Source organism: Corallococcus sp. AB032C (genome assembly GCF_003668935.1).
In the GTDB taxonomy this organism is placed as follows: domain Bacteria; phylum Myxococcota; class Myxococcia; order Myxococcales; family Myxococcaceae; genus Corallococcus; species Corallococcus exiguus.
The window spans coordinates 1-56679 of record NZ_RAWP01000029.1 but is presented as its reverse complement, the minus strand read 5'-3'; the positions used below and the strand labels follow the sequence as shown (position 1 = coordinate 56679).

Below are 56679 nucleotides of genomic sequence, written 5' to 3'. Positions count from 1 at the left end.
AGGGGAGCACCTCGTCGGTGTGGGCCTCCACGGCCACCCGGTGGTCGGCGAGCGGGCCCCGCAGCACCGCCGCGGCCTGCTTCAACACGGCGGCGCCCTCCGGCGTGAGTGACGTCGTGGTGGGAGCGAAGAGGAGCCGCTCGGACAGCTCCACGCGCAGGGCGTCGTCCTCCAGCGCCACGGCCACGTCGCCCGCCTGGAGCGGATCCTTCAGCGTCCTGCCCAGCGATTCGAGCGCCGCCTCTCGCTTCGTGTGCTGCGCCTCCGCGCTCTTCGCCTGGAGCTCCGCCGCGGCGCCGCCCCACTCCTGCGCCTGCTGCTGACGCTCCAGCGCGCGCAGCCGCCGCTCCATGGCCTGACGGAGCGTCTGCAACCGCGCGACGTGGGTTTCGGACTCGGTGGCTTCGTGCTCCAGCTGCGCGCTCCGGGCCTCCAGCGCGTGGAGCGAGCGCGAGCCCAGCCACGCGCCCGTGGAGGCCACCACCACCGCGACCGCCAGCAGCCCCCAGGGCAGCCACCGCCAGCGTCCGAGCGCTGCTGTCGTTCGCGCGTCGTCCATGGCCCTGAAGGGTAATGTCCCCCCGGGTGTGGGCGGCAAGGTGGCGCCGTGCGACATGCGCCCGCCTGCTTCAGCCCGGGGCCGCCCCGGACGGTTTCTTCCACCGGGGCAGGTGCAGCACGAAGCGCGAGCCGGGCCCGCCCTCTGGCGGCGTCTCCACGAACAGGTCTCCGCCGTGCGCGCGGGCGAGCTGCCGGGAGATGTAGAGGCCCAGGCCCAGGCTCGCGCGTGTGTGCTCGCCGCTGTTGCGCGTGAAGCGCTCGAAGATGCGCTCGCGCGCGTCCGGAGGGATGCCGGGGCCCCAGTCTCGCACGGCGATGATGGCCTTCTCCCCGTCGCGCTCCACGTACAGCTCCACCGGCAGGCCCGGCGCGTACTTCATCGCGTTGGTGAGCAGGTTCATCAGCACCTGCTCCACGCGCGGCCGGTCCGCCAGCGCCACCACCGGCGCGTCCGCGTGCACCACCGCCACGCAGCCCGCGGTGGCCAGCGCCTCCTCCATCCGCGCCACCAGCGCGTGCACCAGCGAGGACAGCTCCACCGCGCCCAGCTCCAGCGCCATCTGCCCCGTGCCCAGCCGCGCCACGTCGAACAGGTGTGTCACCAGCCGCGCCAGCCGGTCCGCCTGCCGGAGCGCCCCCGACAGCCCCTGGCCCAGCCGCTCGGATTCGTCCGACGGCAGCTTGTCCACCGTGCGCTGCAGCGACGACAGCTGCAGGTGCAGCGCGGACAGGGGCGTGCGCAGCTCGTGCGTCGCCACCGCCACGAACTCGTCGCGCGCGGCCACGGCATGCTCCGCCTGCCGGTACAGCCGCGCGTTGTCCACGGCCAGCGCCGCGCGCCAGGCCAGGTCCTCCAGCTGCGACAAGTCCCGCATGCCGAAGCGCCGCGTGGGCGAGCACGTCGCCGCGCTCACGATGCCCAGCGTGCGCCCACGCGCCATCAGCGGGACGATCATCACCGAGCGCGGGCTCAGTCCGTCCAACACCTCCCGGTGCGCGTCGTTGACGGCGAAGGCGCGCATGGCGGCTTCGTCCACCTCCGCCACCAGCTCCGCGCGCCCCGTCTCCAGCACCCGGCGCAGGACGGTGTGCGCGCCGGGGGGCGGCGCGTAGGGCATGGACTTCTCCAGCTGGGCCTGGAGCGTGTCGCTGCGGGCGCGGCGCTCCACGCGCTCCAGGTGCTCGCCGTCCTCGCCCAGCATGTCCACCAGGCAGTAGTCCGCCAGCTGCGCCACCACCAGCTCCGCCACGTTGCGCACGGTGGTGCGCCAGTCCAGGGACGTGGCCAGCCGGGTGGCGGCGTCCGTGAGGAAGCGCAGGTGGGTCTCCATGCGGCGCTGGTCGGTGATTTCGCGCACCACGCCGCCCACGCCCAGCAGCTCCGTGCCGGAGCGCACGGGGAAGTACGTGGCCAGGAAGGTGCGCGGCTCCGGGCCCACGACGTACTCCACCGGGTCGTCCACCACGGCCACCTCCGACTCCAGCACCTGGCGCAGCAGGTCCTCGATGGGGGCGCCCGCCGGGCCCATCAGCTCGCGGGGGGTGAGGCCCAGGTGCTTCTCCAGGGGGATGCCGTTGTTCTCCGCGACGACCTTGTTGAGCCGCACGTAGCGCAGGTCCTGGTTCACGAAGCCCATGCCCACCGGGGACGCGGCGAAGAAGGCCTCCAGCATGGCCGCGGACGCGTCGCGCTCACGCAGGGCCTCGCGGGCCTCGCGGTACAGCCGGGCGCTCTCCACCGCCAGGGCGGCGCGGCGCGCGAACTCCGTGGCGTAGCCCAGGTCGCGCTTCGTGTAGAGGCGCGCGGGCGACGCGGAGACCAGGTTGATGATGCCGAAGCGCCTGCGTCCCACCGCCAGGGGCAGGAGCATGGACGAGCGCGGCGCCAGCGCCTCCAGCAACTGGCGGTGCTCGGACGAGAGGGACACCGCGTCCAGCCACGGGGGCGTGATGTCCGCGATGAGCACGGGCTTGCCCCGCGCGAACACCCGGGCGAGCGGCGAGTCCGAACCGGCCTGTGGTGGGAAGGACAGGGTCTGGTCCAGCAGCGACTGCTTCCTCGGGTCCCTCGCGCTGACCGCGAGCCGGTGCAGCGCGCCGTCCGACCCCAGCACGTCCACCATGCAGTAGTCCGCCCACTCCAGCGTGGCCAGCCGCGCCACGGCCTTGAGCGTCGTCTCCCAGTCCAGGGACTCGGCGAGCAGCCGGCTCGCCTCGCTGACGAAGAACTCCGCGCGCTCGGTGGCCTTGCGCTCGGTGATGTCCACGTTGATGTTCACCGCGCCCACCAGGCCGCTCTCCGCCGAGTACAGCGGCGCGGACGAGTTGAGGATGGTGCGGCGCGCGCCGTCCCTCCCGACGATGTCCACCTCCTCGTTGGAGACGGTCTGCCGGGTGCGCAGCGTGCGCGCCACGGCCCACTCCTCGCCGCGCAGGCGCCTGCCGGTGCCGGGCCAGTACGCCTCGAAGGTGCCGAAGTGCTCCAGTTGCATCCGCGCCAGCGCGGCCTGGCCCCACAGCGCGCTCGCTGCGGCGTTGGCCGCGAGCAGGCGCCCCGCCGTGTCCACGATGACCACCCCCACCGGCAGCAGGTGCAACACCGTGCGCAGCCACTCCTGCGGCACGGGTGTGGACTCCGCCAGAAAGGTGCCAGTCGGCTCGGACATGGGCGCGGAGCCCCCCTCCCCCGCGGGAGGCTCTACGGTGGGGGTGGCGGGGGACCGGGACCACCCGACCCGGGTTCCATCCGGCTTTCCGGGAGTTGGCACCGGCCTCCACCCGGAGGCAGGGCAGGGGGCTTGATTCGGAGCGGCCGACGGGGCGTCATTCGGGGCTTTCGTTCACGGCCGCGCTTCCAAGCGGCCGGGCTGCAAGGACAGGTGGATGGGAATCGCGTGCGTGGTGCTGGACTTCGATGGGACCTTCACGGACGTGCTGGCGGAGGGCGAGCCCTTCCTCAAGCACTTCCAGGACGCGCTGTACGGGGTGCTGGGGCAGGACGCGTCCCAGGCGTGGGCGGAGGAGGTCGCCGCGCTGCATGAGGGCGTGGACCAGTACGGCTGGGAGGTCGCGGGGCGCATCGTGGCGCCGGCCACCGCGGACCCCTACCTGACGGCCACCTGCACCGCGCACCGGCTGCTCAAGCGCTTCGGCAAGGGCGACGACGAAGTGGCGCGCACGGACACGGTGCAGACGCTGTACCGGGAGGCGTACCGGCACTCGGCCACGGCCTTCAAGGCGGAGGCGAAGGAGGTGCTGGAGGCGCTGCTCGCCACGGGCCTGCCCGTGTCGGTGGTGACGAACGCGCATACGGAGCTGGTGGAGGCGAAGCTGGACAAGCTGGCCCCCAAGGGCCGCGAGCGGCTGAAGGTCTTCGGCGACGCGCGCAAGTTCCAGCTGGAGGACACGGAGCCGAAGGACGCGCGCTTCGACGTGCTGCCGGAAGCGCTCCACCTGGACGGCGTGCTGGGCCGGCCGGTGTACCTCAAGCGCGGGCGCTACTTCTCCGCGCTCAAGCGCATCTGGGACGCCACGCACACGGGCCCGGAGTCCACGCTCGTCGCGGGTGACATCTTCGAGCTGGACCTGGCCATGCCCGCCGCGCTGGGCGCGCACGTGCAGCTGGTGGAGCGCGCCAACGTGATGCCCTACGAGCGCGCCGCAGTGCAGCGCCTGGGCACGCGTGGCAGCGCGGACAAGAGCCTGCGCGCCATCCTGCCCCGGCTGCGCTGAAGGGGCGCGGTGGCCCACCGCGGGCAAACGAAAAGCCCCGCCTCCCTTCTGAAGGGAGGGCGGGGCTGTCCGTCAAGGCACCGCGCGTGGGGCGCGAAGCTTAGACCTTGGCGCCCGGGGTCGCCTGGAACAGGTCGTTGAACTCGGTGAACGCCTTGTTGATGTTCGCCTTGATGTCGGCGGTCAGCTCGCGCTTGGCGACCAGGTCCTGGACGATGTTCGGGTACTTGCTGTCCACGAACTCCAGCATCTCCTTCATCCAGCGGACCACGTCGCCCACCGGCACCTGGCGGATCCACCCGCGCTTGCCCGCGTCGTCCTTGTTGGTCGCGGCGTAGATCTGGATGACCTGACGCTCGACGGAGAGCGGCTCGTACTGGCCCTGCTTGAGCAGCTCCACCATGCGGGCGCCGCGCGCCAGCGTCTCCTGCGTGGCCTTGTCCAGGTCGGAGCCGAACTGGGCGAAGGCGGCCAGCTCGCGGTACTGCGCCAGCTCCAGCTTCATGGAGCCCGCGACCTGCTTCATGGCCTTGATCTGCGCCGCGGAACCCACGCGCGACACGGAGAGACCGACGTTGATGGCCGGACGGACGCCGGCGAAGAACAGGTCCGTCTCCAGGAAGATCTGCCCGTCGGTGATGGAGATGACGTTCGTCGGGATGTAGGCGGACACGTCACCCGCCTGCGTCTCGATGATGGGGAGCGCCGTGAGGGAGCCCGCGCCCTCCTCGTCGGACAGCTTGGCGGCGCGCTCCAGCAGGCGGCTGTGGATGTAGAACACGTCGCCCGGGTACGCCTCGCGGCCCGGCGGGCGGCGCAGGAGCAGGGACAGCTGGCGGTACGCCACGGCCTGCTTGGAGAGGTCGTCGTACACGATGAGGCCGTGCATCTTGTTGTCGCGGAAGTACTCGCCGATGGCGACGCCCGCGTACGGCGCGAAGTACTGCATGGGCGCCGGGTCGGACGCGTTCGCCGCGACGACCACCGTGTACTCCATGGCGCCGTACTTGTTCAGCTTCTCCACCACCTGCGCGACGGTGGACTGCTTCTGCCCGATGGCGACGTAGACGCAGTAAACGCCCAGGCCCTTCTGGTTGATGATGGCGTCGATGGCGACGGCCGTCTTGCCCGTCTGGCGGTCACCGATGATGAGCTCGCGCTGACCGCGGCCCACCGGCACCAGCGCGTCCAGCGCCTTGATGCCCGTCTGCAGGGGCTCGTGCACGGACTTGCGCTTCACGATGCCGGGCGCCTTCACCTCCAGGCGGCGGTGCTCGGTGGCCTCGATGGGGCCCTTGCCGTCCACCGGCTGGCCCAGCGCGTTCACCACGCGGCCCAGCAGGCCCTTGCCCACCGGCACGGAGGCGATCTGCCCGGTGCGCTTCACGACGTCACCCTCGCGGATGTCCTTGAACTCACCCATGATGGCGACGCCGACGTTGTCCTCTTCCAGGTTGAGGACCAGGCCCTGCACGCCGTTGGCGAACTCCACCAGCTCACCGGCGAGCGCGCCCTCGAGGCCGTACACGCGGGCGATACCGTCGCCCACGGACAGCACGGTGCCGGTCTCGGCGACGGTGACCTTCTTGCCGTAGTCCTTGATCTGCTCCCGGATGATTCTGCTGATCTCGTCGGCGCGGATTTCCATGGGCGTCTAGCGTCCTTGCGGAGGGGGCGGCCTGAGGAAACGGGGATGGCCGCCGCGAATCTTGATGTACCGGGTGGCCCCCTATCACGGGCACCGGGACTCTCGCAACGCGCCACGCGCCAGGGCCTTCCCCCACCCCCGCACCCCTTTATCGCGCACGTAAGCAGGCACCCCGGACGTGAGGGGCCCCGCCCGCCCGCAAGCCCAGGGAGCCCAGCGCCAGGCCCGGCTTCAGGCGCCGGATGAGGAGAGGCCGTCCTCGCGGGGCAGCCACACGATGAAGCGGGTGCCGTCCGCCGCCCCCGACTCCACGGAGATGCGCCCGCCATGGGCCAGGGCAATCTGCCGCACGATGAAGAGCGACAGCCCCAGCCCGTCATCCGCGGAGCACAGGGCGCGGTGCTTGAACGGCTCGAAGAGGGTGCCCTGGTACTCCGGCGGCACCCGGCAATCCGGGTCGTGCACCTGCACCGTCACGCCGTCGAAGCGCCCCGTCAGTTGGAGCACCACGGATGAGGACACCGGGCCGTGGTGCAGGGCGTTGCCCACCAGGGAATCCATCAGCTGGACGAGCCGCTCGCCGTCCCAGGTGCCCTTCAGGTCGCCGCTGGCGACGAGCCGCAGGTCGCGGTCCGGGTGGGCCCGCTGCCGGTCCGCCAGCACGCGCTCCGCCAGCTGGCCCAGGTGGACGGAGGAGGGGTGCACGGGCAGGCCGTTGGACAGCCGGGCGCGGGTGAAATCCAGCAGCTGGCGGATCAGCCGTTCCACCCGGCGCACGCCCTGGCCCACCCGTCCTACCTGTTCGGTCAGGCCTTCCGGCATCGCCGGAGCGTGCTGGAGGGCGAGCACGTCGCACTGGAGCGACTGGAGCGGGGCCTTGAAGCCGTCCCCCGCCGCGTCCAGGAACTGGTCGCGGAAGTGCTCCATCCGCATCAGGCGCTCCTCGGCGGCCTTGCGGATGCTCACGTCCCACACCGCGCCCATGCGCACCGAGCGGCCCTGGAACGTCGCCGGCCGGCCCATGACCTCCACGGGGATGCGGCGGCCGTCGCGGTGGAGCACGGCCAGCTCGTACGGGGCCTCCACGCCGCGGTCCATCACGTCGCGCGCGGGGACGCGGAACTCCGGCGCCACGCAGTCCAGGATGTTCCGGCCGATCAGCTCCGCCGTCTCGTAGTAGCCCATCAGGCGGCCCAGGCCGGGGCTGATGTCCAGGAACTGCCCGCGGTCGTGGAAGAAGTACCCGTCGCAGGAGATCTCCACGATGGAGCGCATGTGCTCCTCGCTCGCGCGCAGCGCCGCCTCCTCACGCAGGCGCGCGGAGCTGTCCCGCAGGAGCAGCAGCACGCCGGACGAAGGGGCCGCCGGCATGGCGCTCACGGTCAGGTGGCGCAGCGTGCCCACCTCGCCGAAGCGGCCCGACACCAGCTCCTCCGCTACGCGCTCACCGGACTGCGCCCGCGCCAGCAGCGGAGACAGCGGCGGCGCCAGGCCGGGCCACGCCTCCGAGAGGAAGCGACCCACGCACAGCTGCGCCGGGCGGCCACACAGCGAAGCCAGCAGGTCGTTCATCCAGACGAGGCGGGAGTCCCCGTCCACCAGCGCCACCCCCCAACCCGGCGCGTTGAGCAACGCACCCAGAAAGGGCAGGGTTTCCTCGGGAACCCCCAGGGACGGAAGGGCTCCGGGAAGCCGTTGGAACACAGGCTGCGGCATGGGCGGGTGGTCTCGGAAAACGCGGGCTTGTCCGCGTTGCCCAGAAGTATACCCATTCCCAGAGCCGACGGGAAATACAGGTTTGACTAGGACTGCGGGGCAACCCTGACAACCCGGCACGTCAGCCGCACCGGGAGTGGGTGCGGTGTTACTTCAGCTCGCGGCGCAGCTGCTCCAGCTGGGTGCGCAGGGTGCCGTCGTAGAGGGTGCCACCGACCTGCGCGGCCACACCGCCGAGCAGGGACGGATCCACCTTGGTCTCCAGCACGACGTTGCGCTGGGTCAGCTGCTGGAGCGACTGCTGGAGCTGGGTGAGGGCGTCCGCGGAGAGCGGGGCGGCGCTGGTGACCTGGCCCCGGACGCGACCCGCGCGGGCGTCCGCCATGTCGCGGTAGAGCCGGGCGATGTCGGGCAGGTAGCCCAGGCGGTTGCGGTCCACCAGCAGGCGCAGCGCGTTGGCGAGCGCGGGCTCCGCGGGGGAGGGCATGGCCTGGAGCAGGGCCTCCACCACGCTGTTGCGCTGGGCGCGGCTGTAGGCGGGGTTGAGCAGCACGTCCGACAGGTCGGGGCTCTTGCCCACGACGGCGGCGAAGGCGTTGAGCTGCTCGGCGACGGCGTCGGTGCGGTTGCCTTCCGCTGCGACGTCGAGGATGGCGCGGGCGTAGCGGCGGGCGATGGAGACGTTCACCATGACGCTGGCGCCCTTAGCATGGGGCGTCCCTGGCGGCAATGATGCCGGTGCCATGCGTTGGATCTCCGTGGCCGCTTGGGGCCTCCCGAGGTCTGGAGAGAGCGGGCGGGGAAGCGTCCCCGGGTGTGTACTGGTGGCCGCCCCCGGGCCCTTGAAGGCAGGCCGGCGCCCGGCAACGGACGGCCGAGGTGCGACAGGACTTGGCGGAAGTGGGCGCTTACCCGTAGCGTGGGCCCCACCCTCGCCATGCAAGAACCTGTCATCGGCATCGACCTGGGCACCACCAACAGCGTCGTCGCGACCGTGGAAGACGGACGCCCGCGCCTCATCCCCTCGCGCGCGGGAGGACGCCTCACGCCCTCGGTGGTAGGCCTCACCCGGGCGGGCGACCGCCTGGTGGGGCAGCCGGCCCAGGCCCTGGGGGAGGAGCACCCGGACGCGGTGGTGTGGGCCACCAAGCGCTTCCTGGGACGCCGCTACACGCCAGAGCTGGTGCAGCAGGCGAAGGCAGTGGTGCCGTATCCCCTGGTGGCCGGCCCCACGGGCGACGTGCGCGTGAAGCTGTCCGGCCGCGTGCTGCCCGCGACGCAGGTGTCCGCCTTCATCCTGGGCGAGCTGCGCCTGGACGCGCAGGCGCACTTCGGACGCGACGTGCGCAAGTGCGTCATCACCGTCCCCGCGAACTTCGACGACAACCAGCGCCAGGCCACGCGGGAAGCGGCGGCCATCGCGGGGCTGGAGGTGGTGCGGCTGGTCAACGAGCCCACCGCGGCGGCGCTGGCGTACGGCCTGTCCCGCGGCTTCGAGGGCAGCGCGCTGGTGTTCGACCTGGGCGGCGGCACCTTCGACGTGTCCATCCTGGACGTGAAGGCGGGCGTCTTCGAGGTGAAGGCCACGGGCGGCGACCACGCGCTGGGCGGCGAGGACTTCGACCAACGCATCGTCCAATGGCTGCTGGCGCAGGTGGAGGACGCCTTCCAGGAGGCGGTCTCCAAGGACGCGCAGTCGCTGCGGCGCTTGAAGGTGGCGGCGGAGGCGGCCAAGCGCGAGCTGACCGAGTCCGAGGAGGCCCTCATCTCCGTGTCCGGCCTGGGCGACCACACGGCGGGCGTGAAGCGCTTCACCGAAATCAACACCGCGCTCACGCGCAGCTTCTTCGAGACGCTGTCGGAGCCGCTGTCGCGCCGCTGCCTGGACGTCTGCAAGAGCGTGATGGCGGAGGCGCGGATGGATCCGCGCTCGGTGGACGTGGTGCTGCTGGTGGGAGGGATGACCCGCGTGCCGCTGGTGCGCCGGCTGGTGGCGGACTTCTTCGGCCGCGCGCCCTCCACGGACGTGCACCCGGACGAGGCCGTGGCGCTGGGCGCCGCGGTGCAGGCGGACGAACTGGTGCGCCAGGCGGGGCAGGCGCTGCTGCTGGACGTGGCCAGCCAGAGCCTGGGCGTGGGCGTGATGGGCGGCCGGGTGAAGCGGCTCATCCCCAAGAACACGGGCGTGCCCGTGGTGGCGAAGGACATCTTCTTCCCGGGCACCTCCGGCCAGTCCGAGGCGCGCATCCCCGTGTACCAGGGGGAGAGCGAGTTCCAGGACGAGAACCACAAGCTGGGCGAGGTGGTCCTCAAGAACCTGCACGTCGCCAACCGCGGGGAGACGCCGCTGGAGGTCGTCTTCGAGTTGTCCGGCGAGGGCATCCTCTCCGTGCAGGCCACCGACCTGACCTCTGGCCACATGGAGCTGGTGCGCCTGGAGGCCCGGGCCGGTCTGCCGCAGGGCGAGGCGGAGAAGCTGGGCCAGGAGCAGTCCCACTACGCCCAGGCGCAGGGCGTGGTGGACGCGCGCAAGGCGGAGGAGACCTTCCGCAAGCTGCTGGAGCGCGGGGAGAAGCTGGCCCGCCTGCTCCAGCAGAGCGCCCGGGAGAACCCCAGCCCGGAGGCCGAGTCCGCCGTGGGCACCGTGCAGCAGCTGCTGGTGGGCGGCAAGGACGCGCTGGCCGCCGGTGACGCCGCGCAGTGCGCCCTCATTGCCCGTCAGCTCACGAAGTTGTTGTCCGGCCGCGCGGAGCCCCGCGGCTGACGTCCCCCGGCGCACGGAAAAGGCGTCCACCAGCTCACGTTGTGGCGCCGGGTCCGTGGTGCCTTCCCTGGAGTCCGCGTATCTCCGGGAGTCATGACGACCCCCGGCTTTTCTCCTCGCCCGAGAGATCTGGTCTTCGTGGTGGACGACTCGCGGACCGCGCGGGACGTGATGCGGCTGCACCTGTCGCGCATGGGCTGTGACGCGGTGGGGCTGGAGGGGGCGGATGCGTGCCTGGCGGAGCTGGCGCAGCGGACGCCGGCGCTCATCCTGATGGACCTGCACCTGGAGAAGCTCCAGGGGGACGAGGCCTGCCGCCTGGTCAAGGCGCACCCCGCGGGGCGCAACGTCCCGGTGGTGATGTTCACCGCAGCGGACGAGCCCCATGAGGTGATGCACTGTGGGCGCGCGGGCGCGGACGACTTCCTGCCCAAGCCGGTGAGCCAGGAGGCGCTGGCGGCCAAGGTTGCCGCGGTGCGGCTGTCTCGCGAGCGCGCCTGGACGGGCCCTCCGCGCGGCCGGGGCGTGCTGCTGGTGGAAGGCGGCCGGTTCCTGCACACCTTCCTGGGCGGAGCGCTGGAGCACGAGGGGATGCACGTGCTCTACGCCAAGGACCTGGACGACGCGGCGGCGCAGGCCGTGGCCCAGGGCGAGCGGCTGGACGGCTTCGTGGTGGATGTGTCGCGGCTGCCTCGCGAGGCCCTGTCGCTGGCCACGCGCCTGCGTGAGCAGTTCCCACGCAAGCCGCTGGTCCTGATGTCGCGGGTGGAGGAGGCGCCGGACGTGCTGGAGCGCGCGCAGGAGCTGAGCGGCGCGCCGCTGCTTCTCAAGCGGCAGCTGGGCGCTGACGAACTGCTGGCGAAGGTGCTGGCGCGCCTGTCGCAGGGCACGCTCCCCTTGAGGGCCGCGGAGCGGGTGCCCTTCTTCACCGTGGTGGAGTTCAACACGCCGGGAGGCCCCACCCTCAGCGGCTTCAGCCATGACGCCAGCCCCCAGGGCCTCTTCGTGCGCACCCTCACGCCCGCGCGCGAGGGCTCGCGCCTGTCCCTGCGCCTGGTGATGGCCGGCCAGCGCACGCCCTGCGAGGCGCAGGCGGTGGTGGCGTGGTGCAACCCGCCCGGGATGGGGAGCGCGTTCCGCTCGCAGACGGGCATGGGCCTGCGGCTGGAAGGCATGGACGCGCAGCTGCAGCAGCGCTTTGTGCGCTTCGTGCCCCAGTCCCTCGGTTTTCCCACCGCCAGTCCCGTGCGCGCCTCAGGTTTCTGAGAGCGGCGGGTGACCCCGCGCGCCTCCCAACCCCCCGCAATCACGGACAGAAGCGACGGGATTCTCCCCTGGCATGGGCGTGGCAAAGCGCCGAGCCCCGCGAGGCAGTCGACTTTCGAGGGAGGATTCACGCATGCGTCTACGTCTTTTCGGAACGGTGGGGCTCACGCTCCTGGCGGTGGGGTGCGGTGACGGCGGGAACAAGGCCCCGGAGGGCCTGGACAACGAACCCGTGCAGCAGTCGCTGAAGCTGGAGACCTTCAACGACTGCTCGGCGCTGGAGCGGTACATCGAGGACACCGCGACGAAGCAGATGCGCGCGAGCCTGGAGCAGCAGAAGCCCGGTTACTGGGAGCGCTTCGGCCGGGGTGGGCGCGGCGGCGTCGTCTTCGGGCCGATGCCCGCGGAGGACTCGGCGGGGGGCGGCGTGAACGCCGGCGGCGGCAGCCAGGCGCCGAATGACTCCACCGGCACCAACAACCAGGTGGAGGGCGTGCACGAGTCGGACTTCGTGCAGAACGACGGCACGCGCATCTTCGTGCTGTCGGGCAACCGGCTGTACGCGCACCGCTCGTGGCCCGCGGAGCAGCTCACGCTGGCGGCGACGATGGAAGTGGAGGGCTGGCCCCGGGAGATGCTGCTCGACGAGAAGAACCGGCTGGTCATCGTCTCGCAGGTGGCGCTGGCGCTGCCGGGCACTCCGACGAAGGTGGGCGGGGGCGTGGGCGGAGGCATGGTGCCGGTCGCGGACATGGCCTGCTACGGCTTCGGCTGCGGCTACTACAACGCGGACAGCACCAAGGTGACCACGGTGGACGTGTCGGACGTGGCGCACCCCACGGTGGTGGATCAGGTCTACCTGCCCGGCGTCTTCAACCAGGCGCGCCGCGTGGACAGCAACGTGCGGCTGGTGCTGTCGGACGCGTTCCGCTGGCCGGAGGACGTGAAGTTCTGGGTGGAGTACTCGGAGGACCTCTACAAGGACGAGGGGAAGCTCACCAAGACCCTCGACGCGCTCATCGAGCAGAACGAGAAGCTCATCCGCGCGAACACGCTGGACCAGTGGCTGCCCTCGGGCAAGCACGTGGACGCGGCCGGGGTGACGACGGCGCTGCCCACGTCCTGCGGTGACTTCTACCGGAGCAACGCGCCGTCCGCGCTGGGCTTCGTGACGGTGGCCTCGCTGGACCTGGACGCGCGCACGGCGGCGCCGGGGCGCACCAGCCTGGTGGCGGAGCCGGGCACGGTGTACGCGTCCAAGGAATCGCTGTACCTGGCGCACTCGCACTACTGGTGGTGGCCGCAGCCGGGGCAGAAGGACTTCACCTACCTGCACAAGTTCGACCTGAGCCAGCCGGGCCGCGCGGTGTACGCGGGCTCCGGCACGGTGGAGGGCACGCCCGTCAACCAGTTCGCCCTGGATGAGTACGAGGGCGTGCTGCGCATGGCCACCACGGTGACCACGCGCCTCCCGGAGCCGGAGCACCAGGACTGGTGGTGGGGCCGCACCACGACGGCCAGCCGCGTGACGACGCTGGGCGTGAAGAACGGGCAGCTGGCGGAGCTGGGCCGCAGCGAGGACCTGGCCGAGGGCGAGCGCATCTTCAGCGCGCGCTTCGCGGGCCCGCGCGGCTACGTCGTCACCTTCCTCCAGGTGGATCCGCTCTTCACCTTCGACCTGAGCGACCCGGCGCATCCGCGCAAGGTGGGCGAGCTGAAGGTGCCCGGCTTCTCCACGTACATGCACCCGGTGGGCGACCACCACCTGCTGACGATGGGCATCCACACGGAGCCCAACGGCGGCTGCTGCGGCACGAGCACCCTGAAGCTGTCCCTCTTCGACGTGAGCGACCTGGCGAACCCCAAGGAGGCCGCCACGCAGCTGGTGGGCGAGGCCTACGGCTGGAGCGAGGCCCTCTACGAGCACAAGGCCTTCAACTACTTCGCGGCCAAGGGGCTGGTGGCCATCCCGTTCACGGACTACTCGAGGTCCTACTCGTCCTATGAGAACTACTGGCAGGGCTTCCGCACGGAGCTGCGCGTGTTCCGGGTGGACCTGGCGGCGGGCATCTCCCCGGTGGGCGCGGTGCCCATGTCGGACCTGTTCAAGACCACGGGCATGCCGCAGTGGAGCTACTACTACGTGCCGGACGTGCGCCGCAGCGTGATGGCGGATGACTACGTCTACGCCATCAGCGACGCGGGGGTGCGCGTGTCGAAGGTGGACAGCCTCCAGACGCCGCTCGTCACGGTGCCGTTCCCGGTCAGCACTCCCTGACGCAGGCGGGCGGGCGGTCAGACGGGGGGAGGGGGATTGCGTCGCTTGCACCAGCGCAATCCCTTCCCTATAGGCCCCGTCATGCCGCCCGAAGCCGTAGAGCCCTCCGTGTCGTCCTCTCCCCCGGCCCGCGGCGCGAAGGGGGAGCTGCGCGCCCTGCTACGGCTGGCGATTCCCCTGTGCATCGCGCAGGCGGGCCAGTCCCTGATGGGCGTGACGGACACCTTCATCGTCGGCCGGGCCGGTACGTCCGCCCTGGCGGCGGTGGGCCTGAGCCACGCCCTCTTCTTCGCCGTCAGCAGCTTCGGCATGGGGCTGATGATGGGCGTGGACCCGCTGGTGTCCCAGGCCATTGGCGCCGGCCACCCGCGCCGCGCTCGGGACGTGCTCTGGCAGGGCGTGTGGCTGTCCGCCTTCGTGGGCGTGGTGCTGTGGGCGGTGCTCATCACCGTGCCGGCCGGCCTGCCGTGGGTGGGCGTGGCGGAGGAGCAGATCGTCCAGGTGCGCGCCTTCCTGCACTTCCGAGCGCCCAGCCTGCCCCTGATGCTCATCTTCCTCACGGTGCGCGCATACCTGCAGGCCATCGGGACGCCCCGGCCGCTGGTGGTGTCCGCCGTGCTGGCCAACATCATCAACGTGATGCTGGTGCCGCTGTTCGTCTTCGGAGGCGAGTCGTTGCCCGAGTGGGCGGGGCCGCTCACCCACGTGCCGGCCATGGGCGCGGCGGGCGCGGCGCTGTCCACGCTCCTGTGCACGGCGCTGGAGGTGCTCATCGTCGCGCGGGCGGTGCAGGCCATCCCCGTGCCGGGCACGCCGTCACGCAGGCCGGTGAAGGCGGACCAGCTGCGGGCGTTCCGGGTGGGGCTGCCCATTGGCCTGCACATCGCGGCGGAGGTGGGCGTCTTCGCGCTGGCGGGCGTGCTGTCCGCGAAGCTGGGACCGGAGAGCGTGGGCGCGCATCAAATCGCCATCTCCTTCGCCAGCCTCACCTTCACCATGGCGCTGGGCATCGGCAACGCGGGCAGCGTGCGGGTGGGCTGGGCCGTGGGCGCGCACGACACGCCCCAGGCCCGGAGGAGCGGGCTGATGGCCTTCGCCCTCGGCGCGGGGGTCATGTCGCTCGGCGGGCTCGTGTTCGCGCTCTTTCCCCAGGGTCTGGCGAAGCTGGCCGGGGCCCCGCCGGAGGTGCTGCCGCTGCTGCTGCCCCTGCTGATGGTGAGCGCCATCTTCCAGGTCTTCGACGGCGTGCAGGGCGTGGGCGCGGGCGTGCTGCGCGGCGCCGGCCAGACGCGCTTCACCTTCGTGGCCAACATCGTGGGCCACTACGCCGTGGGCCTGCCCCTGACCCTGCTCCTGGGCTTCCACCTGGGCATGGGCGTGCTGGGCATCTGGTGGGGCCTGTGCGCGGGGCTCATTGCCGTGGCCGCCGCCGTGCTGTGGCGCTTCTGGCGCGTCAGCGCTGGCACCCTCCGGCCCCTGGAGGGTTGATGGGGATTGTCGGGGTGTAAAATTCCAGCGTGGGGAAAAGTTCCAAGAATCTGGGAAACGGCCGCAACCTGGATCTGGAAGCCCCGACAATTGTCCCAGGAGCCTACATGTCCAACTACCGCATCCGTCCTGGCGACACCCTCTCTGGCCTGGCCGCTCGTTTCGGCACCTCCGTGCAGAAGCTGGCGCGAGACAACAACATCTCGAACCCGGACCTCATCTTCTCGGGTCGGACGCTGCGCATCGGCCACTCCAGCCGTGACAGCTTCGACGCGGGCGGTGGCCGTCAGGGCGTCCGGGGTGGGCGCGGTGTGGGCGGTGGGCAGGACGTGGGCGGCCCGATGGGCGCGGCCCCCACCGGCGGGACCGCCACGGGGCGCCGGCTGGCGGAAGCGGCGCGCTCGGCGGCCATGGGCATGGGCGGCTACAACAGCCAGGGCCTGTGCGCCACGGGCGTGAGCCGGGCCATCCGCAACTCCATGGGCATCGGCGTGTCGGGCAACGGCAACCAGATCGACAACAACCTGCCGCGCGACAAGTTCCGCCAGGTGGACATGTCCCTGGAAGACGCGCTGAAGATTCCGGGCCTCGTGCTCACCTGGGAGAGCACCTCCACGCGCCTGGGCAGCATCTACGGCCACACGGCGGTGACGATGGGCGACGGCCACTCGTCCGCGAGCGACTTCATCGAGCGCAACACGACGAACAACGGCCGCTCGGGCTTCAAGGTGTTCATGCCCATCGAGTAGCCCGCAGGCTCCTCACGATGGCGCATCACGAAAGCCTCCGGGTCCATCCGACCGGAGGCTTTGTCGTGTCCGGCATCCGCCGCGACTTCAGGCCGGCAGGTACTGGCGGATCATCTGCCGCCACACGGGCCAGTCGTGGGTGCCGCCGTGCCAGATGGACAGGTCGTTGCCGACGTCCTTCTGCCAGAGGACCTTGGAGAGGTTCTCGTTGGAGGGGCGGCAGAAGTCGTGCTCGCCCACGGCCAGGGTCATCTCCACGCGGCGCAGGGCGGACAGGCGCCCCAGGTCGTGCAGGTTGGGCAGCCACTGCGGCGCGGTGTGGAAGTACACCTGTTCGTCGTGGTGGCCGTCGAGGAAGTCCTCCGTCTCGAACTTGCCGCCCATGGAGATGAGGCGCTGGAAGACGTCCGGGTGGCGCAGGCCCACGTTGTACGTGTGGAAGCCGCCCAGGCTGCACCCGGCGAGCGTGAGGCGGCCTCCGGCGGCGCGGCCCTTCGCGAGCGGCACCACCTCATGCAGCAGGTAGTCCTCCCACTGGGCATGGCGGGCCACGCGCACGGCGGGGGCGACGCCCTTGTTGTACCAGGACTCCTCATCCACCGAGTCCACGCACACCACGACGTAGCGGCCCGCGGCGATGCCGTCCGCGATGGCGCTGATGAGGCCGAAGTCCTCGGCCTGGAAGAAGCGCCCCTTGCTCGTGGGCACCAGGATGACGGGTTCGCCCGAGTGCCCGTACAGCAGCACTTCCATGTCCCGGTTCAGCCGCGGGCTGTGCCAGCGGTGGTATTCGCGGTTCATGGCCGCCACCTTACCCGGCGCGTTCGCGGCGCGAATACGACCGCCGGGCGGACGCGCACCGGTCAGCCGCCAGTGAACACCTGCCGGGGTTGCTCCACACCTCGCCACGGGGTGAGGAAGGCATCCGCCTCCTTCGCGATGAGCTCCAACGAGGCGGTCAGCTCGTGGCCGTCATCCACCTCCACCAGCCGGACGTGGCGCTTGCCCTGGGCCCACTCGCGCGAATAGCGCACGTCGCAGGTGTCGTCCTGGCGGCCATGGATGATGAGGGTGGGCACGCGCACGTCGGGCCAGGGGCCGCGCTTCGTTTCCATGAGCTGGGCCTCCTCCATGACGCCGTGGTGCACGCGCGTGCGGCGCTTCTCCGCGTGGTCGTCCGTCTCCAGGTAGCCCGTGCGCTTCCACTCCGCCCAGGCGTGGGGGCCCAGGCGGCGCTGGAGCTGCTCCACGAAGTGGAAGGCGGGGGCCAGCAGCACCAGTGCGCCCACGCGCGCGTCCTGCTCCGCGGTGCGAGCGGCGACGAGCCCGCCCATGCTGGAGCCGATGAGGACAGCGCGGTCATGGGGAGCGCCCAGCGCGTCCCGCACGGTGTCCAGCATGGTGTGCAGGCTCAGGTGCTCCAGCGACGGCACGCGCAGGTTGAGACGCTCCAGCGCGATGCCCTGCTTCGCCCAGTGCGCGTCCAGCCAGACGCCCTTGGCGGAGAGGGGGCCGGAGGCGAAGCCGTGCAGGTAGAGCCAGCGGGGAGCAGGGGTGGGGGGCGGCGCGTTCATGGGCGCGCACTGTACCCGCGCTAGAAGCGCAGCACGGGCCCGGCGACGATGCTCTGGAGCGGTTTGGAGCACATGTCCACGCTGACGCCCGCGCTGGCGCTGGTGTCTTCCGCGGCCTGGGTGAACTTCACGTCGCAGAACTGGATGGCGGTGGCGATGGAGATGCCCCACCGGTCGGAGATCCATCCGTCCAGGCCCACGCGGAAGGCCATGCTGGTGACGTCGAAGTCCTCGCGGCGCAGCTGGCCCAGGCTGTCCGGGGTGAAGGGCTGTGACCAGCTCTTGGCCAGGCGCGCGCCCACCCACGGCGTCACCGGCTTGTCGCCCAGGAAGCGCAGGCGGGCCTCCAGGCCCACGGCCGTGTAGTCCAACTGCACGCGGCTCATCTCGGACGGGTTCTGGGCCTCGGCGAACTGCTGGCCCCAGGTCTGGGTGGTCTCGAAGACGACGCCCAGGGACAGGCCGGGCGGCGTCTCCACGGCGAGCCAGGCCTGGAGGGCGGGGCCCTTGGCGCGCCAGTCGCTGAAATGATCCAGGGTGATGCCCGCGCCGAGGGAGGCATAGCCGTGCCACCCGTCCGCGACCGCTGGCCCGGCGCCCAGCACGCCCGCCAGCGCCAGCCACTTCCACTTCGTATCCATGCCGCCACTGTATGCCGGACCGGGGGCGAGGCTAGGCTGGCGGGCATGTCCGTATCTTTCGAGGTCGCGGCGGCCGAGGTCCGCGACGCGCTCACCGACGCGAGTCGGGGGTTGGTGGAGCGCGAGGCGATGGTGGAGTTGGTGGCGCTGTCGGCGGTGGCGGGCGAGCACCTGCTCGTGGTGGGCCCGCCGGGCACCGCGAAGAGCGAGGCGGTGCGCAGGACGGCGCGCGGCCTGGGCGGTGCGTACTTCGAATACCTGCTGGGTCGCTTCACGGAGCCGTCCGAAATCTTCGGGCCGGTGGACCTGCGCAAGCTGCGCGAGGGGCTGGTGGAGACGGAGACGGCGGGCATGTTGCCGGAGGCGGAGGTGGCCTTCCTGGACGAGGTGTTCCTGGGCTCCACCGCCATCCTCAACACGCTGCTGGGGTTGCTGAACGAGCGCACCTTCCGGCGCGGCCACACGCGCATGCAGTGCCCGCTGCGGGTGTGCGTGGGCGCGTCCAACGCGCTGCCGGAGGACGACGCGCTGGCCGCGTTCGCGGACCGGTTCCTGGCACGCATCTTCGTGGAGCCGGTGCCGGATCCGCGGCTGGAGGAGCTGCTGGAAGGAGGAGCGTCGCTGTGGGCGGACGCGGCGCCGCGAGTGGCGTCGCTCCAGTCCCTGGACGTGGTGGCGCAGGCGGCGAGGCGCGCGGACCTGGGGCCGGTGCGGCCGCACCTGGCGCAGGCGCTGCGGACGTTGCGGGCGGCGGGCATCGCGCTGTCGGACCGGCGCGCGGTGAAGGTGCAGCGGTTGGTGGCCGCCGCCGCGGCGCTGGCGGGGCGGACGACGCCGGGCGTGGCGGACCTGTGGCCGCTCGTCTACGCGGTGCCCACGAAGGAGGCGCAGGCGCTGGCGCGCGACGTGCTGCGCGACGTGCTGTCCGCGTCGGAGAACCTGGCGCTGCCGGCCGCGGCACTGGAGGCGAGCGCGGGGCCGCTGGCTCGGGCCCAGCGCATCGCGCAGGCGGGGCATGTGTTGCTGGAGTCGCGGCCCGTGGACGGGGACGTGGACGCGGTGGCCGCGTGGCGGCTCAAGCTGGAGGGCGTGGCGCGCGAGATGGACGCGGGCTTCGCGCCGGAGGCGCTGCCGGAGGCGCTGCGCGCGCTGCGTGGCGCGGTGGCGGCGGTGCTGGAGGACGTGAGCACTCGCGCGGCGTGACGCTGCATGGAAATCCTTCCGGAATTCCGGCGGAATCCAACGCACGCAGTGCTGCGTATTGGTGGCTGCCAGCGGGACGGCCGCCTTCGGTGCGGCGTGCCGGGGGCATTCCATCCACGGGAGGACACTTCATGCGAAACACCTTCGCGGCGTTGGCCATTGCCTCGGCGGCCCTGCTGGCGGGCTGTGGCGACGATGATGACAACAACAACATGCCGGACGCGGGCACGGGCTACATGCCCACGGGAAAGGGGCCGGGCACGTCGCTGCGCTGCACGAGCAGCAACAAGAACGCGTGGGACACGTTCGGCGCGAACGCGTTCGTCGCGGTGAACAAGGCCATCGTCGCGAAGACGCTGGCGGAGCTGCAGGGCCCCAACGGCACCGCGAACCTGGGCGAGTCCTTCACCCATATCGGTGACGCGAGCAAGGGCCCCGCGTACGCGGACGACGCGGCGACCTTCGAGGGCAAGCTGGCGGCATTCCTCGTCTATGCGTATGGCGGTCCGGACTCCATCACGTACTCGGATGGGAAGACGTACATGGGCCCGCAGGACATGGCTGCGGCGCACCTGGGCATGGCCATCACCGGCTCGCAGTACGACTACTTCATCGCGAACATGGTGGTGCCGGCGCTCACGGACAACGGCGTGACGTCCGCGGACGTGTCCTCCTGCTTCGCTCCCATCGTGACGGACGCCGCGTTCAAGGCGTCCATCGTCGGCAAGTAGTCACCGCTCCGAGGGCTCCATGACTCGCATCGTTCTCCCGCGTGCCGTGCGCCGCGTGCTGGTCTCCACCGTGGGGGTGGGCGTGCTGTTCACGGCGGTGATGGGCTTTGCCCATACGCCGTCCGGCCGTCCGCTCCTGAAGTGGATGGGGATGTCCATGCCCCAGGCCGCGTCCGCGGCGGGGTGCCCGCTGGGGTATGACGTGAAGCAGAGCCCCGAGCAGAAGGAGGCCGCGAGGATGCGCTTCGCGGCCTCCTACCGGGGAGAACGCCCCGCGCTGGCCAGGCCCGCGCTGGGGTTCGACCTGGAGCAGACGACGCGCGAGTCGCTGCTCGCGTGGGCGGAGGCGCACGGGGTGAAGTGCTCGGTGCCGCGCAGCCAGGGGGACCTGGATTGTGAAGAGGTGCCGGCGGCGCTGTTCCCAGGGCTGGAGCGGCAGGCTGCCATCCGGAACCTGTGGGTGACGTTCGGCGCGGATGACCGGCTGGTGTCGCTGGTGGCCGTGAGCCGCGCGGTGGAGCCGGCACCCATCAGCGCGACGTTCCGCGCGGCGAACGCGACGCTCGCGACGCTGGCGGGGCCGCCCATGAAGCAGGACGGGGAGGGCAGCGTGGAGGAGCTGCGGCAGGGGCTCCTGCGGCAGGCGAGCGCGGAGTACCGCTTCCAGGACTTCTACGCGCTCACCCGCGTCACCAACATGGGGGACGGGTTCGTGCTGACGGAGGAGTACCGCGCCCTGCCGAAGGTCGCGGCGCGGGAGCTGCCGTCACGCTGAGCGGGCCTGTTCGACATACTTCGCGAGCTTCTCCAGGGACATCCGCCAGCCGAGCTCGTTATCGGCGGGTGGTACGCCGGGCGGGAGTCCTTCGTGCACGGCGAGGAGGTCGGTGCCTCCGTCCTGTGCGTCGGTGAGCGTGAACGTGATGATCATCTCACCGCGAAGCGCGGGGTCCGTGGTCTCGAACTCAGTGGTTTCGATGACTTGTTCGTCCGGCACGAGCTTCACGAAACGGCCGTGATGCGTGTCCGTGTGCGCGGTCGTCTTGCCGGTCTCCGTGGGCGCGTCGTAGGTGAGTGAGATGCGGAACGCGCCTCCCTCGCGCGGTTCGAAGACGTGCACCTGGCTCGTCATGCCCTCGGGCACCATCCATGTCGCCACCGCGCGGGCGTCAATCAGGGCGCTGTAGACGCGCGAGCGGGGGGCCTTCAGGTGGTGGTGGATCCGGGTCGTGCTCATGCTCGGGAGCATGGGCAGGGGCTCTGGCCCTGTACAGCGCAAGTCCTTCGGACTGTCGCGCGTCATGCCCGGCGCGGTCTAGAGTGCACGGGTGATCAACGGGCGTGGGAGCTGGGCGTCATGAGGCCGACACCGGAACCAGCCGTCGCGGGGCTTCCCGTGCGCTGGCGCCCCCGGGCCCTGCCCCTGGAGCCCGTGGCCGTGGCGGGCGTTGGTCCCGTGGCGCTCGCGCTGGGACACCGCGCTTCGCGGGCGGAGGACGCGATGCTCGCAGCGTGGACCGGTGTCGCGGGTCCGGACGTGCTCGTGCTGCTGGGGACCGCCGCTTCGCTGCCCTGGGTGGATGGCGCGGTGTACCTGGGCCGTGACCCGCTGGCGCCCGCGCTGCTGCTGCCCTGCGCGCTGGAGCCGGATGTCGCGCCTTCGCTGTTGGAGCGTGCGCTGCTCGCGGGGCAGGGCGATGCGCCGCTCGCGGTGCTGCCCGGGTCAGGGGTGCTCGTCTCAGTCGCGGCGGCCAAGCCTGTCGCGCGCGCTTCGCTGACCGCGTGGCTGTCCGTCCCGGCCGTGGAGGCCGCTTCGTGACGACTGCTTTGCCTCCCGCGCTGCGCCCCTGGGCGGCGCAGCTGTCCCTCTTTCCGGAGGACCTGGCGCGCCACCTGGGGCCGCACGTGGCGCGGCTGTCGGCGGCGGTCGGGACGCTGCGGCCTCGCGGTGAAGCCGAGGGCGGTGAGCCTCAAGGCTATGACGGGCTCGCTCGACGAGGGCCTTTCGAACGGCTGCTCGTCAGTGAGTGGCTCTGGGCATTGGAGGCGCCGGAAGAACTGGTGCGCCGCGCGGCGTTCGGCGAGCTGTCGTTCCTCAAGCCCGCGTTCCATCAGCCGCAGGGGGCTCGGCGCACCGTGGTGCTGCTGGACGTGGGACCGGATCAACTGGGCCTGCCTCGCATCGCGCACCTCGCGCTGCTGGTCGTGCTCGCGCGCCGCGCGGAGGCCGCGGGCGCGGCGTTCACCTGGGGCGCGCTCCAGACCGAGCCCACTCACGCCACCCATTCGGGCCTGGGCGGCACGTCGTTGCTTGCGTGGCTCGAAGCCCGCTCCACCACGCCAGTGTCCTCGCAGCACCTGGCCGCGTGGCGCGAAGCCTTGGACCTTTCACGCGCGCCCGAGGACGTGTGGCTCGTGGGCTCCTCGCGCCTGAGCCGCTTGGATGGCACGGAGGGAATGTCCCGCGTGGAGGTCTCCGAACCGATGGAGCCTGGCGCGCACCGGCTCACCGTGGACGTGCGGCCCTCGGCCCGTGTTCCCCGCTCAGTGGTGCTGGAGCTTCCGCCTCCGGAGGATTGCCTGCGCCTGCTGCGCAATCCCTTCGCTTCCAATCAGCAGGCTTCCGGGTGGATGCCGCGCAAGGCCGACCGGCGGATCGTGAAGTTCTCTTTCTCCGGCGATGGCCGGCGCGTGCTGCTGTTCTCCGCGAACGGCGCCGTCGAGGCCATGGCGGTGCCGCATTCTCCGCGCGCCACCGTGCCCAAGCCCCGGCGCGTCCAGGTCCCTCGAGGGCAGCAGGTAATCGCGGCGGGGTGGCGCTCCTCGGGTGGGTTGCTCGTATTCGCCAGTCACCTGGACGGCTACGTGATGCACGGGCAGGTACACACGCCGCAGGGACTCCGGAAGGCGCGCTACCACGCAGCGGATGACAGCAAACAGCCAGCCCTCGCGCCGGGGGCGCTCCCGGTGAGCCTCGTGAGCTGGGTGAATCCGCGTGGGCAGGAATACCTGTGGTTGAAGGACGGCAAGGGCCGGCTGTTCTCGCTGGCTCCTCCGTCGCCGATGGGGACCTCGGCGCTGAGCCTGGAGGAGGAGGCGGTCTCTTCCATGGCGGAGGTGCACTCACTCCCGCTTTGCGTGCTGCGGCCCCAGAACCTGGGAGCGGGGCGCGCGATCATCTCGCGGCTCAAGGTGCTGGGCGAAGAACCGGCACGATTCGTCCCCATCAACGCGCGGCACGGGGATGCGTACTTCGGCTACTCGCCGTCGGGGGCGCATCCCGAGGCAGGGCTACTCGCGGCGCGTGACAATGATTCAGACTGGAAGCTGTTCCTGGACACCGGCGTGTCGGTCATCACCGTGCCAGAGAGGCACCGCGTGGTGGGCGTGGTGCAGCCTCCCGTTCCGTCCCCGCCCGGACTGATCGCATTGCATCCGGAACAACGCGCCTTCACTTTCTTTTCGAGCCAGGCGCCCCGGACGCTCGCGGTGGCCAGTGGTCCCGTGGTGCAGGCCGCGGCGAGCCACGGGCAGCCGGTGTTGGGATGGCTGACGCAGGCAGGGGAGTTCGTGTTGTGGGACCTGATGGAGCAGGCGGTGTTGTATCGCTCCGTCCAGGAGGCCGCGGCGTGAGCCCCGCGTCGGAAGCCGTGCGTCCTCGCGCGCAGGTGCACCGGGGCACCGTGGTGGTGGCCGCGTGGTGGTTCCATCCGGGGGGCCTGGGCGAGGCCGAAGCACGCCGCCGCGTGCTGGCAGCCTGGAGTCCCGGCGCCACGGTCTGGGCGCTGGCGGGAGGCCATCTGCTCAAGCTGGCGACACCGTGCAAGAGCGCGGTGGAGACCGCGCCCGGATTGCCGCTGGTGCTGGAGTCCGGAGTGCTCACCAGCGCGCCGTTGAGCTCGAAGGAGCGCGAGCGATTGGCGCCTCCGCCGGGAGCCGTCGTGCTGGTTCACGAGGGCGTCGCACGGATGTACGGGCCCGGAGCGCTGCGCCAGGTGGAACCGGGGGCGTGGCTGGACGTCTCGGGATGGCGGCGTGTGCAGGTGAAGGGATTGGGCGCGCCGCCTCCGCCCATGAAGGTCGCGCTGGATCCGCTGCCTCCGCCCACGCGCGCGACGTTCGGGCCGAAGGTGCCCGCGCTCGCGCCCGAAGCGGAGCGCATGCTGGCGCGCATGGCGGGGCGGGAGGTCCCGGTGGTGCGAGAGGGCTTCTTCGCGCGGCTGCGGCGAGCGTTCTCGCGGAGGCCCGGCGACGCAGTGCTGACCGTCCGTCGTGAAGGCTTGTTCGCACGGCTGCGTCAGGCCTTCCGCACGGATCAGAAAGGCGCGCGGGATGGTGCGGTAACCGCGCACCGTGAGGGATTCTTCGCACGGTTGCGCCGTGCCTTTCGCACGGAGACGCAAGGCAAACCGGGCAACGCGTTGGCCCCGAGTCGCGCGGGATGGCTCGACCGTCTGCGGAGCGCCTCTTCCTCGAACGCGGCTCACACCTCCGCCATGGGCACTGGCGTACGGGCCGGTGGGTTCTCACGGCTCCTCGCCGGAATGCGCGGAGGTGACGCCAGCAAAGCCTCACAGGGCTCCAACATCAACACACGCCCCGCCAGACCGAGAGGCCCGGGCGCGCTCGAACGGCTCAAGGCGTGGATGCTCCAGAACACGCCCCTGGGCGCTGTCGTGGGACAGCGCAAGGCGGACTACCTGCGCCACCTCTTCGAACTCTTCGAGCAGGGCGACCTCGACGAAGCCCTGCGCCACGCCATCCCCCTGAGCAAGACGCTGGATGCACGCGCCCAGGTCGCGCTCGGTGTGCCCGGCCCGCGCGAAGAGCTGCGCATCCAGCCCCATGGCCGGAGCGGCGCCGCTCAGGGTTTTGGCGGAGGCCCCGCCGTGTTCGAAGCGCTGCGCGAGCGCTACCGCGAGACCTTCCGCCGCCTGGAGCGCGAAGGCCGCATCGACGAGGCCGCCTTCGTCCTCGCGGAGCTGCTGGACGCTGCCGAAGAGGCCGTGTCCTTCCTGGAGCGCCACGGCCGCCTCCAGCTCGCGGCGGAGCTCGCCGAGGGCCGCAACCTCGCGCCAGGGCTCGTGGTGCGCCAGTGGTTCCTCGCGAAGGACGTGGAGCGCGCGGTGGCCATCGCACGGCGCTCGGGCGTGTTCGCGGACGCCGTGCTGCGCCTGGAGAAGACCCACGCCGCGGAAGCCCAGGCCCTGCGCCTCTTGTGGGCGGAGTCGCTCGCGGAGGCCGGAAACTGGTCGCAGGCGGTGGACGTCGTGTGGCCGGTGACCTCCGCGCGCCACCTCGCGCGCGCCTGGGTGGAGCGGGGCATCCAGGCCGGCGGCACGAGCAGCGCGAAGCTCCTGGCGCGCCTGGCGCTCGAGTTCCCGGACGGCTTCGGCGCCGCGCGGGAGGACATCCACACCCTGTTGTCGGATGAGACCGCCGCGCGCGCCCCGGAGCGCCTCGCCTTCGCCACGGTGCTGCTGCGCGCGGGCGCCTCCGATGCCCGCGGCGCGCTCCTCGTTCCCACCGTCCGCTCACTGATGCGCGACGAGGCGGTGGAAGGGCTGCCCTCCAACGCCAGCCTCCTCCGGCAGTTCCACGCCCTGCCGGACCCCGCGTTGTCCGCGCTGCGCACGGACATGCCGACGCCGAAGGGCTCTCCCCGGCAATCCTGGGCCGAGTCGCCAGACCTGCCGAACGTGCGCGTGTGGATGGACCGCAGCCACGCGGGCGCCCACGCCGTGCATGACGCCGTGGTGCTTCCGGGCCGGCGCGTGCTGCTCGCGCTGGGAGAAGCGGGCGCGCGGCTGGTGGGCCCGGACGGACGCACGCTCGCGGGCTTCGACGTGCCGGCGTTCTCGCTGGTCCTATCCGAGCAGGGAAACCGCGCCCTCGCGCTGGCGCGGCGAGGAGACCTGTGGCGCGTGTCGCGGCTGGACCTGGTGGAGCGCCGGGCCACGCGCTGGTGCGACCTGGAGCTGGATGCGTGGGCACCCACCTACGACGGGGAACGCTGGTTCACGGCTGTGCGCGACACGGTGAGCATGGTGGACACGCTCGCCGCGGAGCCTCGCTCGTTGTGGCGTGTGTCGGAGGTGGGCGGCACCGTGCTCCGGATGGCCGTGGACGCGAAGCACCTGTCGTTCGTCGTCCTGCACCTCACTCCGGAGCAGGGCTTCGAACGGCTGGAGCGCTGGGCCTACGAACTGGAAGGCGGCCCCGTCCTGCGCGGGCGCGCGGACATGAGGGACCTGCTGGGGGCACCGGACGGGCTCGCGCTCACGCCCGACGGCGAGGCGATGGGCGTGCGCATCGCTCGCCCCGAAGGCGAGGACCCCGGACCCTTGCCCTACTACGTGGCTCCCATCGTCGTGCGGCGCTTCCACCGCCCGGCCCAGCGGGCCCCGGAGCGCGCGGGCGAGGTGCTCTCGCAATCCTGGCGCGTGACGCGCTTCCAGAAGGGCGAGCTGCACACCGCCGTCCTGCGCGACAGCGCCGACCACACCCGCGTGACGGTGGAGTTCTCCGGCACTCCGCCCCAGGTCGTGCGCCTCACGGAGGACTGGTGCTCCATCCACGACCTGCACGGCCGCGTGGTGTGGCTGGACCTGCACTCCGGCGAGGTCCACCGCGTGCCGGTGGTGTGAACCTCGACGTCAGGCCCAGCGCATGTGGCTGGGCACGATGACAATGGTCGCCGTCAGCGCGCAGGCCGCGTCGTCCACCACCAGCACCACGCGCACGCCCTCCACCGTCACCAGCAGCGAGGGCTGCTCGCTGTGCAGCGCCATCAACCACGACGACGCCAGGGGCAGCTCCGAGGCCGCCAGCTCCGAGGCGCGCAACAGGTGCACGCGCACCGCGTGACGGACCGGGGCCGGCAGGGCGTGCAGCGCGTAGAGCGACTCGTCCGTCAGCCGCAGCACGTACGGCACTCGCGGGGGTTCCTTCGGACGCCCGGGCAGCTCGCGCAGACGCTCGGCCAGGGCCTGCACCAGCGCCTCCGGCTGAGGCGGCTTGTGCAGGAAGCCCACCACCCCGTGCAGCGGCACGTCCGGCGCACCGCTCGCCGAGGACATCAGCATCACCGTCAGGTGCTGCAGCCGCGCGTCCATGCGCAGCTGGCCGTAGACCTCCCATCCATCCAGCCGGGGCAACACCAGGTCCAAAAGGATGAGGTCCGGGTGCTGCGCGCGCGGTCGATGACGCAGCCAGTCCAACGCCTCCGCGCCGTCCGCCACGGACGACACCACGAAGCCCGCTTCACTCGCAGCGCGGCCCACACCCTCGCGCCATGTCCGATCGTCCTCGACGAGCAACAGGTGGTGGACGCCCAGGGCCATCCCCCGATTCGACCCGTTTTTCCTCGGGCTCTTGAAGCGCACCCGGGCTGACGGGAGCCCCAGCGTCACCTGCCCGACAGTGTGCCCCGGCGACTGTTCCCCCCAGACGCCCGCCGTCTGACAGACCGCATCACCGTGCCACCGTCATCTTGCAGTTGGACTGTAGATGCGCACCCTGGGCGGCGCTCATGGCCTACCGCTGCCAGCTGGAACCCCCGGTGGTGCGCACGCTCACGGCGTGTACGCCCGCGGTGCGTGAGCGGCTTCAGTCGGAGCTGGGGGCGCTCGCCAGCCGGATGCCGTGTCTGCCGGTGACTCCGTCGGGGCGGGAGGGGGCGACGGTGCTCGCCTGCGGCTTCCAGGTCCGCTACCGCGTGGAGCCGGGCGCGGGGCTCCTGCGGTTGACCGCCCTGTGGCCGCTGGGCCTGGTCCGTTCGCCTTCCTCCTGACACGTCGCCAGACGGTCCTTGTCGCATGAGAAGCGGGGACCTAAGTCGGAGGTGAGCTCCTCTTCTCCCGGATGCACCCCAGGCCCCTTCGCCCGCGAGCCTCGCACCGTGTCCCTGACCCTGGCCGACTTCCTCTTCCAGTCCCGTGACGTCCTGCAGGACGCGTGGCTCCACGAAGCCCCGGGCTCTGGTGACACCTTCACGCACGGGCTGTCCGCGGTGGCGGCCCGGATGTCGAACCCGGACGCGCGCGTCTCCGACTCCCTGGCGCGCGAGCTGTCGCTGCTGGTGCAGGGCTCCGACGGGCACCCCACGACGACGAACTTCCGGCGCCTGCGCGACACGGTGCTGCGGCTGTGGCGCGAGCGGGGCGGCGGAGGCTCGGGCGACGAAGAACAGGTGGAGCGCTTCCACGACGCCGTGGACGCGGTGGAGGCCGCGGCGCTGGAGGCCCATGTCCAGGCGCGGATGCTCGCGTCGCGCGAGGCAGCGGAAGCGGCGCGCGAGCAGGGCGCTCCGGACGCGTCCGGCCCCCAGCGCTGGGAGGACATCTTCACGCACCTGGGCGTGGGCGTGGCGGTGATGGCCGCGGAGGACAGCACCTTCGTCGCGGCGAACCCCGCGCTCGCGCGCATGCACGGACAGCCCGCGGAAGCGCTCAAGGGCTTGCGGCTGGAGGACCTGGTCGCGCCCGAGTCGCGCGGCGCGCTGCCCCGTCACATGGCCGCCGCCAGCTCCAAGCCATTCCACGAATACGAAGCGCTGCACCTGCGCCGCGACGGCAGCCGCTTCCCCGCGTTCGTGCACGTGACGTCCTTGAGGGACGCCACGGGCCGCCGCGTGGGCCGCGCCGCCACGGTGCTGGACATCACCCCGCGCCGTCATGCGGAGGCGGAGCGGCAGCGCCTGCTGGCCACCATCGAGGCGGAGCGCGCGCGGCTGGCGGCGGTGTTGGATCAGCTCCCCGCGGGCGTGCTCATCGCGGAGGCGCCCAGCGGTCGGCTGCTCCTGGGCAACCGCGCGCTGGAGTCGCTGTTGGGCCATCCGTTCCGGCCCTCGGCCAGCCTGGCGGACTACGAGTCGTCGCATCAGATGTTCACCGCGGACAACCAGCCGCTGGCGGACGACGCGTGGCCCATGGCCCGCGCGCTGCGCACCGGTGAGACGCGTCAGGCGGAGCCGCTCCAGGTGCGCCGGCCGGACGGCACCACCGCGCACCTGCTGGGCTCCAGCGCGCCCGTGCGCGACCGGGACGACCACATCGTCGCGGGCGTCGTCACGCTGGTGGACGTCACCGAGCGCCGCCGCGCGGAGGACGCAGCGCGGGAGGCGGCGCAGTTCGGCGAGCGGCTCATCGCCATCGTCAGCCACGACCTGCGAAACCCCCTCAACGCCATCCAGCTGTCCGTCACCCGGCTGATGCACGGCGACGCGCTCCAGGAGCGCGACCGCAAGGCGGTGTCCCGCATCGCGCGCTCCGGCGAGCGCATGGCGCGGATGATTTCGGAGCTGCTCGACTTCACCCGCAGCCGGCTGGGCGGCGGCATCCCGATTGAGCGGGTGCCCGGCGACGTGCGCGCGGTGGTGCGCCAGGCGGTGGAGGAGCTGGAGGCGGCGTGGCCGGAGCGCTCGCTCACGCTGAACGTGGGCCCGGGCCGCTACGACGGCGCCTGGGACGCGGACCGGCTGCTGCAGGTGGTGAGCAACCTGGGCGGCAACGCGCTCCAGTACAGCCCGCCGGACTCACCCGTGCGCTTCACGCTGTCGGACGCGGACGCGCACGTGGTGCTGGAGGTGCAGAACGGCGGAGACCCCATTCCGCCGGACATGCTGCCGCGTCTGTTCGACCCCTTCCGGCGCGGCGCGGGCAGCAACACGCACGGCGGCCTGGGGCTGGGGCTCTACATCGTCGAGCAGGTGGTGAAGGGCCACGGGGGCCGCATCGAGGTGCGCTCGCGCGCGTCGGAGGGCACCGTCTTCCGAGTGCTCCTGCCGCGTGAACCGGCGCAGCCCGCGACGCCGGCTCCGGCTCAGTAGGCGGCGGCTAACTGCGACTGCGCGGAGGAGCGGAACGGCTCCAGCGCGCGCATCAGGTCGTCCAAATCCAGCGGCTTGGGGATGGACGCCCGGATGCCCTGGGGCACGGGGCGGGTGGCGCCCGCGCCCGACACGACGATGACGGGCAGGTTCGCGAGGCGCGGCTCCTTCTGCACGCGCTCCATCAGCTCCCAGCCGCTCATCACCGGCATCATCAAATCCAGCAGCATCACGTCCGGCGTGGGGCCGCGCCTCAGGCGCTCCCAGGCGTGCAGGCCGTTGCCGGCGACCTCCACGGCGAACCCTTCCAGCGTGAGGAACTCCTCCAGCATCTCACGGCTGTCGACATGGTCTTCCACGAGGAGGATGAGGCTTCGCATGGCTTTCGGGAGCCTCCCCCCGTCCGGCCCCGTCCGATAGACCCCGTGTCCAGGGAACGTCCAACCCTGGACGATAGGCCATTGGCAATGTGAAGCCCGAGCCACTCGGGGTGCCTTGGGGGGCAGCCGGCCGAGGCCATCCCCGCGAAAAACGGATGGGGCCTCCCCCTTCCAGGCGCCAGGAGCGCGGAAGGCGAAGGCCCCACCGGGGACCTCAGGCTACAGGTCTGTTCAGCCCTGGTACTGGTGCACGGACATGATGGGGTAGTTCATGGACGTGAGGCTGATGCGCTGCGAGCCGTCCGAGTTCACGTTGTTGGAGCCGATGAACTGGGGCTTGCCGTCCTTCCAGCCCGCGAACATCACCACGTGCTGGCCGTCGCCCACCTTCATGGAGACGACGTCGCCGGGCTTGGCGTCCTTCAGGTCCACGCGCTTGAAGTTCGGGTCGCGGTCCAGGTTCCCCTGGAGCGTCATCACGGACGCGCTGTGCTGGCTGTCCTTGATCTGCCCGGCCTGCTCCAGGCACGCGGAGACGAAGTTGGCGCAGTTGACGTTGTTGGGGACCCAGTCCTCCATGTCCGCGCCCACGCCGCTCTGCTCGAGCTTCAGCGAGCCGGCGTTCTTGCCCATGTGAGACATCGCGATGTCGAAGGGGCTGCCACCGGGGCCGCGCGTGCCCGGGCCCGCGCCGCCCGGAGGCGCCGTCACGTTGCCCGCGCCGCTGGAGCCGCCCGAGCCGCCACCGCGCACGCCCTGGGTGCCGGGCTCGAAGCTGTCGCTCGAACCGGGGATGTTCAGCGTCTTGCCCGTGTAGATGAGGTCCTTGTTGGCAATCTGCGGGTTGGCCTTCATCAGCGAGTCCACGGACGTGCCGTAGCGCTTCGCCAGACCAGACAGGGTGTCGCCAGATTGGATGCGGTAGCTCATGGGGGGCTCCTAGGGGAGCAGTGACCCGGAAGTGGTCACCGGCTGCGATTGTTTCCATTCTCGGCATTCAAGAACCGGTGTTGCGTCCCCCACCTGCTTTTCACTCCAGGCGCGCACATGTGGGCGAATTGGCGTACCTGGAGCGGAATCCGGGCCCTGAAAGGGCGCGCACCGGCGACAGGGGACCCGGGGGGCCGCCCGGGGAGGTCCTGTCGCGGTGCGCAATTTCCGGGGATTTAGCGGTTCTGGCCGTCGTGCTTCTGGCGGGCGATGCGGCGGCTGAGCGCGTCCTGCTTCGCGTCGATGCGGGCGCGCTCGGCGGCGTCCAGGTGGCCGTCGTCCCGGCGGTCGCGGCGGATTTCGCGCTGGAGGGAGCGGTGTTGGCGCTCCAGGCGCACGGCTTCGCGGCCCGTGAGCTCGCCGCTCTTCACGCCTTCGTTGATGCGCTGCTGCTGGTTCACCTGGCGCCGGTCGGCCTCCGCGGCCACGGCCGGCAGTGCCACCGTCAGGCCCAGCACCGCCGCGAGCATCCCCAGTCCGTTGCGCTTCATGGTGATTCCTCCTCGATGGGCGCGGGCGTCGTGCCAGCGCTTCGTCCTTGGAGGCTTGAACCCGGGATTCGCGCGGTGGTTGCGGGCGGAGTTCTTGACCGGGTGCGTCCAGGTGGGTGGCCCTTATGAAAGGGGAAACAATCCGAGGGGATGGGGACGTGCTGCACCCTTGAACGGGTGGGAGGGCCCGCGCATGGTGGCGGGGTGACGACCATTGCTCATCCCGACTTCACGGCGGCGCGGTTCACCAGCTACCCGGACGCGCGCTTCACCCCGGCTCCGGCGGACGGCGTGCTGCCGGAGGGCTTCTTCACCACGACGAACCTGCCCACGTACGTGAGGGTGGACGGGCGGTGGCGGATGCCGCGCGAGCCGCGCATGGACGGCGCGCTGGTGCGGGACGCGGACGGCGAGCTCTGGGTGCGCGAGGGCCGCCGGGTGCGCGCGGGCGCGCGCGGACATGACGTGGTTCGTGGAGAACGGCTTCGTGGGGGCGCTGCTCGCGGGCAACGCGGTGGCGGTGCACGACATCGAGGCGTCCATCTACGGCACGACGCTGGGGATGAGCGGCGCGGGCGAGGCGACGTCGGGCGGGCACGGGCTGCACATGCGCGCCATCAACCGGGTGCGGCAGGCGGGCTCCATCGCGAAGGCGGTGGAGGCGGGCGTCATCACCAACGGCATCATGCACGCGTGCGTGAAGCACGGGGTTCCGTTCGTGCTGACGGGGTCCATCCGGGATGACGGGCCGTTGCCGGACGTGGTGACGGACAACCTGGCGGCGCAGGACGCGATGCGCAGGCACGCGGTGAAGGCGACGATGGCGGTGCTCGTGGCCACGGCGCTGCACGCCATCGCGACGGGGAACATGCTGCCCGCGTTCGTGACGGAGAAGGACGGCAGCCTGCGGGAGCTGCCCACCATCTGCGTGGACTCGTCCGAGTTCGTGGTGAGCAAGCTGAAGGACCGGGGCACGCACCAGGCCTTCGGCGTGGTGACGAACGCGCAGGACTTCATGCACATCCTGCGGCTGTACGTGGAGCGCGAGCTGGCCGCGCGAGGCTCGGCGCCGAAGCCGGCCTGAAGCCTCAGCGCTGACTGAGGGCCGGGACGGAGACGGCCTTCCAGGTCGTGCTCGACAGTCCGCCCTCGGTGCCGAAGAGGGCGGAGTCGCCGTCCGGGAGCACCGCGTAGACGCGCGGATCCGCCAGCTTCGGCAGGGCCCGCGTCTCCCCCGTGGCCGCGTCGAAGTACGACGCGCCGAGCAGCGTGCCCACCAGCGCCCCACCGGGAACGAGCGCGGCGGAGACGATGGCGGAGGAGGGCAGGCCGGGAGCAGCGCGCACGCGAGTCCACTTCGCGCCGTCGAAGTAGCTGAAGCCGTCCTGGCAGGTGCCCGCGATGGCGCGTCCCTGCGCATCGGTGGACAGCGCGGTGATCCAGTTGTCGGTGAGGTCGCGGCCGTCATGGAAGCGCTGCCACTTCGCGCCGTCCCAGCGCAGCAGGCCCCGGTCCTCGCTGCCCATCCACAGGAAGCGGCCCGAGGCTTCACCGACGGAAGGGTGCTTGCTCCACTCCTTCGGCAGCGGCAGCCGCTTCACGAGCGACAGGGGAGACGTCCCGGGAGTGACCAGGGACATGCCCCGGCCGTCCACCAGCGCGACGCCTTCATCCATCTGGGACACGTTGAGCACGGACAGCTTCCCCAGGGCCACGGGGTTGCGAGACCCGTAGGCGATCTGCGTCCACGTCTTCCCGTCATGGAAGCCCAGGCCATACGTGGTGGCGACGTAGAGGTTCGGTCCGTCGCTGGTGATGCCCAACACCTGGTCGCTGGGAAGCGAGGGCGTGCGGACGGTCTGCCACCGGCCGTCAGCGCGCTGCCAGCAAGCGCCCCGGTCGAACGTGCCCACCACCAGCCGCCCCTGATGCCGGGCGAGCGCGGTGATGTGATTGCCGCAGATCTGCCCGGTGGGCGTCACTCGGCTCCACCCCTTCTTCCCCTGGAGGAACACACCGGAGGTCCGAGTGCCCGCCCAGCCATCGAGCAACACGGTGGCGCCCTTGGGAACGCTCACGGCCTGGAGTGGCACGGACTCTGTCTCCCACGCGTGCACCTCCCCGTGACTGCCCACGATTCGCACGCCTTGCTCCGTCACGGTGAACGACAGCGGCCCGGTGGGCACGTCGCGCAGCGCGGAGAGCCGGCCACTGGCGCTGATGGAGAACGCGCCCTCGGTGGTGCCCACGTCCACGCCGTCGCGCGTGTCGGAGATGAAGCGCACCGGCCCCGGCAGGGACCACGCGCGCTGGGTGCCCAGCTCGAACAGTCGCCCCTCCGCCGTGCCCGCGAAGCGCGGAGAGAAAGCCGTGTACGTCGCATCCGGAGTCAGCACCGCGGCCAGTGACTCCAACCGGTTCACGTAGTCCGGCGTACTCGCGTCCTCGGCGGGAGGCAGCGCCTGCCAGTGCACGTCCAGCACGGGCGTCACCTGGAAGCGGGCGTCCAGCGACACCAGCCCTTCATCCGTGGCGACGAAGAGCCGGTCGCCCGTGGACTCCAGCGCGCGGCAGTAGTGGCTGGGGAGCCCGTCCTCCACCGTGAGCACGCGCACCGGACGGCCCGCGGGCGTGAACAGCTCCAGGCCGCCTTCGGTGCACGCGACGACGTGGCCGCTGAACGGCTCCAGGTCGTGCACGGTCTCGGTGTTGGTGACGGTGGCGGCGAGGGTCAGCGCGGTGAGGGTGGAGAGCATCATGCTCCACCCCTATTGCGAACTCCGGGCCAGCCCGCTGTGTGTCCCCGGAGCCGCACCCCCGGCTAGCGCGCGCTGCCCGCTGTGACTCCGAGGCGCTGCTCATAGGCCTCTAGTGTCCGCTTCCAGGCGGGCCGTGCCTCACAGCGCTCGCGATAGGCGGAGACCCGGGGGAAGCCGTCGAGCACGCCCGCGTTGCGCACCTCGCGCAGCACCGTGGTCATCAGGATGTCCGCCACGGTGAACGCCTCGCCGGTGAGATACGGACGCTCCCGGAGCCAGTCCTCGAGCGTTGTCAGGTGGAGTTCGGCGTACTTCACCAACCCGGGACGCCGCTGCGCGCCGGTGGGGTCGGAGGCGCCGAGCAGGTCGACCATGATGAGCTGGGACATCGGGAGCTCCACGGTGGTGAGCGCGGCGAAGCACCAGCGCGTCACCTGGGCGCGGCCCTGGAAATCCGTGGGCATCAACTGGCCCGTCTTCTCCGCCAGGTACAGCAGGATGGCGCCCGTCTCGGTGAGCACGAAGCCGTCGTCGTCGAGCACCGGCACCTGGCAGAAGGGGTTCAGCTGCTGGTACTCCTCCCTCCGGGTTTCCCCAGCGGGATGATCCACGCCGTGCACTCGATAGGGTACGCCCAGCTCCTCGAGCATCCACAGGACGCGCAAATCGCGCGTGAGTCCTACGACCTTCGAATGGACGCGGCCAAAGCCATACAGGGTGATCATCGCGGCATTGTCGATGCCGTCCCCGACCGCTGTCGAGGCAGAACCGGCGGGTGGCGGCGCGCTGTGTGACGCGCGCCGCCAACGCCTGGCTCAGGCCCCTAGAACGACTCTTCCGGCAGGTCCATCAGGTCCAGGTTGCCGTTCTCCACCATGCGCGCGGCGTGCGCGATGCCGGGCAGCACCTCATGGCAGTACCAGCGGGCGCTGGCCACCTTGCCGCCGTAGAACGCCTTGTCACCGGGGTTGGTCTTCATCCGCTCCAGCGACACGGCCGCGTGACGCACCAGCAGCCAGCCGATGATGACCTCCGCCACGGCGAACAGCACGCGGTTGCCCTGGAAGCCCACGTGGTAGACGGACTCGCCCAGCTTGCCCATCAGCGTGCCGAGCATCGTCTGCAGGTGGCCCACCGCCTCGCCCAGCGCGGCGCGCTCACGTGCCAGCTCGGGGCCGCCCTCGTCGCCATCCGCCGTCGCGCGGACGCGCTCCAGCAGCCCCATCAGCGTCGCGCCGCCGTCGCGCGCCACCTTGCGCATCAGCAGGTCCAGCGCCTGGATGTGCGTGGTGCCCTCGTAGAGCGAGTCGATCTTCTGGTCCCGGATGTACTGCTCCACCGGGTAGTCCGTGAGGAAGCCCGAACCGCCGTGCACCTGGAGCGACAGGGACAGCAGCTCGTACGCCTTCTCCGAGCCGTACCCCTTCACCAGCGGCAGCAGCATGTCGTTGAGCACGTCCGCCTCGCCCGCCGCCGTGGAGCGGTGGCCGCCCTGGATCTCCACCTGGTCCTGCACGGACGCGGTGAACAGGGCCAGCGCGCGCAGGCCTTCCGCGTGCGCCTTCTGCGCCATCAGCATGCGGCGCACGTCCGGGTGCTGGAGGATGTTCACTCGCGGCGCCGTCTTGTCGCGCGCCTTCCCCAGGTCGCTGCCCTGCACGCGGTCCTTCGCGAACGACAGCGCGCGGTAGTAGCCCGCGGACAGCGCGGCCATGGACTTGAGGCCCACCGCCATGCGCGCGTTCTCGATGATGTGGAACATCTGCCGGATGCCGTCGTGCACGTCACCCAGCAGCAGGCCTCGCGTGGGCTTGCCGTCGCCGAACGTCAGCTCGCACGTGACGGACCCCTTCAGGCCCATCTTCTTCTCCAGCTTGGTGCACACGACGTTGTTGTGCTCGCCCAGGCTGCCGTCCTCGTTCACCCAGTACTTGGGCACCACGAACAGCGACAGGCCCTTGGTGCCCGGCGCCGCGCCTTCCGGACGCGCCAGCACCATGTGGATGATGTTCTCCGCGATGTCGGACTCGCCGTTGGTGATGAAGCGCTTGACGCCTTCAATCTCCCAGATGTCGCCGTCCACCTGACGGGCCTTGGTGCGCGCGGCGCCCACGTCGCTGCCCGCGTCCGGCTCCGTCAGCACCATGGACCCGCTCCAGCGCTGGTCCAGGATGTGCGGCAGGAAGCGCTGCTTCTGCGACTCCGTGCCCAGCTTGTCGATGACGCGCGCGAGCAGGTTGCCCAGCGTGAAGAACGCCAGCGCGGGGTTGCTGCCCAGGATCAGTTCGAACGCGGCCCAGCCCAGCGACGGCGGAGCGCCCAGTCCGCCCAGGTGCGAGGGCGTCTCCAGCAGGTGCATGCCCGCGTCGTAGTAGGCGCCCATCGCGGCCTTGAGGCCGGGGGGCAGCTTCACCTCGCCGTTCTCCAACTTCGGCGGGTTGTGCTCGGACTCGTCGAAGCTCTTCGCCAGCTCCTGCGTGCACAGCTGCGCGAACGTCTGCAGCGTCTGCCGGGCCGCCGTCTCGTCCAGGTCCCCGAAGGGCGCCTTGCCCAGCGACGTGTGGCCGATGTCCAGGAACTCGAAGAGGTTGAACTCAATATCGCGGAGGTTGGGCGTGTAGTGCAGGGACGACGACATCGAAGGACTCCTCGCGGCCGGGTGCGAATGAAACAACCCCGCGCCAGTGAAGGCGCGGGGCCGAAACGGACCGCCAGGGTATCCGAGATTGATTCGCGGGTCAGTCACGCCGAGTGTGGATGACGCGCAGCGTCTCCCGTCGTTCGAAGCGGTTGCCAGCGGCGTCGCGAGCGACGAACACCAGCTCGTAGGAACCGGAGGGCGTGCCCTCCGGGATGACCAGCGACTTCGTGAAGCGCAGGCCGTCCTGTGAGTCGAGCAGCTGCTGGTCCTCGCCGAAGAGGTCGCCGTACACGCTGACCTCCTGCGTGGCCTCCACCGCGTCCACGTCGAACGTCAGCGTGTCACCGGGGGCGAGCTCCTTCTGGGAGAGGACGACGTCGAAGTCATTGCCCTGGGAGTCCAGGCGGTAGCGAACCTCGCTGCGCTCCACGCGGCCGTCCGCCAGCTCCGCGATGATGAACACGGTGTAGTAGCCATCCGAGACGCCCAGCGGCACGAGGAACCGGCCGCGCCAAGAACGGGTGAGCGAGTCGAACGTGAGCGGCTTCACCAGGCCGAAGGGGAAGTAGGCGGTGACGCGGCGGGCGTTGCGCGGGGCGCGCACGGAGATGATGGGGTCGCCGGGGGGAATCTCCTCGCGGCTGAGCGCGCCGGAGACCATGCCGTCGGGGAGCTGCACGGGGACCATCTCGCGGACCGTCTCGCCGTCGGGGTTCGTGCGGGCCACCTGCTCCACCGCGACGAAGGACGTGTAGCGGCTCATCAGGTGGTACTGGAGCGCGGTGTCGGTGATGCCCTGGACGACTTCAGGCGTTTCGCCGCGGAAGCCCTCCACGGTGAGCTCCTCGATGCGCTGGCGGGCCCAGAGGCTCTTGAGGGAGTCGTGCTCCGGGGCGACTTCGGGGAAGTGCACGGGCACGTCGAAGCGGCGGACCTGGCCACGCACGCGGCCGGAGATGCGGAGGACGCCGTCACCGGTGCCGGTGAACTTGCCCACGAGGAACAGCGGCTGTCCGGCGAAGAGGTCCGGCACGGACTTCGGGTACACGTCGCTGACGGGCAGGCCGTCGGTGTCCACCACGACCGAGGTGAGGACGGGGCCGCGCATGCGCTGCTCGAACTCGCGGGCGACGTCTTCCTCCGGGCGGTTGAGGTTGACGAGGGTGGAGGCGCCGCGGCCCAGCTCACCCATCTTGGTGATGAGGTAGCGGTTGGTGCTGGAGCCCACGCCGGCGGAGAAGATGCGCGTCTCCTCGCGCAGGTGCTGCTGGAGCGTGCCGAGGACCTGCTCGTCACCGCCGATGAGGCCGTCCGTCATGAAGAGCACCATGCGCAGGCGGGCGGGGTCGTTCGGGGGGACCATGGCCTCCTGGGCGGCGATGCGCACGTCGGTGCCGCCACCGCCCCAGAAGTTGGCGACATAGGGCAAGGCGTTCTGGATGTTCTCCGGCGTGGCGGGGACGGCGGTGGGGGCGAACTTGGTCACCTGCGTGTCGAAGTTGAGGACCTGGAAGGTGTCCTCGGGCATCAGGTGGTTGAGCACTTCCTGGGTGATGGCCTTGGACTTCTCGATGGCGAGGCCGGACTGCGAGCAGGACGTGTCGAGCACCATGTAGAGCTCGCGCGGCACGATCTCCCTCTCGGTGGGGGACAGCTGCGGGTTGAGCATCACCAGGAAGTAGCCGTGGTCCGCGCCGGGGTCGCGGTGCATGAGGACGGCGGGGCGGATGAGCGCGTCGGCGACGACGTACTCGAGGATGAAGTCCTTGTTGGGGATGCGGTCATCGCGGCCCAGGCTCACGGTGGCGCGGGACTGGCCATCGCGCTTCACGTCCACGCGGTGGGTGGTGGAGCGCAGCGAGTGGACCGGGAGGCCCGCGTCCATGCGCACGGTGAGCTGGATGTCGTGGCCGCTGCGCGAGTCGGCGAGCACCGGAGGCGTGATGCGGCTCGCGTCGGGGACGGTGGTGGTGTCGGGCTCCACGCCTTCGCCCTGGCGCGTGGGCAGCGGCGTGCCGCCGATGAAGCGGGGGGCGACGACCATGGGGAAGCTGAAGCGGTAGGTGCCGGCGTCGTAGGTGAGGCGCTCCACGTAGTGGATGCGCACACGGATGGTCTCACCGGGGAGGATGTTGGCGACGGACTGGGTGAAGATGTTCGGCCGCTCCTGGTCGAGCAGCGCGGCCGTCTTGCCCTCGGCCTTGGCGCGCTCGTAGGTGTCGCGGGCCTGTTCGCGGGTCTGGATGACGCCCGTGATGACGCGCTCGCCGATGTGCATCTCCATGCCATCCACGGCGGCCAGCTCCGGCAGGGGGAAGACGTAGAGCGCTTCAAGAGGCGAGGTGTAGGGGTTCTCGAACACCTGCGTCACGGTGACGGAAGCGAGGAAGCCACTGACCTCCGCGTCCACCTCCGTGCGCTTGAGGCTGAAGGTGCGCGGCTCGGTGTCCGGGCACGCCGTGTTGTCGTCCGCCTGCTGCGGCTGCGCACGGAAGCGAGCCACCAGGGTGCCCTGGGCGACACTTGCGGTGGGCGAAGCGGCCGGGGGGCAGGGTTGCGCGGAGGCCGGGACGGCCAGAAGGCAGACGAAGAGCGTGGCGAGCAGGACTCGCATGGTCGGGAACCTTGGTTTCAGGGTGTGCTCGGGGACATTGCAGCCCCCGGGCCAACGCGGGTTCCCCTCTGAAAGGGCTGGGAGTGGGGGCGCCGGGAGACAGTCCGGGCGCGGGCCCGTGGCCACGGGGCCACAGGGTCCGGCGCTACCAGCCGAGGGCTTCGGGGGCAGCTTCGAACAGGCGCTTCAGCTCAGGGATGACCGGGTGCTGGCGCTTCATCTCCCGCCAGACCGTGGCGTGCTGGCGCGTCTGGATGTCATGCGCCAGGTGCTGGAGATGTTCGGGAGCGTGGCCGTGGGCGCGGTCCTGGACGTATCCCCTGAGGTGCATCAAGAAGTCGCGATAGGCGTGGTAGCGCGTACGCGGGAGCGATTCACGGCTGTTGAGGCAAAGAAGATCGATGGTGTACTTCGCGCGCTGGTACGCCACGGTGCCCGGTGCAGCAGTGGCGGTGAAGAGGAATGTCTGCCGGATCTCCAGGCTCAAGAAGTCCATGGGATCCTCCACACGAGGATCCAGCAGCACGGGCGTGCCTGGGACGGGAGGGACCACGGGGGCGTTACGGCGGCGACCCACGTCCGTATGGACGCCTGTTCCCTGGGCGAAGACCGCGAAGCGGTTGTTCTTGGGCCCGTTGCAGGGGCCGCAAGCGTACAGGTAGTTCATCCAGGCGAAAGTCAGCTCTGGATACAGAGCCTTGGGCCGGATGTGCTCCACCTCGTCGGCCAGCGAGTCCTCGCAGTAGGCACAGCGTTGGACGCCCACGGACATCTTCGACAGGGTCGCCTTGACGGTGTCGAAGGCCGGATGGCCCTTCCTGTTCAGGCTGCTGAATCGCTCCTGCGCGCGCTCGACGCGTGTCTCGTAGTTGGGAAGCAAGTCGATTTCGCGTTGATAGTCCGCGAGTTGCGTGTTGGCGGGCTGAGGCAGCGGGATGTTCGGGAGGTGGATCAAGGCTGCGGCACCTCCGTGTCGGACGGAAGGGTGCTGGATGCAGTGGGAAGCTGTGCGCGCAGGTGCTGCTGTTCCGCCTGTTCCTCGGGGGACAAGCCCTGTGCGAGTTCCTTCTGATTGAGGACGGCAAGCCGTTCGAGCTTCTCTTGGGCCTCGGGCGAGCGCAGCGGGACATCTCCGAAGGCACCAGTGCCGTAGGCGTCGAGGACATTTCCGTAGAGCAGTCGGTCGAGCGCGATGCCTGTGACCATGCCAGCCTCTTCGTCACTGCCCGGCCGGGGGAGGCGGAACACGCTGCCCACGGTTGCGGCCTGGCAGATGAGCGGACTGTGGGTCGTGACGATGAACTGGATGTTCGGGAAGTGCTCGCGGAACCAGCGGCCGACTCGGCGTTGCCACACCGGATGAAGGTGCGCGTCAATCTCGTCAATCAGGACGACACCGGGGGCGATGATGGTCGTGGAGTCCCCGGGAGCGAAGAGCTTGTCGGCGCCGTAAGCACGCGCGAGTTGGCGGATCAGCTCGAAGGTCATGCTCAGGATGGAGCGGTAACCGTCGCTCAGATTCTCAACCGGAACTTCGCAGCCGTTGCCGTCGACGAAGCGAACGCCCTTGGACGAGATGGATTCGAGCCGGGCTTCATTAGGCAGGAAGTCGGGCTGATTGATGAATTGCTTCAGGGGCTCAAGAACGTTGCCTTCTGGGTCCTGCTCTAGCTTCTTGAATTGAAGAAGCTTGAGCCATTCAAGACACTCTGAAAGTGCCACGGACTCCCCGAAGACAGATAGGTGTCGCGCTAGTTTGGGACTGGAGTAGTAAAGCTTTTCTTGATCCTTGTCGCCGCCGCTAAAGCGGCGAAAGGGGCCATAAGAGGCGCAGAACCATCCTTCACCATCACCCCAAATGTAGCGCTCAGGATTGTCCACCATCGCGGATCTTGAGAGCTGGACCTGATCGGGGTTACTCATGGGGCGAAACATCAACATCGCCGCGGTGAGGGTCGGAGTTTTTGGTGTCCTTCCTGAACCAACGAAACGGTCGTACGCGGGGTTCCAACTCAGAGCGAGTTCGATTTCCCCATCCGAAGCTCCTCCGCGAAGCCAGTCGTTCCAATCCTGACGGAGAGCAATAGCCTCCTTCGGGCCGACCAATGCGAGCGCGATGGCCCGCAGGAACGATGACTTACCTGACCCATTGTCACCAATGACGACATGCCAGCCAGGTCCTGCCTCGGCGGGCAGGGCCCACTGAAGCTTCTGGATCGTTCGGATATTGGTGAGCTGGACCTCTTTCACGTACATGCGCCCTAGCTCGCCCGAAACAGGGGGAGGGGTCAACCACGACGCTCTCCCGTGCGCCCACCGTGAACGCACGAAGGCCCCCGGACCGCACTTCCGGTCCGAGGGCCTCGATTCTCACAGGGACCTCAGCCGCCCTTGAGCTGGAGCGTGGGCACCGCGCCCTCGCCCAGGACCAGGTGCACCTGACCCACCTTCGCGGCCAGGTCCTTGTACGCCTCCAGCTCCTTGAGCCGCACGAGCAGCGGGTTCTCCGCGAGCACCTTCGCCGTCTGCGCCATGGAGCGCGTCGCCGCCGTCTCCTCGCGCCGCAGGATGACGTTGGCCTCCGCTTCCTTCTGCGCCTGGATGACCCGGTTGAGCAGGTCCTTCATCTCCTTCGGCAGCACCACGTCCTTGATGCCGAAGCGCAGCAGCTCCAGGCCCACGCCCTCCGCCCCTGACGTCACCTGCGCGTACAGCTCCGTGGACACCGCCTCACGCGCGGCCAGCAACTCGTCCAGCGTGCGCGTGGACACCGCCTCGCGCGCCGCCAGCTGCATCGCCAGGTAGAGGATTTCATCCGGCGCTCGTGCCACCACCGCCAGCCGCCGCGCGTCCACCACCCGGTACGCCGCGGACAGGTTGAGCCGCAGCGTCACGCGGTCCTTGGTCATCACCTCCTGGCCGGTGACGTGGAGCAGCTTCTCGCGCAGGTCGATGACCGCGAACTGCACCTTGTGCGCGACCGTCCACGCCGCGTGCCGGCCCGGCGGCAGCACCGCGTCCAGCACACCGTTCACGTAGCGCAGCGCCACCGTGCCCTCCGTGGCCGTGGTCTCCACGTAGTCGCTGGCCGGAATCAGCGCGCGCACTTCGTCCCGCGGGGGCTCCGTCGCCACCCCGGACACGTCCACGCGCTCCACCCGCACCGTCGGCGTCTCGGGCCGACCGGTTCGACCGGGCAGCCGCTGCGCCGTCCACACCTGATGCTGACCCCGACCCAGCCACCGCACCGGCTGGCCGTGATGGAAGACCACCGCGCGCTCGTCCGCGCCCAGCTCCAGCACCTGGAGGTCCTTCTCCGGCACCAACGCGAGCTTGGCTTCATCCAGCCGGGTGACGGGCGGCTCCAGCGGCACGCGCTCGTAGCGGACGTTCTGGAACGGACGCACCACCCAGTGCCGGCCCGGCCCCAGGTACTGCTCCGCCTTCCCGTTCACCACCACGAACAGCCGCTCGTTCTGCGCCACTTCCACCCGACCGATACCCATGACACGTCACCTCGACGACAAGAAAGAGTGCAGCCCTGCTGCTGGAGAAAAAGACCCCGCCGCCCCACGGGCGCGTCGCGCGAACAGACCGTCCGGATCCGCGTTCAGCCTCCCGAGCCTCCGCACCGGATGCAGGTCACGGACGGCGACCGGAGCGTTCCGCGAACACCACGGAAGCCTCTGGACACCCTGGCGACCGGCCAGTGTGCGGCGTGGGGAGGAGGACGCGGTGGACTCGCGTTGACACCAGCGGAAACGACGGGGTCCGGCGAACGAAGGAGTCGAACCTTCGAATGCGAGATCTTGAGTCTCGTGCTCTACCGTTGAGCGAGTTCGGGTTTTTGCCCAGCCAAGGGCAGCCATGCGCGCCTCACGGTGGCGCGCGACCGGTACGGCCTTCGATAGCGGCAGGAACACCCGGATGTGATGGCCGTGAGGAACGTCCGAGTCTCATGCACCGGCGCAAAGCGCCCTCGCGTGGAACCGGACGCCTCGGGACAACCCCGTGCGCCCCCTGAAGTTTGCCGACGGGCCACCGGACGCGGGCGTGCGGAAATCCTGACGGCCCATGTCCCAGACCCTGGGGCTCAGGTGTCCAAGCGCTGCGTGCTCCATGCGCCATTTCGGGGACACATGAATCGAGCCGTTTGGGTCGTGATGCTGGGAATGGGCTGTGCGCTGCTCGGGGCCTGTGGGGAGGAAAGCGCTGGGGACGAAGACTCCGGCTGGCGCTTGGGGTCCATGAAGCTGCGGATCTCCATGGGAGAGGATCCCTGCCCCGTGGTGACGGCGACGGTGACCCTGAGGTCGGGTGATGGGCGCCCGGCAATGGGGCCCCTATCGCTCAACGTGAGGGATGGCGTCATCGAGGACGCGACCCTCCCCTACGTCTACGAGTCGAGTGCCTGGTGGGTGCAGGTGCATGCCTACGACAGCAACGGCAACAACGTGTGCAGCGGGGACGACACGGGCACAGGCGTGCACGAGGGGCGAACGACGTTCGTGTTCATCAAGATGCACTGCGCGTTTCCGTATTGCACCTAGCAGCCGCGCGTCACGTCCCACCAGCCGAACCACATCATGCGCTCCTCGGCCATCAGCTCCCAGCCCGGCCCGTGCACGTACTCACGCACGCGGAGCCCCGCCGCCTCCACCGCGCGCGCCGTCTCCTCCGCGCTCCACAGGTGCAGCGTCACGTCCGTGTCCGCCGTGCGCACCCGTCGCGTGGACGCTTCATGCGCCTCCAGCCCGGACCTGCGCTCCAGCACCGTGAACAACATCCGCGCGCCCGGCTTCAACACCCGGCCCATGTGCCCCAGCACGCGCGGCAGGTCGTCACAGAAGTCCAGGCACCCAATCGCCAGCGCGACATCGAACGTGCCCAGGTCCTCCGGCACCGGATCCAGATAGCTGTGCACGCGCCACGTGCCGGACGGCCGCGAGCGCTTCGCCAGCTCCAGCATCTCCGGCGCCACGTCCAGGCCCACCACGTCCACGGACGCGTCCAGCCCTCGCGTGTGCAGGCCCGGGCCACAGCCCACGTCCAGCACGCGCATCCCCGGCTTCACCACCTCCGCGAGGAAGCGCTCCACGCGGTCGCCGTAGCGGTGCAACGCGGGGTAGAGCACCTCGTAGGCGGAGGCGATCTCCCCGTACACCCGCGCGACGGCGGCCTCTTCACTTCTGCCGCCGTCGACCTCGTCCGCCATGTCGTGCGCTCCTGATCAACAGCGCGGGCACCGTATCACGGCGTGTTGTTGCTTCCCGGCTTGCGGAACACCGCGAGCGACCGCCCGGCCATCGCGAACTTCCCGGGCTTCATCTCTTCATCGCCGCGCTTGTCATCCGCCGTGTACAGCTCCAGCCGCCACGAGCCGCCCTCGCCCGGTGGCGGCACCACGAAGGTCACCGTGTCGTGGTGCGCGTTGAGCAGCACCAGCAGCGAATCGCCACTGACGCGCTGGCCCCGCTCGTCCGGCGTGGGGATGGCGTCGCCACCCAGCAGGAACGCCAGCGAACGCACGAAGGGCTTCTGCCAGTCCTCCGCGCCCATCTCCGTTCCGTCCGGCCGGAACCACGCCAGGTCCTTGTGCTCGGACTCCCACAGGTGCTCGCCCTGGAAGAAGCGGCGGCGCTGCAGCACCGGCTGCCCGTGGCGGAACTGGATGAGCTTGCGCGTGAACTCCAGGAGGTCCTGGCGCGTCTTGTCCAGGTTCCAGTCCACCCACGACAGCTCGTTGTCCTGGCAGTAGGCGTTGTTGTTGCCCTGCTGCGTGCGGCCCATCTCGTCGCCCGCGACAATCATCGGCACGCCCGTGGACAGGAACAGCGACGCCATCAGGTTGCGCTTCTGGCGCTCGCGCAGGGAGATGATGTTCTCGTCGTCCGTCTCTCCCTCCACGCCGCAGTTCCACGCCTGGTTGTCATCCGCGCCGTCGCGGTTGTGCTCGCCGTTGGCCTCGTTGTGCTTGCTGCTGTACGTGACCAGGTCGTGCAGCGTGAAGCCGTCGTGCGCGGTGACGAAGTTGATGGACGCCTGCGGACGCCGCCGCGCCGCCGCGAACAGGTCCGCGCTGCCCGTGAGCCGGTAGCCCACCTCCGCGGCCTGGTTCTCGTCACCCTTCCAGTACTTGCGCAGCGCGTCCCGGTACTTGCCGTTCCACTCGTGCCACGGCGACGGGAAGCCGCCCACCTGGTAGCCGCCCAGCCCCACGTCCCACGGCTCCGCGATGAGCTTCACGCGGCTCAACACCGGGTCCTGGTTGATGATCTGGAAGATGGGCGCGTTCGGGTCGTAGCCGCCCTTGCCCACCCGGCCCAGCACCGTGGCCAGGTCGAAGCGGAACCCGTCCACGTGCATCTCCTCCACCCAGTAGCGCAGCGAGTCCACGATGAAGCGCGCCGTCTGCGGGTTGGAGGCGTTGAAGCTGTTGCCGCACCCCGTGAAGTCCAGGTAGTGCCGCGCCTCCGGCATGGTCCAGTAGTACGACGCGTTGTCGATGCCCTTGAACGAAAGCGTGGGCCCCAGGTGGTTGCCCTCGCACGTGTGGTTGTACACGACGTCGAGGATCACCTCGATGCCCGCCGCGTGCAGCGACTTCACCATCGACTTGAACTCCGCCACCGCGCCGCCCGGCGTCTTGCGGCTGGCGTAGCGCTGCTCCGGCGCGAAGTAGTTCAGCGTGCTGTAGCCCCAGTAGTTCGACAGGCCCTTGTCGTTGAGGAACGAGTCGTCCGCGAACCCCTGCACCGGCAACAGCTCCACCGACGTGACGCCCAGCTTCTGCAGGTGCTCGATGATGGCCGGCGAGCCCAGGCCCGCGTACGTGCCGCGCTGGTGCTCCGGCACGCCCGGGTGGCGCATGGTGAGGCCGCGCACGTGGGCTTCGTAGATGACCGTCTTGCGCCACGGGATGTCCAGGCGCCGGTCATTGCCCCAGTCGAAGAAGTCGCTCACCACCACGCCCTTGGGCATGCCGGCCGCGCTGTCGCGCTCGTCGCGCATCAGGTCCTTCTTCGGATGATCCAGGGGGTAGCCGAACACCGGCTGCTTCCAGTTCACCTCGCCGTGCAGCGCCTTGGCGTAGGGGTCCACGAGCAGCTTGTGCGGGTTGCAGCGGTGCCCCTTCTCCGGCTCGTAGGGGCCGTGCACTCGCAGGCCGTACAGCGTCCCGGGCTCCAGGTCCGGCACGTAGCCGTGCCAGACGAACTCCGTGCTCGTCGGCAGGTCGAAGCGTTCAATCTCCTTCGTCGGGTCCGCCCGGTCGAAGAGGCACACCTCCACGCGGGTGGCCACCTGCGAATAGACCGCGAAGTTGGTACCCGCGCCGTCGAAGGTCGCGCCACGAGGCCAGGGCTTGCCCGGCCAGATCTCCCGCTTGCCGCTCATGCGTCTCACTCGATTCCGTGGGGAAACTGCCGCCGGAATGTGGGTGCGACTGCGCGATGCGGCAAGACGTCCGGGTGTGCTGACTGTCCACCGGACAGCGCTCTGGCAAGTGGTCGGTGCTGAAACGACCTGCCCTGTCAGGCGGCGACAGCGTGGTCCAATGAACGCCAGGTGCCCAGGGCCCAGTCCTGCTCGTCTGGATCATCGAAGCTCACGACGCAGAGGGCGCGGCGGCTGCCGGAGCGGCACAGGGCCGTCAGCCGGCACTCGCCGGGACCCACGTGCAGGGACGCGCGGCCGCTGACGCGGGCGCCGTGGTGCTCCAGCTCCAGGGCCTTGCGCTCCGGGCTGGTGGGCGCCAGCTGCTCCTCCGCGGAGTCCGCCAGGGGCACCACGCGCACGGTGCGGCGATGGTCGCGGGCCACCCAGCTTCCGTCCTCCAGGCGCGTCTCCGCCAGCGAGCCGGGGATGCGAATCTCCCAGCCCTCCGGGAGCGCCACCTGCACGGAGCCCCGCCGGTAGCCGATGGGCGGCCCCACGCCGGGCGACTCCAGGGCGCGGCGGTGGACCTCCTCCGCCACCGTCCCTCCCATGCCCAGGTAGCCGAGCACCTCCTGCCACTCGCGCCACGGGTAGGGGAGCGAAGGGTCCTCGCGCCAGGCCTGCTCCAGCAGCCGGGCCACGTCGCGCAGGCGCTGGCGCTCCTCCTCCAGGAGCGGCGGGCGCCAGACGACGTCCGTCCACAGCCGGCACAGGGCGCGCGTGAAGCGCTCGCGGGCGTCCACGCCGGGGTTCCACCAGGGGAACACGTCCATGCCCTGCCGCGGGTCTTCGTGCACGGTGCGCAGCCAGCGCTCGTCGCGAGGCCCCAGGGGCGTGAGCAGCGCGCCCGGATGCTGGAAGGTGTGGCCGAAGCGCATGGACAGCGCGAAGCCGGAGTTGCCCAGGCTGCGCATGCGCAGCACCTGGCCCACCGAGTGCTGGAGCCAGCCCAGGAAGTGCTTCTCCACCAGGTCCACGTCACCGCCGTGGAAGTAGCCCGTGGCGTCGCCCACGCCCACGTCCTCGTCGGGCGGGGCCCAGGAGATGCCGTGCAGGTCGCCCAGCCCCTTGAGCAGGTCCACCAGATAGCGGTGGTAGCCGGGCCCCGCGGCGCTGGTCTCCGCGGACACGACGATGCGCTCCTGGGTCGTCGCGAGCAACGACACCTCCGCCGCGGCCGGGTGCAAGCGCAGGCGCAGCACGGGCGCGCCCTGGGGGCCCTCCTCGATGCGGGTGCCCTCCAGCACGCCTTCAGCCACCTGCTGGAACCAGGCCTCCACGCGCTGGAGCCAGGGCAGGGGCGCCTCCGCGGGGGCGAACAGCGGATCGCTTGCTCCTCGTCGGCCTGCCAGCAACAGCTTCATGCGTTGGACGCTTTCGGTTCGGGTGCGGGTGCGCGCTGCCTGGACCTCTTTGGATAAGCCCCCGGCTGCTCCCTGTCATCCAAGAGAAATACATTCTGGAGGTCGGGGGACATGCGGGCGGGGGTGCCCCCGGTGGCGAAAACCCCCGGTCCGCCCCAACCTGAGAGGGGAAAGGAGGCGTTCGTCATGAGCAAGAAAGACGTGTTGCACATTCCCTTGGAGGGGCTGCCTCCCGCGCCGGCAAGCGAAGCCGGGACGGAAGAGGATGAACGGCAGGAGCGCCGCACGCCGTCCACCTTCGACCCGGGTGGCGGTCCCGGCAACGGGCCGGGTGACAACGGGAGCCCGCGCATCATCGAACCGGTGGGCCAGCCCTACTCGCCAGGCGTCAAGGTGACCTGATCCTCTCAGGTCTCGCTGTCTCCATGACCCCGCTGACGCCTTTCGCGCGTCGGCGGGGTCTTGTTGTTGTTGTTGTTGGTTTGAACCGGACGCTGGAAATGGCGAAGCGCCCGCGACCGGTGAAGGTCACGGGCGCTTCCATGTCCACCCCGAGGGGGACTAGCGCGTGGTGCCGTTGTGGGGCGCCACCGTGCCGGTGGAGTCCGGCACCGGCGTCGTCATGTTGCCCTTGGCGCCGGAGTTGTTCGGGTCCAGCGTGGAGTCGTTGGGCAGGCTGCTGTCGTCCGGGATGGCGCTGTCGTCCGTGGACGTGCCGGAGCCGCCCGTGCCCGGCTCGGTCATCTCGCCGTCGTGCACGCCGGGCTCGGCCTCACCGGTGCCCGCGCCGCCCGTGCCCGGATCCAGGGTGCCGTCGTTCGTGGCGGGCGGCAGCGTGGCGTCATCCGTCGTGCCGGAGCCGCCAGTGCTCATGTCCGACGGAGGCAGCGTCGTGTCCGGCGACGTACTGCCCGTGTCGTAGCCGGAGCCGCCGCTGCTGGGAGGCGGCGTGGTGGTGGTGCCGGAGCCGGACGTGTCCGTCCCCGTGCCGCTGGAGTCCGTGCCCATGGTGGAGTCGGAGGCCGGCTCGGTGCCGCGCGTCGCGGACTGATCCGACTTACAGCCCGTCCCGAGCGCGAGCGCACCCGCGAGAACCGCCGCCACCGTCAGCTGGGTCTTCAGGAACTTCTTCATGTGGATTCCCCCGATAGGAGTTCTGACTGCTTGAAAGGTCCTGGCTGCCTGCACGACCGAAGGTGAGCAGGCCCAGGGATGTGTGCAGGGGTGGCTCATCCGCCTGCCTGCTCGGGGAACGGGGCGGGCGGACGCAAGGGGAGGGTTGCGCGGGACGGGGCTGTCCTCCGGGGGCCACGCCCGCCGGCCCGGAGTGCGAGCCAGCGAGCCTGCCCTGCCGGACTCAGGGGCTCGGGGGCTGGAGCACGCTACCGCCACCGAGCGGCGTCACGGAGTTGCTGGACGTGTTGTTGTCCGGCGTCAGCGGGTTGCTGCCCGGAGACAGCGTGGTGGGCTGGGAGCCCGTGAGGGCCGGCGGCGTCGTGCCGGTGGCTGGAGGCAGCACCGCGCCCGTGCTGGACATGGTGCCCGTCGGAGTCCCCGGCGTCACGGTGCTGTTGGAGGCGCCCGGCAGCGAGGTGCCGGGAGTCGTCGTCGCGGGTGGCAGGAGCGCGCCCGTGGTGGCGGTGGAGCCCGTGGAACCCGCCACGGTGGAGCCGGTCCCGGGGGCCAGCACCGCGCCCTCGCCTGTCACGGTGGTGGCGCTGCCGGGCGCGACCACCGTACCGCCGCCCGTCACGGTGGTGGCATTGCCGGGGCTGGGCGGCACGGACTCCGCTGCGTTGCCGGAGACGGACGGCTGGGTGCCGTACGGCTGCGGAATCACCGCGCCCGTGGACGTGCCGCTGCCGCCCGCGCCCACGCTGGTGGCGTCGCCAAGGGGCTGCGTCACCTGGTTGTCCAATGCGCCTCCCATGGGGGCGGGCGTGCCCGGCGGGGCCCCCGGGTTCGGCTGGCTCGTGGTGATGGCGCTCGCGGAGTTCGGATCCACCTGCGCGCTCGCGGAGCCCAGCGCCAGGGTGCCCGCCGCCACGCTCATCCAGATCCATTGCTGAGACATCGTCCCGCTCCTTGTCGATGTAGGGCCGGGCGGGCGACGCCTCGGCCTAATGGGAGGGCGTGGGCCGCCGAGGACCCTGGCCATCCTTCATGAGTTGCTCACCCCGGAGGCGCGAGGGAACCGCACGGTGGCGCCGCTTGCGCACGGAGAGCACCAGCAACAGCGCCGGGAAGGTCACCAGCATGATGAGCAGGTTCATCCCGAACCCCACGTTCGCCAGGGCGCCAATCGAGTTGAGGCCCGGGTGGTCCGCGAGCAGCAGCGCGCCGAAGCCCACCGCGCTCGTGAGCAGGCCGCCGCAGATGGCCTTGCCCGTCTCCGAATACACCCGCACGAAGTCGCTGCGCGGCGACGCGAGCCGCGTGATGAGGTGCACGCCCGCGTCCACCGTCGTCCCGATGAGCACCGGGATGACCAGGATGTTGAGGTAGTTGAACTCCATGCCCAGCAGCGGCATGAGCCCCAGCACCGCGAACAGCGACACCACCGTGGGCATCAGGCACAGGAGCGCGGTGCGCAGGCCGCCCAGCGTCAGCCACATGGCCAGCAGCACCGTGAGCGTGGAGCCCAGCAGGATGAACGGCGCCTCGTGCGACACCAGGTTCACGATGTCCGCCTGCACCATCGCTTCACCGGCCACCACCGCGGGCCGGCCATCCGGCAGCACCATCCCGCGGACCTCCTTCGCCATCCGGCGCATGGCCTGGCCGTTGGATTGATCCGCGGACGGATACACCAGCACGAAGCCGGTGCCGTGACCGCCGCGTCCCTCGAACTGCTGGCGCACGCTGGAGGGCAGGTCCGCCTCGGTGAAGGGCTGTGCTCGCACCTGTCTGCGCAGCTCCTCCAGTTGCCCGCGCTGCTTCGGGGTGAGCTTGCCTTCGGGCACGTCCTCCACCAGCTTCCCGATGTCCTTCAGGATGGCCTGCTTCTCCGTCTGCCGCTCCGGCACCAGGCTCGCGAGCGCCGCGACGAAGTCCACCGTGGAGTTCGCGCCCTGCTGACGCTTGCGCGCCTGGAGCTCCCGGACGACCGCGGCTTCCTCCTCGCGGGAGTTCGTGAGCACCACCAGCGGGACCTGCGAATAGCCGATGAGCTTGTTGACGGCGCGGTCCAGGACGAACGAGTTCAGGCGCTGGTCCTGTAGGGAGCCGATGTCGTAATCGAACCGCAGGCGCGACATCTGTGTGAGCAGGCCCGCCACCACGAGCGCGGACACGACGGTGAGCAGCCCGCGCCGGTGCGTGATGACGCGGCCCAGCGGCGCCTCCGTCATCTCCGTGGAGTTCGCGCGAGGCCTCCAACCCCAGCGCGCTCCCATCCCCAGCACCGCCGGCAGCACCAGCACGTACGCGAGGATGAGCACCAGCATGCCCACGCCCGCGATGACACCGAACTCGCGGAACGCCGTGAGCTTGGAGGTGCCCAGCACGAAGAACGTGAGCGCCGCCACCACCGCGGACACCAGCGCCGCGCCACCCGTGTGAGTGAACGACTCGCGCGTGGCCTGCTCGGAGGACCGTCCCTCTCCGCGCAACGCGAGGTAGCGGCCCAGCAGGTGGATGCCGTGCTCCACGCCCAGGCCGCCCAGGATGGCGCCCAGGAAGGCCGTGAGCAGGTTGACGCGGCCATACGCCATGCCCACCAGGCCGTAGGTCCACGCCAGGCCTGCACCCACTGGCGCCAGCACCATCCCCACCGCGAGCACGCCGCGGAAGTGCAGGAACAGGTAGAGCAGCACCAGCACCGTGGCCACCGTCGAGGACACCGCCACGTCGCGGGTAATCTGCCCCTGCTGATCCATCTTCTTCTGGAACGAGCCGGTGATCTGCGTGTGGAAGCCGGGCCCGTACTTCGACAGGTCCTGTTGCCGCAGGACGCCCTGCACCTCCTCGACGATCTTCGTGGAGAAGGTGAGGTCCGCGGACGACACCTCCGGCTTGGCCAGCACCACCACGCGGCGCGCGGTGGGGTCCAGGTAGTAGTCGCTGGGGTGGCTGGACAGGCGCGTCACCGCGCCGCCGGCGTACTTCTCCTCCAGGTCGGAGAACTCCAGCGGTGGGGGCGGATCGTCAGCCAGCGGCACGTAGAGCGGATTGGCTTGCTCCTTCTCCCAGGTGAGGCGCGCGTCGATGCGGTGCTCCACCTCCTTCAAGTCCTCGGGCGACAGGAAGTAGAGCGCGTGGCTGCGGAAGAAGCTGCTGGGGCGGGTGATCTCCACGTAGCGGATGCCCGGCAGCGCCTCCAACTTTGGCGCCACGTCCTCCGCGAACTTCTGGAGCTGCGCCGGGTCCCCGTCCTCACCCACCACCACCACCCACCCCTGGGCGCCGAAGCGCTGCTCCAGGGTGTGGATGGCCTGCACGCTTTCGAAGGACCGGGGCAGCAGGTCCACCAGGTTCGCGTTGAGCGTCAGGTGGCGCGCGGACAGCAGGCCCACGACGGACAGCACGAGCGCGCAGACAAGCGCCGTGAAGGGGCGGCGGTGGTTGTGCGCGGCCAGCGCACCCATCGTGCGCTCCACCCGGTGCATCCACGTGCTTTCCGCTGCTGAAGATGGGTTCGAGGCCATGGACCATGCCTCCATGCGGCGCCTGCCTCCTGGCAGGGCCCGTATCGAGGCAAAAGCTGGCCATGTCACAGACCGTCAGCACGACGGCGCGAGGGGTCGCTCCGCCCGTCCGCCGACACCGGAACGGGTGGGGCAAAATGCCTCAACTTTCAGAGGAGAAGCCGATCCCCTGGCATGACGCGCGCCGGGGCGGCATACATGGCGCGGCCCAGGCTCGGCTGTCCTTGTTCCCCGGGCCAGGCATGCGGCCAGTGGAGGCCCCGGGTCGATGCCTGGACGCACGGTGGCTCGGGGCATATACGCGAGAGCAGCCCGGTTCGTTCGGGCTCAAGGTTGTCCCCGGGCCGTCACGGCGCGGGCTTTCAGCAGGAAATCACATCCATGAGTGACACGCGGTGGTCCGGACGGTTCGAGGCGGCGATGGGCTCCCTGGCGGCCCGCAGCCACCAGAGGCCCTGGGTGGCGTTGTTCGTGACGCTGGTCCTCACGGGCATGGGCACCTTCTTCGCACGCGACCTGCGCCTCAACGCGGACCTGGCGAACCTGCTGCCCAAGTCGTTCCAGTCCGTGCAGGACCTGGAGAAGTTGCGCACGCGCTTCGGAGGCATGGGCAACGTGGTGGTGGCCGGCATTGGCGCGGAGCCTGAGCAGCTCAAGCAGTTCGTGGACGACATGGCGCCGAAGCTGGCGACGCTGTCGGAGATCCGCTTCGTCAACGCGCAGCGGCCCAGCCAGTTCTTCGACGAGCACGGCCTCTACTACGTGGACCTGCCGGACCTGAAGACCATCGAAGAGCGCATCGACGCGCGCTTCGCGTGGGAGAAGGAGCAGGCCAACCCGCTCTTCGTGCGCCTGGAAGAAGAGGCGCCGCCGTCGCTGGACTTCAGCGACATCCAGAAGAAGTACACCGGCGGCGCGAACATGCGGCTCGCGGGGCAGGGCGGCCTGTACTACCTGGATCCGCAGGAGCGCATGGTGGTGATGCTCCTCAAGGCCAAGGGCTCCTCCGCGAACCTGGGCTACTCCAAGACGGTCATCACCCAGGTGGAGGACTACCTGGCGAAGCAGGACCTGTCGAAGTACGGCCCCGGCTTCCACACGGAGATCACCGGCACGTTCAAGAAGAAGATCGACCAGCAGGCGGTCATCACCGGCGACCTGGCGCGCGCGTCCACGCTGGCGCTGGTGCTGCTGCTGGCCTACCTCATCTTCCACTTCCGCAGCGGGCTGTCCGTGGGCCTCACCATGGTGCCGGTCATCGCGGGCCTGGCGTGGACCTACGGCTTCGTGGGCATCGCGTACGGGCAGGTGAATCTGCTCACGGGCTTCCTCGCGGCGGTGCTGGGCGGCCTGGGCGTGGAGCACGGCATCCACCTGTTGGGGCGGTGGGGCACGCTGCGCTCGGAGGGCATGACGTCGGAAGAGGCGGTGCGTGAGACGTTCCGGCACACGGGCTTCTCCGCGCTCATCTCCGCGCTGGTGGCGGCGCTCACGTTCCTGAGCCTGTCGTGGTCGGAGTTCAGGGCGTTCCACGAGTTCGGCGTCATCGCGGCGGTGGGCATGATGGTGAGCGTGGCGTCGTACCTGCTCATCCTGCCGGCGCTCTTGGGGTTGGTGTCGCGCTGGGGCTGGGTGCCGCGCGAGCACCAGTCGCAGTCCGGGCCCATGGCGATGCTGGCGCGCTTCCTGCCGCGCCGCTACCGCGCGGTGGTGATCGTCATCGGCGTGGCGCTGGTGGGGCTCATCAGCCAGGCGTACCGGGTGAGCTTCAACTACGACTCCACGAAGCTGGATGACGTGTCGCTGCCCAGCGTGCGGTTGGACAAGCGCATCGACCACATCCTGGGTTACTCCGCGACGCCGGTGGTGGTGCTGACGGACACGGAGGGGATGGAGCGCGAGGTGGTGAAGCAGCTCCAGGCTCGCAAGGAGAAGTTCGGCAAGGACTCCACCATCGACTTCGTGGGCGCGCTGGAGGACCTGGTGCCGCGGCACCAGGAGGAGAAGCACGCGCTGCTCCAGTCCATCCACAAGAAGCTCCAGCGCATCGATCCGGAGCGCGTGGAGAAGGCCCAGCGCGACGACCTGCTGCGCGCGGTGAAGATGACGTCCGCGAAGCCCTTCGTGCGTGAAGACCTGCCGGTGGGTCTGCGCCGCCAGTTCGAGCCCGCGGCCGGCCAGAAGGGCGGCGTGGTGTTGGTCTACGCGAACGTGAGCCTGTCGGACGGCGTGGGCACGCGGCGCTTCACCAAGGAGGTCCGCAACCTCCAGATGCCGGACGGCAGCCAGGTGTCCGCGGCGGGCGAGGCGCTCATCCTGGCGGACATCCTGGACATGGTGGCCTCTGAAGGGCCGCGCATCCTGGTGGCCGCGGTGGTCAGCGTCTTCCTGGCCATGTGGCTGACGCTGGGTAGCCTGCGCAACGCGGTCATCTGCATGCTGCCCACGCTGCTGTCCATCGCGGCGCTGGTGGGCCTGATGGCCATCATGGGCCTGCAGTTCAACTACCTGAACATCGTGGTCATCCCGGTGCTCATCGGCACGACGGTGGACGCGGGCGTGCACCTGATCGAGCGCCTGGGCGAGCCGGGCGCGGACTTCACCACGGTGTACGCGGAGACGGGCCGGGCCATCACGGGCGGCCTGCTGACGAGCGCCATCGGCTTCCTGGCGCTGGTGTTCGCCAAGCACCCGGGCCTCAACTCCATTGGTGACCTGGCCAACCTGGGCTTCGCGGTGAACATGGTCATCGTGCTGGTGGGCTTCCCGGCGCTCCTTCTGTTGGTGGATCGCTGGCGCAACAAGCACAGCAGCGCCACGTCGACCCCGGCGCCCGGCGACGACGGAACCGAGCGCCCCGCGGAGAGCTGATCCGCGCAACGTAAATCCATGCAGGCAAGAAGGCCCCGGCATTGCCGCCGGGGCCTTTTTCATTGCGTCCGAAGGGGCCGGGGCCGTTCCGCCAGGCGACACTGCGGAGGGACGAACGGGCACGGGCGCCTGGGAGTCTCCGACCCAAACTTCGTCTTGTATGGGGCGCTCATACTTCAGGTATCAATCCGGCCGGATGTTCGAGAACGCCTTCATGGAGGCGGCCTCGAAGCTGCACCCCGCGGTGCCGGTCCTCCTCTACATCCCGCTCACGCTGGGCCTGCTCGGGTGGGGCCTGTCGGGGGG

The 56679-nt window shown here is 70.4% G+C and carries 45 protein-coding genes and 1 tRNA gene (1 of these 46 only partly in view); 18 read left to right on the top strand and 28 right to left on the bottom strand.

The annotated features are described in order from the left end of the window. Positions 1 to 559, bottom strand: the 5' portion of a protein-coding gene (locus tag D7X99_RS15370; protein WP_121755067.1) for an OmpA family protein. 308 nt of this gene lie to the left of the window's left edge; only the first 559 of its 867 coding nucleotides appear in the window; its start codon is at positions 557 to 559; the stop codon falls past the left edge of the window. Between the two features lie 70 nt (positions 560 to 629). Continuing rightward, positions 630 to 3227, bottom strand: coding sequence for a PAS domain-containing protein (locus tag D7X99_RS15365; protein WP_121778471.1), 2598 nt, complete (start codon positions 3225 to 3227; stop codon positions 630 to 632). 217 nt (positions 3228 to 3444) lie between these two features. On the opposite strand from D7X99_RS15365, the gene D7X99_RS15360 reads away from it, so the two are divergent. Then, a complete protein-coding gene (locus D7X99_RS15360) occupies positions 3445 to 4293 on the top strand; it encodes an HAD family hydrolase (protein WP_121778470.1) in 849 nt (282 codons plus the stop codon). Between the two features lie 100 nt (positions 4294 to 4393). On the opposite strand, the gene atpA is transcribed toward D7X99_RS15360, so the two are convergent. The 3 genes from atpA to atpH all read right to left on the bottom strand — a co-directional run bounded on the left by atpA (position 4394) and on the right by atpH (position 8348). Further along, positions 4394 to 5941 carry a F0F1 ATP synthase subunit alpha gene (atpA, locus tag D7X99_RS15355; protein WP_121778469.1) on the bottom strand — a complete coding sequence of 516 codons (1548 nt, stop codon included), beginning with the start codon at positions 5939 to 5941 and terminating at the stop codon, positions 4394 to 4396. A gap of 231 nt (positions 5942 to 6172) precedes the next feature. After that, positions 6173 to 7657 carry an ATP-binding protein gene (locus tag D7X99_RS15350; protein WP_121778468.1) on the bottom strand — a complete coding sequence of 495 codons (1485 nt, stop codon included), beginning with the start codon at positions 7655 to 7657 and terminating at the stop codon, positions 6173 to 6175. A 148-nt stretch (positions 7658 to 7805) separates the two neighbouring features. Then, positions 7806 to 8348: an ATP synthase F1 subunit delta gene (gene atpH, locus D7X99_RS15345; RefSeq protein WP_121778467.1), complete on the bottom strand. Its 543-nt coding sequence runs from the start codon at positions 8346 to 8348 to the stop codon at positions 7806 to 7808. Between the two features lie 246 nt (positions 8349 to 8594). Between atpH and D7X99_RS15340 the strand changes: the two genes are divergently transcribed. The 5 genes from D7X99_RS15340 (at position 8595) to D7X99_RS15320 (ending at position 16202) form a co-directional block, all read left to right on the top strand. Further along, positions 8595 to 10421, top strand: coding sequence for an Hsp70 family protein (locus tag D7X99_RS15340; protein WP_121778495.1), 1827 nt, complete (start codon positions 8595 to 8597; stop codon positions 10419 to 10421). Positions 10422 to 10514: 93 nt separating this feature from the next. After that, a complete protein-coding gene (locus D7X99_RS15335) occupies positions 10515 to 11687 on the top strand; it encodes a TIGR02266 family protein (protein ID WP_120599751.1) in 1173 nt (390 codons plus the stop codon). A 133-nt stretch (positions 11688 to 11820) separates the two neighbouring features. Continuing rightward, positions 11821 to 13965: a beta-propeller domain-containing protein gene (locus D7X99_RS15330; protein ID WP_121778466.1), complete on the top strand. Its 2145-nt coding sequence runs from the start codon at positions 11821 to 11823 to the stop codon at positions 13963 to 13965. Positions 13966 to 14046: 81 nt separating this feature from the next. After that, a complete protein-coding gene (locus tag D7X99_RS15325) occupies positions 14047 to 15453 on the top strand; it encodes an MATE family efflux transporter (RefSeq protein WP_121778465.1) in 1407 nt (468 codons plus the stop codon). A 107-nt stretch (positions 15454 to 15560) separates the two neighbouring features. Then, positions 15561 to 16202, top strand: a complete 642-nt coding sequence (locus D7X99_RS15320) for a LysM peptidoglycan-binding domain-containing protein (protein ID WP_169825663.1) — start codon at positions 15561 to 15563, stop codon at positions 16200 to 16202. Positions 16203 to 16289: 87 nt separating this feature from the next. On the opposite strand, the gene D7X99_RS15315 is transcribed toward D7X99_RS15320, so the two are convergent. The 3 genes from D7X99_RS15315 to D7X99_RS15305 form a co-directional block, all read right to left on the bottom strand. Then, complete coding sequence (locus D7X99_RS15315) at positions 16290 to 17003, bottom strand: esterase family protein (protein ID WP_121778464.1); 714 nt, start codon at positions 17001 to 17003, stop codon at positions 16290 to 16292. 62 nt (positions 17004 to 17065) lie between these two features. Next, positions 17066 to 17776 (bottom strand): YqiA/YcfP family alpha/beta fold hydrolase, encoded by a 711-nt coding sequence (locus D7X99_RS15310; protein WP_120575721.1) that lies wholly within the window; start codon positions 17774 to 17776, stop codon positions 17066 to 17068. A 20-nt stretch (positions 17777 to 17796) separates the two neighbouring features. After that, positions 17797 to 18417: a hypothetical protein gene (locus D7X99_RS15305; protein ID WP_121778463.1), complete on the bottom strand. Its 621-nt coding sequence runs from the start codon at positions 18415 to 18417 to the stop codon at positions 17797 to 17799. 45 nt (positions 18418 to 18462) lie between these two features. Here D7X99_RS15305 and D7X99_RS15300 point away from each other — a divergent pair, with 45 nt between their 5' ends. The 3 genes from D7X99_RS15300 (at position 18463) to D7X99_RS15290 (ending at position 21126) form a co-directional block, all read left to right on the top strand. After that, positions 18463 to 19620, top strand: coding sequence for an AAA family ATPase (locus D7X99_RS15300; protein ID WP_121778462.1), 1158 nt, complete (start codon positions 18463 to 18465; stop codon positions 19618 to 19620). A gap of 131 nt (positions 19621 to 19751) precedes the next feature. Then, entirely contained in the window at positions 19752 to 20351 is a 600-nt protein-coding gene (locus D7X99_RS15295) for a hypothetical protein (protein ID WP_121778461.1), read from the top strand. Between the two features lie 19 nt (positions 20352 to 20370). Next, on the top strand, positions 20371 to 21126 hold the full coding sequence (locus tag D7X99_RS15290; RefSeq protein WP_147476159.1) for a hypothetical protein: 756 nt from the start codon (positions 20371 to 20373) through the stop codon (positions 21124 to 21126). Here D7X99_RS15290 and D7X99_RS15285 read toward each other — a convergent pair. Further along, positions 21118 to 21588, bottom strand: a complete 471-nt coding sequence (locus D7X99_RS15285) for an SRPBCC family protein (RefSeq protein WP_169825659.1) — start codon at positions 21586 to 21588, stop codon at positions 21118 to 21120. The genes D7X99_RS15290 and D7X99_RS15285 overlap by 9 nt on opposite strands. 120 nt (positions 21589 to 21708) lie before the next feature. Between D7X99_RS15285 and D7X99_RS15280 the strand changes: the two genes are divergently transcribed. Genes D7X99_RS15280 through D7X99_RS15270 form a run of 3 tightly spaced genes read left to right on the top strand, consistent with a single transcriptional unit; the run spans position 21709 to position 26998 of the window. Further along, positions 21709 to 22170: a hypothetical protein gene (locus D7X99_RS15280; protein ID WP_121778458.1), complete on the top strand. Its 462-nt coding sequence runs from the start codon at positions 21709 to 21711 to the stop codon at positions 22168 to 22170. Then, positions 22167 to 23984: an LpqB family beta-propeller domain-containing protein gene (locus D7X99_RS15275; protein ID WP_171805307.1), complete on the top strand. Its 1818-nt coding sequence runs from the start codon at positions 22167 to 22169 to the stop codon at positions 23982 to 23984. The genes D7X99_RS15280 and D7X99_RS15275 overlap by 4 nt, the downstream gene beginning before the upstream one ends. After that, on the top strand, positions 23981 to 26998 hold the full coding sequence (locus D7X99_RS15270) for a bpX6 domain-containing protein (RefSeq protein WP_121778456.1): 3018 nt from the start codon (positions 23981 to 23983) through the stop codon (positions 26996 to 26998). The genes D7X99_RS15275 and D7X99_RS15270 overlap by 4 nt, the downstream gene beginning before the upstream one ends. Positions 26999 to 27007: 9 nt before the next feature. Here D7X99_RS15270 and D7X99_RS15265 read toward each other — a convergent pair whose 3' ends face one another. After that, on the bottom strand, positions 27008 to 27694 hold the full coding sequence (locus tag D7X99_RS15265) for a response regulator (RefSeq protein WP_211483993.1): 687 nt from the start codon (positions 27692 to 27694) through the stop codon (positions 27008 to 27010). A gap of 188 nt (positions 27695 to 27882) precedes the next feature. On the opposite strand from D7X99_RS15265, the gene D7X99_RS15260 reads away from it, so the two are divergent. Together D7X99_RS15260 and D7X99_RS15255 are read left to right on the top strand one after the other, a co-directional pair. Beyond that, positions 27883 to 28143: a hypothetical protein gene (locus tag D7X99_RS15260; RefSeq protein WP_120575713.1), complete on the top strand. Its 261-nt coding sequence runs from the start codon at positions 27883 to 27885 to the stop codon at positions 28141 to 28143. Positions 28144 to 28251: 108 nt separating this feature from the next. Then, positions 28252 to 30180, top strand: coding sequence for a PAS domain-containing sensor histidine kinase (locus D7X99_RS15255; RefSeq protein WP_233613407.1), 1929 nt, complete (start codon positions 28252 to 28254; stop codon positions 30178 to 30180). Here D7X99_RS15255 and D7X99_RS15250 read toward each other — a convergent pair. The 4 genes from D7X99_RS15250 to D7X99_RS44270 all read right to left on the bottom strand — a co-directional run bounded on the left by D7X99_RS15250 (position 30174) and on the right by D7X99_RS44270 (position 32421). Next, on the bottom strand, positions 30174 to 30560 hold the full coding sequence (locus tag D7X99_RS15250) for a response regulator (RefSeq protein ID WP_120598280.1): 387 nt from the start codon (positions 30558 to 30560) through the stop codon (positions 30174 to 30176). The two genes, D7X99_RS15255 and D7X99_RS15250, sit on opposite strands and share 7 nt — an antisense overlap. A gap of 231 nt (positions 30561 to 30791) precedes the next feature. Beyond that, complete coding sequence (locus D7X99_RS15245) at positions 30792 to 31490, bottom strand: LysM domain-containing protein (protein WP_121778455.1); 699 nt, start codon at positions 31488 to 31490, stop codon at positions 30792 to 30794. A 236-nt stretch (positions 31491 to 31726) separates the two neighbouring features. Beyond that, positions 31727 to 32041, bottom strand: a complete 315-nt coding sequence (locus D7X99_RS15240) for a hypothetical protein (RefSeq protein WP_121778454.1) — start codon at positions 32039 to 32041, stop codon at positions 31727 to 31729. Between the two features lie 251 nt (positions 32042 to 32292). Continuing rightward, entirely contained in the window at positions 32293 to 32421 is a 129-nt protein-coding gene (locus D7X99_RS44270; RefSeq protein ID WP_255429366.1) for a hypothetical protein, read from the bottom strand. A gap of 80 nt (positions 32422 to 32501) precedes the next feature. Here D7X99_RS44270 and D7X99_RS15235 point away from each other — a divergent pair, with 80 nt between their 5' ends. After that, positions 32502 to 33125 (top strand): hypothetical protein, encoded by a 624-nt coding sequence (locus D7X99_RS15235; RefSeq protein ID WP_233613405.1) that lies wholly within the window; start codon positions 32502 to 32504, stop codon positions 33123 to 33125. Between the two features lie 4 nt (positions 33126 to 33129). On the opposite strand, the gene D7X99_RS15230 is transcribed toward D7X99_RS15235, so the two are convergent. The 8 genes from D7X99_RS15230 to D7X99_RS15195 all read right to left on the bottom strand — a co-directional run bounded on the left by D7X99_RS15230 (position 33130) and on the right by D7X99_RS15195 (position 43897). After that, positions 33130 to 34800 (bottom strand): hypothetical protein, encoded by a 1671-nt coding sequence (locus D7X99_RS15230; RefSeq protein WP_121778453.1) that lies wholly within the window; start codon positions 34798 to 34800, stop codon positions 33130 to 33132. A 62-nt stretch (positions 34801 to 34862) separates the two neighbouring features. After that, entirely contained in the window at positions 34863 to 35525 is a 663-nt protein-coding gene (locus D7X99_RS15225; RefSeq protein WP_121778452.1) for a glutathione S-transferase family protein, read from the bottom strand. Positions 35526 to 35623: 98 nt separating this feature from the next. Next, entirely contained in the window at positions 35624 to 37438 is a 1815-nt protein-coding gene (locus D7X99_RS15220; RefSeq protein WP_121778451.1) for an acyl-CoA dehydrogenase, read from the bottom strand. A gap of 100 nt (positions 37439 to 37538) precedes the next feature. Beyond that, complete coding sequence (locus D7X99_RS15215; protein WP_121778450.1) at positions 37539 to 40055, bottom strand: VIT domain-containing protein; 2517 nt, start codon at positions 40053 to 40055, stop codon at positions 37539 to 37541. A gap of 145 nt (positions 40056 to 40200) precedes the next feature. Beyond that, positions 40201 to 41010 carry a hypothetical protein gene (locus tag D7X99_RS15210; protein WP_121778449.1) on the bottom strand — a complete coding sequence of 270 codons (810 nt, stop codon included), beginning with the start codon at positions 41008 to 41010 and terminating at the stop codon, positions 40201 to 40203. After that, entirely contained in the window at positions 41007 to 42311 is a 1305-nt protein-coding gene (locus tag D7X99_RS15205) for an AAA family ATPase (protein WP_121778448.1), read from the bottom strand. Before D7X99_RS15205 ends, D7X99_RS15210 begins: the two co-directional genes overlap by 4 nt. 125 nt (positions 42312 to 42436) lie before the next feature. Continuing rightward, positions 42437 to 43561, bottom strand: coding sequence for a slipin family protein (locus D7X99_RS15200; protein ID WP_121778447.1), 1125 nt, complete (start codon positions 43559 to 43561; stop codon positions 42437 to 42439). 266 nt (positions 43562 to 43827) lie between these two features. Further along, positions 43828 to 43897: transfer RNA gene (locus D7X99_RS15195), tRNA-Leu, on the bottom strand. A gap of 405 nt (positions 43898 to 44302) precedes the next feature. Here D7X99_RS15195 and D7X99_RS15190 point away from each other — a divergent pair. Beyond that, positions 44303 to 44605 carry a hypothetical protein gene (locus D7X99_RS15190; protein WP_147476158.1) on the top strand — a complete coding sequence of 101 codons (303 nt, stop codon included), beginning with the start codon at positions 44303 to 44305 and terminating at the stop codon, positions 44603 to 44605. Here D7X99_RS15190 and D7X99_RS15185 read toward each other — a convergent pair. The 3 genes from D7X99_RS15185 to D7X99_RS15175 form a co-directional block, all read right to left on the bottom strand. Further along, a complete protein-coding gene (locus D7X99_RS15185) occupies positions 44602 to 45270 on the bottom strand; it encodes a class I SAM-dependent methyltransferase (RefSeq protein WP_121778445.1) in 669 nt (222 codons plus the stop codon). The two genes, D7X99_RS15190 and D7X99_RS15185, sit on opposite strands and share 4 nt — an antisense overlap. Before the next feature lie 35 nt (positions 45271 to 45305). Further along, positions 45306 to 47450: a glycogen debranching protein GlgX gene (gene glgX, locus D7X99_RS15180; RefSeq protein ID WP_121778444.1), complete on the bottom strand. Its 2145-nt coding sequence runs from the start codon at positions 47448 to 47450 to the stop codon at positions 45306 to 45308. 137 nt (positions 47451 to 47587) lie between these two features. After that, positions 47588 to 48856: a hypothetical protein gene (locus D7X99_RS15175; RefSeq protein ID WP_121778443.1), complete on the bottom strand. Its 1269-nt coding sequence runs from the start codon at positions 48854 to 48856 to the stop codon at positions 47588 to 47590. Between the two features lie 186 nt (positions 48857 to 49042). On the opposite strand from D7X99_RS15175, the gene D7X99_RS15170 reads away from it, so the two are divergent. After that, positions 49043 to 49258, top strand: a complete 216-nt coding sequence (locus D7X99_RS15170; RefSeq protein ID WP_169848693.1) for a hypothetical protein — start codon at positions 49043 to 49045, stop codon at positions 49256 to 49258. Positions 49259 to 49417: 159 nt separating this feature from the next. On the opposite strand, the gene D7X99_RS15165 is transcribed toward D7X99_RS15170, so the two are convergent. From D7X99_RS15165 to D7X99_RS15155, 3 genes are all read right to left on the bottom strand, one after another. Further along, positions 49418 to 49990: a hypothetical protein gene (locus tag D7X99_RS15165; protein WP_121778441.1), complete on the bottom strand. Its 573-nt coding sequence runs from the start codon at positions 49988 to 49990 to the stop codon at positions 49418 to 49420. Between the two features lie 223 nt (positions 49991 to 50213). Further along, entirely contained in the window at positions 50214 to 50930 is a 717-nt protein-coding gene (locus D7X99_RS15160) for a hypothetical protein (RefSeq protein WP_147476157.1), read from the bottom strand. A 46-nt stretch (positions 50931 to 50976) separates the two neighbouring features. After that, a complete protein-coding gene (locus tag D7X99_RS15155) occupies positions 50977 to 53502 on the bottom strand; it encodes an RND family transporter (RefSeq protein ID WP_233613403.1) in 2526 nt (841 codons plus the stop codon). Between the two features lie 381 nt (positions 53503 to 53883). Between D7X99_RS15155 and D7X99_RS15150 the strand changes: the two genes are divergently transcribed. Further along, positions 53884 to 56373, top strand: a complete 2490-nt coding sequence (locus D7X99_RS15150) for an RND family transporter (RefSeq protein ID WP_121778439.1) — start codon at positions 53884 to 53886, stop codon at positions 56371 to 56373. The last annotated feature ends 306 nt before the right edge of the window (positions 56374 to 56679 follow it).

What these genes read in the sequence shown, in the direction of transcription:
- D7X99_RS15365 (WP_121778471.1), bottom strand. Translation starts at nt 3,227, where the DNA reads ATGTCCGAGCCGACTGGCACCTTTCTGGCGGAGTCCACACCCGTGCCG.
- D7X99_RS15360 (WP_121778470.1), top strand. Translation starts at nt 3,445, where the DNA reads ATGGGAATCGCGTGCGTGGTGCTGGACTTCGATGGGACCTTCACGGAC.
- atpA (WP_121778469.1), bottom strand. Translation starts at nt 5,941, where the DNA reads ATGGAAATCCGCGCCGACGAGATCAGCAGAATCATCCGGGAGCAGATC.
- D7X99_RS15350 (WP_121778468.1), bottom strand. Translation starts at nt 7,657, where the DNA reads ATGCCGCAGCCTGTGTTCCAACGGCTTCCCGGAGCCCTTCCGTCCCTG.
- atpH (WP_121778467.1), bottom strand. Translation starts at nt 8,348, where the DNA reads ATGGTGAACGTCTCCATCGCCCGCCGCTACGCCCGCGCCATCCTCGAC.
- D7X99_RS15340 (WP_121778495.1), top strand. Translation starts at nt 8,595, where the DNA reads ATGCAAGAACCTGTCATCGGCATCGACCTGGGCACCACCAACAGCGTC.
- D7X99_RS15335 (WP_120599751.1), top strand. Translation starts at nt 10,515, where the DNA reads ATGACGACCCCCGGCTTTTCTCCTCGCCCGAGAGATCTGGTCTTCGTG.
- D7X99_RS15330 (WP_121778466.1), top strand. Translation starts at nt 11,821, where the DNA reads ATGCGTCTACGTCTTTTCGGAACGGTGGGGCTCACGCTCCTGGCGGTG.
- D7X99_RS15325 (WP_121778465.1), top strand. Translation starts at nt 14,047, where the DNA reads ATGCCGCCCGAAGCCGTAGAGCCCTCCGTGTCGTCCTCTCCCCCGGCC.
- D7X99_RS15320 (WP_169825663.1), top strand. Translation starts at nt 15,561, where the DNA reads ATGTCCAACTACCGCATCCGTCCTGGCGACACCCTCTCTGGCCTGGCC.
- D7X99_RS15315 (WP_121778464.1), bottom strand. Translation starts at nt 17,003, where the DNA reads ATGAACCGCGAATACCACCGCTGGCACAGCCCGCGGCTGAACCGGGAC.
- D7X99_RS15310 (WP_120575721.1), bottom strand. Translation starts at nt 17,776, where the DNA reads ATGAACGCGCCGCCCCCCACCCCTGCTCCCCGCTGGCTCTACCTGCAC.
- D7X99_RS15305 (WP_121778463.1), bottom strand. Translation starts at nt 18,417, where the DNA reads ATGGATACGAAGTGGAAGTGGCTGGCGCTGGCGGGCGTGCTGGGCGCC.
- D7X99_RS15300 (WP_121778462.1), top strand. Translation starts at nt 18,463, where the DNA reads ATGTCCGTATCTTTCGAGGTCGCGGCGGCCGAGGTCCGCGACGCGCTC.
- D7X99_RS15295 (WP_121778461.1), top strand. Translation starts at nt 19,752, where the DNA reads ATGCGAAACACCTTCGCGGCGTTGGCCATTGCCTCGGCGGCCCTGCTG.
- D7X99_RS15290 (WP_147476159.1), top strand. Translation starts at nt 20,371, where the DNA reads ATGACTCGCATCGTTCTCCCGCGTGCCGTGCGCCGCGTGCTGGTCTCC.
- D7X99_RS15285 (WP_169825659.1), bottom strand. Translation starts at nt 21,588, where the DNA reads ATGAGCACGACCCGGATCCACCACCACCTGAAGGCCCCCCGCTCGCGC.
- D7X99_RS15280 (WP_121778458.1), top strand. Translation starts at nt 21,709, where the DNA reads ATGAGGCCGACACCGGAACCAGCCGTCGCGGGGCTTCCCGTGCGCTGG.
- D7X99_RS15265 (WP_211483993.1), bottom strand. Translation starts at nt 27,694, where the DNA reads ATGGCCCTGGGCGTCCACCACCTGTTGCTCGTCGAGGACGATCGGACA.
- D7X99_RS15260 (WP_120575713.1), top strand. Translation starts at nt 27,883, where the DNA reads ATGGCCTACCGCTGCCAGCTGGAACCCCCGGTGGTGCGCACGCTCACG.
- D7X99_RS15250 (WP_120598280.1), bottom strand. Translation starts at nt 30,560, where the DNA reads ATGCGAAGCCTCATCCTCCTCGTGGAAGACCATGTCGACAGCCGTGAG.
- D7X99_RS15245 (WP_121778455.1), bottom strand. Translation starts at nt 31,490, where the DNA reads ATGAGCTACCGCATCCAATCTGGCGACACCCTGTCTGGTCTGGCGAAG.
- D7X99_RS15240 (WP_121778454.1), bottom strand. Translation starts at nt 32,041, where the DNA reads ATGAAGCGCAACGGACTGGGGATGCTCGCGGCGGTGCTGGGCCTGACG.
- D7X99_RS44270 (WP_255429366.1), bottom strand. Translation starts at nt 32,421, where the DNA reads ATGCGCGGCTCGCGCGGCATCCGCCACCGCCCGTCCACCCTCACGTAC.
- D7X99_RS15235 (WP_233613405.1), top strand. Translation starts at nt 32,502, where the DNA reads ATGACGTGGTTCGTGGAGAACGGCTTCGTGGGGGCGCTGCTCGCGGGC.
- D7X99_RS15230 (WP_121778453.1), bottom strand. Translation starts at nt 34,800, where the DNA reads ATGATGCTCTCCACCCTCACCGCGCTGACCCTCGCCGCCACCGTCACC.
- D7X99_RS15225 (WP_121778452.1), bottom strand. Translation starts at nt 35,525, where the DNA reads ATGATCACCCTGTATGGCTTTGGCCGCGTCCATTCGAAGGTCGTAGGA.
- D7X99_RS15220 (WP_121778451.1), bottom strand. Translation starts at nt 37,438, where the DNA reads ATGTCGTCGTCCCTGCACTACACGCCCAACCTCCGCGATATTGAGTTC.
- D7X99_RS15215 (WP_121778450.1), bottom strand. Translation starts at nt 40,055, where the DNA reads ATGCGAGTCCTGCTCGCCACGCTCTTCGTCTGCCTTCTGGCCGTCCCG.
- D7X99_RS15205 (WP_121778448.1), bottom strand. Translation starts at nt 42,311, where the DNA reads ATGTACGTGAAAGAGGTCCAGCTCACCAATATCCGAACGATCCAGAAG.
- D7X99_RS15200 (WP_121778447.1), bottom strand. Translation starts at nt 43,561, where the DNA reads ATGGGTATCGGTCGGGTGGAAGTGGCGCAGAACGAGCGGCTGTTCGTG.
- D7X99_RS15190 (WP_147476158.1), top strand. Translation starts at nt 44,303, where the DNA reads ATGAAGCTGCGGATCTCCATGGGAGAGGATCCCTGCCCCGTGGTGACG.
- D7X99_RS15185 (WP_121778445.1), bottom strand. Translation starts at nt 45,270, where the DNA reads ATGGCGGACGAGGTCGACGGCGGCAGAAGTGAAGAGGCCGCCGTCGCG.
- glgX (WP_121778444.1), bottom strand. Translation starts at nt 47,450, where the DNA reads ATGAGCGGCAAGCGGGAGATCTGGCCGGGCAAGCCCTGGCCTCGTGGC.
- D7X99_RS15175 (WP_121778443.1), bottom strand. Translation starts at nt 48,856, where the DNA reads ATGAAGCTGTTGCTGGCAGGCCGACGAGGAGCAAGCGATCCGCTGTTC.
- D7X99_RS15170 (WP_169848693.1), top strand. Translation starts at nt 49,043, where the DNA reads ATGAGCAAGAAAGACGTGTTGCACATTCCCTTGGAGGGGCTGCCTCCC.
- D7X99_RS15165 (WP_121778441.1), bottom strand. Translation starts at nt 49,990, where the DNA reads ATGAAGAAGTTCCTGAAGACCCAGCTGACGGTGGCGGCGGTTCTCGCG.
- D7X99_RS15160 (WP_147476157.1), bottom strand. Translation starts at nt 50,930, where the DNA reads ATGTCTCAGCAATGGATCTGGATGAGCGTGGCGGCGGGCACCCTGGCG.
- D7X99_RS15155 (WP_233613403.1), bottom strand. Translation starts at nt 53,502, where the DNA reads ATGGCCTCGAACCCATCTTCAGCAGCGGAAAGCACGTGGATGCACCGG.
- D7X99_RS15150 (WP_121778439.1), top strand. Translation starts at nt 53,884, where the DNA reads ATGAGTGACACGCGGTGGTCCGGACGGTTCGAGGCGGCGATGGGCTCC.